At 72.3% G+C, this 56,223-nt stretch carries 56 protein-coding genes (2 of these 56 only partly in view); 32 read left to right on the top strand and 24 right to left on the bottom strand.

All coding sequences use genetic code 11. The features are described from left to right. The 3 genes in view from FHX40_RS23210 to FHX40_RS23200 are tightly spaced (at most 60 nt apart) and all read right to left on the bottom strand, a layout consistent with a single transcriptional unit that may run on beyond the window. Nucleotides 1–308: the start of an ABC transporter permease gene (locus tag FHX40_RS23210; protein ID WP_142262097.1), read on the bottom strand. Its footprint begins 793 nt before the window's first position; 308 of the gene's 1,101 nt are visible here — the first part of the coding sequence; it begins with the start codon at nt 306–308; the stop codon falls past the left edge of the window. Then, on the bottom strand, nt 293–1,834 hold the full coding sequence (locus FHX40_RS23205) for a sugar ABC transporter ATP-binding protein (protein WP_142262096.1): 1,542 nt from the start codon (nt 1,832–1,834) through the stop codon (nt 293–295). The genes FHX40_RS23210 and FHX40_RS23205 overlap by 16 nt, the downstream gene beginning before the upstream one ends. Before the next feature lie 60 nt (nt 1,835–1,894). Further along, entirely contained in the window at nt 1,895–3,070 is a 1,176-nt protein-coding gene (locus tag FHX40_RS23200) for a sugar ABC transporter substrate-binding protein (protein ID WP_142262095.1), read from the bottom strand. A gap of 315 nt (nt 3,071–3,385) precedes the next feature. On the opposite strand from FHX40_RS23200, the gene FHX40_RS23195 reads away from it, so the two are divergent. The 5 genes from FHX40_RS23195 (at nt 3,386) to FHX40_RS23175 (ending at nt 8,257) form a co-directional block, all read left to right on the top strand. Further along, nucleotides 3,386–3,799, top strand: coding sequence for a GlcG/HbpS family heme-binding protein (locus FHX40_RS23195; RefSeq protein ID WP_142262094.1), 414 nt, complete (start codon nt 3,386–3,388; stop codon nt 3,797–3,799). Nucleotides 3,800–4,348: 549 nt separating this feature from the next. Continuing rightward, a complete protein-coding gene (locus FHX40_RS23190; RefSeq protein WP_142262093.1) occupies nt 4,349–4,549 on the top strand; it encodes a ferredoxin in 201 nt (66 codons plus the stop codon). 2 nt (nt 4,550–4,551) lie between these two features. Next, a complete protein-coding gene (locus FHX40_RS23185; protein WP_229788465.1) occupies nt 4,552–5,817 on the top strand; it encodes a cytochrome P450 in 1,266 nt (421 codons plus the stop codon). Between the two features lie 326 nt (nt 5,818–6,143). Then, the gene (locus FHX40_RS23180) at nt 6,144–7,127 is read left to right on the top strand and encodes an SIS domain-containing protein (protein WP_229788466.1); all 984 of its coding nucleotides are present in this window, start codon (nt 6,144–6,146) and stop codon (nt 7,125–7,127) included. 155 nt (nt 7,128–7,282) lie between these two features. Beyond that, nucleotides 7,283–8,257: a sporulation protein gene (locus FHX40_RS23175; protein WP_142262092.1), complete on the top strand. Its 975-nt coding sequence runs from the start codon at nt 7,283–7,285 to the stop codon at nt 8,255–8,257. Nucleotides 8,258–8,473: 216 nt separating this feature from the next. On the opposite strand, the gene FHX40_RS23170 is transcribed toward FHX40_RS23175, so the two are convergent. Beyond that, nucleotides 8,474–8,746 (bottom strand): GlsB/YeaQ/YmgE family stress response membrane protein, encoded by a 273-nt coding sequence (locus FHX40_RS23170; protein ID WP_142262091.1) that lies wholly within the window; start codon nt 8,744–8,746, stop codon nt 8,474–8,476. Nucleotides 8,747–8,888: 142 nt separating this feature from the next. On the opposite strand from FHX40_RS23170, the gene FHX40_RS25300 reads away from it, so the two are divergent. From FHX40_RS25300 to gdhA, 3 genes are all read left to right on the top strand, one after another. Beyond that, nucleotides 8,889–9,056, top strand: coding sequence for a hypothetical protein (locus FHX40_RS25300; protein WP_170198975.1), 168 nt, complete (start codon nt 8,889–8,891; stop codon nt 9,054–9,056). 129 nt (nt 9,057–9,185) lie between these two features. Continuing rightward, entirely contained in the window at nt 9,186–10,829 is a 1,644-nt protein-coding gene (locus tag FHX40_RS23165; RefSeq protein ID WP_229788559.1) for a serine/threonine-protein kinase, read from the top strand. A gap of 337 nt (nt 10,830–11,166) precedes the next feature. Then, nucleotides 11,167–12,510: an NADP-specific glutamate dehydrogenase gene (gene gdhA / locus FHX40_RS23160; RefSeq protein WP_142262089.1), complete on the top strand. Its 1,344-nt coding sequence runs from the start codon at nt 11,167–11,169 to the stop codon at nt 12,508–12,510. Nucleotides 12,511–13,610: 1,100 nt separating this feature from the next. Here the strand turns inward: gdhA and FHX40_RS23155 are convergent. After that, on the bottom strand, nt 13,611–13,952 hold the full coding sequence (locus FHX40_RS23155) for a hypothetical protein (protein ID WP_142262088.1): 342 nt from the start codon (nt 13,950–13,952) through the stop codon (nt 13,611–13,613). 306 nt (nt 13,953–14,258) lie between these two features. Between FHX40_RS23155 and FHX40_RS23150 the strand changes: the two genes are divergently transcribed. Next, the gene (locus FHX40_RS23150) at nt 14,259–15,254 is read left to right on the top strand and encodes a HAMP domain-containing sensor histidine kinase (protein WP_142262087.1); all 996 of its coding nucleotides are present in this window, start codon (nt 14,259–14,261) and stop codon (nt 15,252–15,254) included. Between the two features lie 2 nt (nt 15,255–15,256). Next, complete coding sequence (locus tag FHX40_RS23145; protein ID WP_142262086.1) at nt 15,257–15,916, top strand: response regulator; 660 nt, start codon at nt 15,257–15,259, stop codon at nt 15,914–15,916. A 20-nt stretch (nt 15,917–15,936) separates the two neighbouring features. Here FHX40_RS23145 and FHX40_RS25295 read toward each other — a convergent pair whose 3' ends face one another. Both FHX40_RS25295 and FHX40_RS25595 read right to left on the bottom strand, forming a co-directional pair. Further along, a complete protein-coding gene (locus FHX40_RS25295; RefSeq protein ID WP_170198974.1) occupies nt 15,937–16,083 on the bottom strand; it encodes a hypothetical protein in 147 nt (48 codons plus the stop codon). Between the two features lie 328 nt (nt 16,084–16,411). Continuing rightward, nucleotides 16,412–17,233, bottom strand: a complete 822-nt coding sequence (locus FHX40_RS25595) for a helix-turn-helix domain-containing protein (RefSeq protein ID WP_211350487.1) — start codon at nt 17,231–17,233, stop codon at nt 16,412–16,414. Between the two features lie 437 nt (nt 17,234–17,670). Between FHX40_RS25595 and FHX40_RS23130 the strand changes: the two genes are divergently transcribed. The 6 genes from FHX40_RS23130 (at nt 17,671) to FHX40_RS23105 (ending at nt 24,082) form a co-directional block, all read left to right on the top strand. Then, on the top strand, nt 17,671–18,984 hold the full coding sequence (locus tag FHX40_RS23130) for a M24 family metallopeptidase (protein WP_142262085.1): 1,314 nt from the start codon (nt 17,671–17,673) through the stop codon (nt 18,982–18,984). 7 nt (nt 18,985–18,991) lie between these two features. Further along, entirely contained in the window at nt 18,992–20,002 is a 1,011-nt protein-coding gene (locus tag FHX40_RS23125; protein ID WP_211350486.1) for a thiamine pyrophosphate-dependent dehydrogenase E1 component subunit alpha, read from the top strand. Then, nucleotides 19,990–20,982, top strand: coding sequence for an alpha-ketoacid dehydrogenase subunit beta (locus FHX40_RS23120; protein ID WP_189136158.1), 993 nt, complete (start codon nt 19,990–19,992; stop codon nt 20,980–20,982). Before FHX40_RS23125 ends, FHX40_RS23120 begins: the two co-directional genes overlap by 13 nt. A 165-nt stretch (nt 20,983–21,147) precedes the next feature. After that, complete coding sequence (locus tag FHX40_RS23115; RefSeq protein ID WP_142262084.1) at nt 21,148–22,497, top strand: amidohydrolase family protein; 1,350 nt, start codon at nt 21,148–21,150, stop codon at nt 22,495–22,497. Then, nucleotides 22,494–23,387, top strand: a complete 894-nt coding sequence (locus tag FHX40_RS23110) for a cupin domain-containing protein (RefSeq protein WP_211350485.1) — start codon at nt 22,494–22,496, stop codon at nt 23,385–23,387. Before FHX40_RS23115 ends, FHX40_RS23110 begins: the two co-directional genes overlap by 4 nt. A gap of 2 nt (nt 23,388–23,389) precedes the next feature. Further along, nucleotides 23,390–24,082, top strand: a complete 693-nt coding sequence (locus FHX40_RS23105) for an SDR family NAD(P)-dependent oxidoreductase (RefSeq protein WP_142262083.1) — start codon at nt 23,390–23,392, stop codon at nt 24,080–24,082. Nucleotides 24,083–24,208: 126 nt separating this feature from the next. Here the strand turns inward: FHX40_RS23105 and FHX40_RS23100 are convergent, their stop codons facing one another. Then, the gene (locus FHX40_RS23100) at nt 24,209–24,637 is read right to left on the bottom strand and encodes a hypothetical protein (RefSeq protein ID WP_142262082.1); all 429 of its coding nucleotides are present in this window, start codon (nt 24,635–24,637) and stop codon (nt 24,209–24,211) included. Nucleotides 24,638–25,170: 533 nt separating this feature from the next. Here FHX40_RS23100 and FHX40_RS23095 point away from each other — a divergent pair. From FHX40_RS23095 to FHX40_RS23070, 6 genes are all read left to right on the top strand, one after another. Further along, on the top strand, nt 25,171–25,932 hold the full coding sequence (locus FHX40_RS23095; protein WP_142262081.1) for an HAD family hydrolase: 762 nt from the start codon (nt 25,171–25,173) through the stop codon (nt 25,930–25,932). 68 nt (nt 25,933–26,000) lie between these two features. Next, nucleotides 26,001–27,398 (top strand): RtcB family protein, encoded by a 1,398-nt coding sequence (locus FHX40_RS23090; RefSeq protein WP_142262080.1) that lies wholly within the window; start codon nt 26,001–26,003, stop codon nt 27,396–27,398. Further along, on the top strand, nt 27,398–27,823 hold the full coding sequence (locus FHX40_RS23085; RefSeq protein ID WP_142262079.1) for an archease: 426 nt from the start codon (nt 27,398–27,400) through the stop codon (nt 27,821–27,823). The genes FHX40_RS23090 and FHX40_RS23085 overlap by 1 nt, the downstream gene beginning before the upstream one ends. A 236-nt stretch (nt 27,824–28,059) precedes the next feature. Then, complete coding sequence (locus FHX40_RS23080; protein ID WP_211350484.1) at nt 28,060–28,845, top strand: aldo/keto reductase; 786 nt, start codon at nt 28,060–28,062, stop codon at nt 28,843–28,845. A 174-nt stretch (nt 28,846–29,019) separates the two neighbouring features. After that, entirely contained in the window at nt 29,020–29,457 is a 438-nt protein-coding gene (locus tag FHX40_RS23075; protein WP_142262078.1) for a DUF6098 family protein, read from the top strand. A 116-nt stretch (nt 29,458–29,573) separates the two neighbouring features. Beyond that, entirely contained in the window at nt 29,574–30,788 is a 1,215-nt protein-coding gene (locus FHX40_RS23070; protein ID WP_142262077.1) for a hypothetical protein, read from the top strand. Nucleotides 30,789–30,911: 123 nt separating this feature from the next. On the opposite strand, the gene FHX40_RS23065 is transcribed toward FHX40_RS23070, so the two are convergent. The 3 genes from FHX40_RS23065 to FHX40_RS23055 form a co-directional block, all read right to left on the bottom strand. Then, nucleotides 30,912–31,304: a hypothetical protein gene (locus FHX40_RS23065; RefSeq protein WP_142262076.1), complete on the bottom strand. Its 393-nt coding sequence runs from the start codon at nt 31,302–31,304 to the stop codon at nt 30,912–30,914. Nucleotides 31,305–31,405: 101 nt separating this feature from the next. Further along, nucleotides 31,406–31,882, bottom strand: a complete 477-nt coding sequence (locus FHX40_RS23060) for a VOC family protein (protein ID WP_142262075.1) — start codon at nt 31,880–31,882, stop codon at nt 31,406–31,408. Nucleotides 31,883–32,008: 126 nt separating this feature from the next. After that, nucleotides 32,009–32,986 carry an AEC family transporter gene (locus FHX40_RS23055; RefSeq protein ID WP_142262074.1) on the bottom strand — a complete coding sequence of 326 codons (978 nt, stop codon included), beginning with the start codon at nt 32,984–32,986 and terminating at the stop codon, nt 32,009–32,011. 277 nt (nt 32,987–33,263) lie between these two features. Between FHX40_RS23055 and FHX40_RS23050 the strand changes: the two genes are divergently transcribed. Further along, complete coding sequence (locus tag FHX40_RS23050) at nt 33,264–34,085, top strand: SAM-dependent methyltransferase (RefSeq protein ID WP_142262073.1); 822 nt, start codon at nt 33,264–33,266, stop codon at nt 34,083–34,085. 44 nt (nt 34,086–34,129) lie between these two features. On the opposite strand, the gene FHX40_RS23045 is transcribed toward FHX40_RS23050, so the two are convergent. The 10 genes from FHX40_RS23045 to FHX40_RS23000 form a co-directional block, all read right to left on the bottom strand. Beyond that, nucleotides 34,130–35,020 carry an ABC transporter permease gene (locus FHX40_RS23045; protein WP_142262072.1) on the bottom strand — a complete coding sequence of 297 codons (891 nt, stop codon included), beginning with the start codon at nt 35,018–35,020 and terminating at the stop codon, nt 34,130–34,132. Next, nucleotides 35,017–35,982 carry an ABC transporter permease gene (locus tag FHX40_RS23040; protein ID WP_142262071.1) on the bottom strand — a complete coding sequence of 322 codons (966 nt, stop codon included), beginning with the start codon at nt 35,980–35,982 and terminating at the stop codon, nt 35,017–35,019. Before FHX40_RS23040 ends, FHX40_RS23045 begins: the two co-directional genes overlap by 4 nt. Then, complete coding sequence (locus tag FHX40_RS23035; protein WP_229788560.1) at nt 35,982–36,962, bottom strand: ABC transporter ATP-binding protein; 981 nt, start codon at nt 36,960–36,962, stop codon at nt 35,982–35,984. The genes FHX40_RS23040 and FHX40_RS23035 overlap by 1 nt, the downstream gene beginning before the upstream one ends. Nucleotides 36,963–37,100: 138 nt before the next feature. Continuing rightward, nucleotides 37,101–38,315, bottom strand: a complete 1,215-nt coding sequence (locus tag FHX40_RS23030; RefSeq protein WP_142262070.1) for an extracellular solute-binding protein — start codon at nt 38,313–38,315, stop codon at nt 37,101–37,103. After that, nucleotides 38,312–39,331, bottom strand: a complete 1,020-nt coding sequence (locus tag FHX40_RS23025; protein WP_211350482.1) for a LacI family DNA-binding transcriptional regulator — start codon at nt 39,329–39,331, stop codon at nt 38,312–38,314. The genes FHX40_RS23030 and FHX40_RS23025 overlap by 4 nt, the downstream gene beginning before the upstream one ends. Before the next feature lie 312 nt (nt 39,332–39,643). After that, nucleotides 39,644–40,309: a YdcF family protein gene (locus FHX40_RS23020; protein WP_142262068.1), complete on the bottom strand. Its 666-nt coding sequence runs from the start codon at nt 40,307–40,309 to the stop codon at nt 39,644–39,646. 81 nt (nt 40,310–40,390) lie between these two features. After that, nucleotides 40,391–40,792 (bottom strand): RidA family protein, encoded by a 402-nt coding sequence (locus FHX40_RS23015; RefSeq protein WP_142262067.1) that lies wholly within the window; start codon nt 40,790–40,792, stop codon nt 40,391–40,393. A gap of 13 nt (nt 40,793–40,805) precedes the next feature. Then, on the bottom strand, nt 40,806–42,029 hold the full coding sequence (locus tag FHX40_RS23010; RefSeq protein WP_142262066.1) for a (Fe-S)-binding protein: 1,224 nt from the start codon (nt 42,027–42,029) through the stop codon (nt 40,806–40,808). Further along, nucleotides 42,026–43,402 (bottom strand): FAD-binding oxidoreductase, encoded by a 1,377-nt coding sequence (locus FHX40_RS23005; RefSeq protein WP_170198973.1) that lies wholly within the window; start codon nt 43,400–43,402, stop codon nt 42,026–42,028. The genes FHX40_RS23010 and FHX40_RS23005 overlap by 4 nt, the downstream gene beginning before the upstream one ends. 5 nt (nt 43,403–43,407) lie before the next feature. Beyond that, complete coding sequence (locus tag FHX40_RS23000) at nt 43,408–45,066, bottom strand: L-lactate permease (protein ID WP_170198972.1); 1,659 nt, start codon at nt 45,064–45,066, stop codon at nt 43,408–43,410. A gap of 137 nt (nt 45,067–45,203) precedes the next feature. Between FHX40_RS23000 and FHX40_RS22995 the strand changes: the two genes are divergently transcribed. The 8 genes from FHX40_RS22995 (at nt 45,204) to FHX40_RS22960 (ending at nt 51,564) form a co-directional block, all read left to right on the top strand. Further along, nucleotides 45,204–45,866, top strand: a complete 663-nt coding sequence (locus FHX40_RS22995; RefSeq protein ID WP_142262063.1) for a GntR family transcriptional regulator — start codon at nt 45,204–45,206, stop codon at nt 45,864–45,866. A gap of 51 nt (nt 45,867–45,917) precedes the next feature. After that, nucleotides 45,918–46,448, top strand: coding sequence for a SigE family RNA polymerase sigma factor (locus FHX40_RS22990; RefSeq protein WP_142262062.1), 531 nt, complete (start codon nt 45,918–45,920; stop codon nt 46,446–46,448). Next, nucleotides 46,445–47,131 carry a permease-like cell division protein FtsX gene (locus FHX40_RS22985; protein ID WP_142262061.1) on the top strand — a complete coding sequence of 229 codons (687 nt, stop codon included), beginning with the start codon at nt 46,445–46,447 and terminating at the stop codon, nt 47,129–47,131. Before FHX40_RS22990 ends, FHX40_RS22985 begins: the two co-directional genes overlap by 4 nt. Nucleotides 47,132–47,270: 139 nt before the next feature. Further along, on the top strand, nt 47,271–47,561 hold the full coding sequence (locus tag FHX40_RS22980; RefSeq protein ID WP_142262060.1) for a hypothetical protein: 291 nt from the start codon (nt 47,271–47,273) through the stop codon (nt 47,559–47,561). Between the two features lie 296 nt (nt 47,562–47,857). Next, nucleotides 47,858–48,310 (top strand): hypothetical protein, encoded by a 453-nt coding sequence (locus FHX40_RS22975; RefSeq protein WP_170198971.1) that lies wholly within the window; start codon nt 47,858–47,860, stop codon nt 48,308–48,310. Next, entirely contained in the window at nt 48,307–49,869 is a 1,563-nt protein-coding gene (locus tag FHX40_RS22970; RefSeq protein ID WP_142262058.1) for a multicopper oxidase family protein, read from the top strand. The genes FHX40_RS22975 and FHX40_RS22970 overlap by 4 nt, the downstream gene beginning before the upstream one ends. A 204-nt stretch (nt 49,870–50,073) precedes the next feature. Next, nucleotides 50,074–50,835, top strand: coding sequence for a YwiC-like family protein (locus FHX40_RS22965; RefSeq protein WP_142262057.1), 762 nt, complete (start codon nt 50,074–50,076; stop codon nt 50,833–50,835). A 147-nt stretch (nt 50,836–50,982) separates the two neighbouring features. Continuing rightward, nucleotides 50,983–51,564, top strand: a complete 582-nt coding sequence (locus FHX40_RS22960) for a hypothetical protein (protein WP_229788467.1) — start codon at nt 50,983–50,985, stop codon at nt 51,562–51,564. A gap of 21 nt (nt 51,565–51,585) precedes the next feature. Here FHX40_RS22960 and FHX40_RS22955 read toward each other — a convergent pair whose 3' ends face one another. Together FHX40_RS22955 and FHX40_RS22950 are read right to left on the bottom strand one after the other, a co-directional pair. Then, nucleotides 51,586–52,764, bottom strand: a complete 1,179-nt coding sequence (locus FHX40_RS22955) for a DegT/DnrJ/EryC1/StrS family aminotransferase (RefSeq protein WP_142262055.1) — start codon at nt 52,762–52,764, stop codon at nt 51,586–51,588. A 393-nt stretch (nt 52,765–53,157) separates the two neighbouring features. Then, complete coding sequence (locus tag FHX40_RS22950; RefSeq protein WP_142262054.1) at nt 53,158–53,985, bottom strand: helix-turn-helix domain-containing protein; 828 nt, start codon at nt 53,983–53,985, stop codon at nt 53,158–53,160. A 103-nt stretch (nt 53,986–54,088) separates the two neighbouring features. Between FHX40_RS22950 and FHX40_RS22945 the strand changes: the two genes are divergently transcribed. Next, nucleotides 54,089–55,609: an MFS transporter gene (locus FHX40_RS22945; RefSeq protein WP_142262053.1), complete on the top strand. Its 1,521-nt coding sequence runs from the start codon at nt 54,089–54,091 to the stop codon at nt 55,607–55,609. 254 nt (nt 55,610–55,863) lie between these two features. On the opposite strand, the gene FHX40_RS22940 is transcribed toward FHX40_RS22945, so the two are convergent. After that, nucleotides 55,864–56,223, bottom strand: partial view of an oxidoreductase gene (locus FHX40_RS22940; protein ID WP_280525122.1) — the 3' portion only. Its footprint extends 258 nt past the window's final position; only the last 360 of its 618 coding nucleotides appear in the window; its start codon lies beyond the right edge, outside the window; the stop codon is at nt 55,864–55,866.

Below are 56,223 nucleotides of genomic sequence, written 5' to 3'. Positions count from 1 at the left end.
ATGGCGAGGAAGACGAGCACCGGCTGCCCGCCGAAGATCGCGCGCACCGCCCCCCAGGTGCCGAAGGTGTCCGGCATGATCAGGTAGTAGAGGAGCGCGACCGCGAGCCAGACGAGCACCAGCGCGTACCGGCTCGCGATCGTGTGCAGCAGGGCCCGCGCGGACCCGCCGCCCACCACGCCCACCGGCGGCCCGGCGGGCGGTGCCGAGGATGGGGTCGGCGCGTCGCCGTCGCCCGCGGTACGGCGGGCCGCGTCGTCGTCCGTGCTGTGCCGCGCTGCCGCGGTGTCGCTCACTGAGTCCCGCACGGGGCGCCTCCTGCGGTGGTGGTCGTGCCGGCGTAGATTGCGTCGAGTACGGCGTCGGACGTGGCGTCCCGCAGCTCGGCGAACGGCCCGCCGGGCCGGTGCACGAGGATGCGGTCGCACACGTCGGCGAGGTCGGAGGGCTCTCCGCTGACGTACAGCACCCCCACGCCCTCGTCGGCGACCTCGTGGATCGCCTTGAGCAGGTCCTGCCGCGCGCCCACGTCCACGGCCTGGGTGGCCTCGTGGAGCACGAGGAGCCGGGGCCGCAGCGACAGCCACTTGGCGAACAGGACCTTCTGCTGGTTGCCCCCGCTCAGCTCCTTGATCAGCGTCGAGGCCGACCGGGTGCGGATGGCGAGCCTGCGGATGAACCCGTCGGCCTGCTCCTGCTGCCAGCGCCGGCCCACGAACCACGGCCTGCCGCGGCGGCGGATCGTGGGCAGCGCGATGTTGTCCCGCACGTCGAGGTCGAAGGCGAGGCCGTCCCGGTCCCGGCGCTCCGGCACGAGCGAGACCCCGGCCGCCATGCAGTCGGCGACCGTCGCCCCGGCGAGCCGTACCTCCCCCAGCGGGGTGCGCAGCACCCCGGCGGACGCCGGGCGCGCCCCCGTGATCAGGTACGGGATCGCCTCGAACCCCGAGCCGGGCAGCCCGGTGAGCCCGACCACCTCGCCCTCGTGGATCGTCAGCGACACGTCCGCCACCCCGTCCCCGGACAGGCCGGTCACCTCGGCGACGACCGGCCGGTTCGCGGCCCGGACCCCGCGCGGGCGGAGCGTGCCGACGGTACGGCCGAGCATGAGCCGGGCCATGTCCGGCTCGGTCAGCTCGGCGGTGCGCAGCCCGGCCCCGGTGACCGTGCCGTCGCGCAGCACGGTCACCCGGTCGGCGAGGGCCAGCACCTCCTCGAGGTTGTGGCTCACCATGAGCACCGAGGTGCCCTCGGCGACGACCCGGCGCAGCAGCGCGTGGAACCGCACCAGCTCCTCGCGCGGCAGGGCGCGCGTCGCCTCGTCGAGGATGATCAGGCCGCCGCCGGGGGTGTGCTCGCGCAACGCCCGGGCGATCGCCACCTCGGCCCGCCGGGCCGCGGACAGCGCGGCGACCGGGGTGCGCGGGTCGAGGTCCACCTCCAGCCGGGCGAGCACGGCTCGCGCGATCTGCTCCTGGCGGCGCCAGTCGATGCGCCGCAGGAACCGGGAGTGACGGTAGCCGCCGACGCCGATGTTGTCGGCGACGGTGAGCTCGTCGAGCAGCCCGAGATCCTGGTGCACCACGGAGATGCCGAGCTCGGCCGCGGTCCGCCACTGGACGGGCAGCGGGACCTGACGCCCGTCCAGGGCCAGCCGGGCGCCGGGGTCCGGCGCGTGGTACCCGGTGAGGATCTTGATGAGCGTGGACTTGCCCGAGCCGTTCTGCCCGATGAGCGCGTGGATCTCACCGGGGGCGACCTCCAGGCCGACCTGGTGGAGCACCCGGGTCGACCCGAAGGTCTTCGACACGTTGCGGGCTTCCAGGCGATGCATCGCGCGCGGTGTTCCTTCCGGTTGACGCTCTGCGGGCGACTCGCCGTACGGCACGGCGGGCTACTGCCCGGCGCCCCAGGCGGCCAGGAACGCGTCCTTGAACGACTCGTCGCCGAACCACTCGGTGGTGAGGTACTTCTCCGGGGTGAGCGTGAGGTCCTTGATGTTGGTGGCGTCGAAGTAGCGGTTGGTCAGGTCGCTCACCGGCTCCACCTGCTCGCCCGCGAGCAGCTGCAGCAGCGCGTGCACGTACTGCCAGCCGTTGAAGATCACCGGGGTGGAGAGGTCACCGGTCTGCTCGCCGCCGGCGATCGCCTGCAGGTTCTGCAGGTCGCCGTTGGCGGAGACCACCTTGATGCCGGTCTTGCCCGCGGTCTTGATGCCCTGCAGCACCGGCTGCACGAAGTTCGCCACCGGCACGAACACCGCGTTGATGTCGGGGTTCTTCACCAGCTCGGCGCTGATCGCCGAGGGCAGCTTGTCGATGTTCGCGGTGGTGTAGTCGATGGTGGCGAGCGGGCAGTCCGGGCACAGCTCCTTGTACTTGGCGACGCCCGCGTCGCTCGCCCGGGTGGTGAGCTGCGAGTCGAGCAGGCGCAGCCACAGGCCCTTGGTGTTCGACCCGTTCTCGATCAGCCCGACCTTGGTGATCGTCTCGTAGATCTTCATCACCTGGCCGGTCGGGTCGAAGAACGCGAAGTTCGGGCTCGGCTTGGGGTCGCCCGTCGGCGGCACGCCCGCGACGAGGACCGGCACGCCCTGCGCGACCAGCGCGTCGAACGCGTTGGGGATCATCGCGTAGTCGATGAACGCCGTGATCACGGCGTCGGCCTTCTGCTCGCCGGCCTGCTTGAGGCAGTTGCCGATCTCGGCGGGGTTGAACTTGCCGTCGCAGAGTTTCACCTCGCCGCCGAGCGCGGTGACCGCCTGCTTGACGCCCTCGCCGAAGCCGTTGATCACCGACACCTGCGCGCCGATCGGCACCCACCAGACGGTCTTGCCGGTGAGGTCGACCGGATTGCTCAGCTTCTTCGGCTCCGGCCACGTGATCGGCCCGCGCAGCGCATCGATCTCGGTCTTGAGGGACGCGAAGCGGTCGTCGGCGGGGGCGGCGCCCGCCGTCCCGCCTCCGGAACCCGTGTCCCCGCCGCAGGCGGTGAGCAACAGCGAGGCGGCGGCGATGCCCGCGATGGCCTTGAACGAGCGCCGCAGGAATGATCCGCTCGTACGCACCATGCCGTGTTCCTTTGCGTTCCGGCCGCACGGGGGGCGGCAACGATCTCTTCCCTCGTCGGTGCGAAGGTCAGGCAAGGCTGACACGCGGCGAATACGCGGTGGAGCGGCTTGTTCCGGCCAATGGCACGCAACTTCCGGCCCGCGCGCGGGGTGTCGCCGTCGAGGCCGGGGGAAGCGCGCGTTCCCTCTTTCCGGCGGTACGGCGGGCATTCGGGCGGCGTTCCGACAGTCGGAACACGCCGCTGTCGGGCGGCGGCCGGGCGGGCGACCATACCTCGGGCGACGACCGGAAGGACCGGCGGGAAGGGAGCGGCCATGCACGGGCTCGGCCTCGACGGCGCGCGCCTGATCATCGACGCGGCGCTGGATGCGGCCCGGGCCGCGGGCATCCGGGTGAGCTGCTGCGTCGTCGACGCGGCCGGTGACGAGATCGCCGGGATCCGCATGGACGGCGCGCCCTGGTTCACCTGCGGGGTCGCCCGGTCGAAGGCCCGCACCGCCGCCCGGATGGGCGTCGACTCGGCGGTCGTGGCCGGCATCAAGGCCGACCACCCCGAGCTCGTCACGCTCATCGACGGGCAGCTCCCGTTCGACGTCACCACGCTCCCCGGCGGCGTCGTGATCCGCGACGGGCAGGCCGTGGCGGGCGCCGTGGGGGTCAGCGGCGCCCACCCTGACCAGGACGTGGCGGTGGCCAGGGCGGGCGTCGACGCCTGGCTCGGCCGCTGACCGGCGGTACGGCGAGCCCGGGCCGGGCGTTGCCCTGCTCGCCCGGCCCGGCGGCGGGCGATCCGGCCTCCGCGACCGTCGATCGTGGCGCGCGGTGACCCGGTTCGCACGGACCCGCCTGTCGAGGGCCGACCGGCCGGGCGAGCGGGTGCACCCGGTGCCGGCACGGCACGGTGGGCGGCACACGCAAGGATTCGTGTGGGGCAGAGCGCGGTGCCTCGCCCCGGACGACCGGGCCGCCGCCTCGCGCGTCCGCGTGCCCGGGCGGGGGCGGCCCGGCCCGCCGGGGGTGGCCGGCCGTACCCGGGAGCCGGGCGGCGGTTTCCGGCTCGGCCATGGCCGGCGCGAGGAAACGGGAAATCCGTCGGACGGGCCGTGCCGCCCTTGTTTTCCGCCCGGCATCGGACACAAATTCGGTCAGCCCTTTATTCGGGCGGATGAAATAAGCAGCTCCAGGACATTACTGCGATCTTGACTCGGTCGATCACGCCGCTTTGAATCGTTTCACGGGTCAACCGCCCGCATCGCCGCGGAGACGGGAGCATCGCAGTGAAGGTACAGATCAACGTCGATCGGTGTCAGGGACACGGCCGCTGCTACGACATAGCCCCGCAGCTGTTCGGCGAGAACGAGGAAGGCTACAGCACCGTGCTCGGCGACGGCCTGGTGCCGCCGGACCTGGAGGCCGTGGCGCGGCGCGCGGCGGCCAACTGCCCGGAGCGGGCCGTCGAGCTGGTCGAGGAGGCCTGACCGTGACGGCCGGCGAGGGCTACGTCTTCCGGGACCAGCGCGAGCACGCCCACGAGGGCATCCACAACGAGATCATCACCGGGCCGGTAACGGACTGGGCGACCGACTTCTCCCACCTGGACCCGCGGTGGGCCGCCGACCCCTACTCGATCTACGACGACCTGCGGAAACGCTGCCCGATCGCGCACACCGAGCGGTTCGGCGGCGCCTGGCTGCCGGTCCGGTACGAGGACGTCGCGGCGATCGCGTACGACACCGAGCGGTTCTCCTCCCGGTCGGTGGTGGTCAGCAACATCCGGCCGCCCCGCGACCTCGCCCCGGTGGGCAGCACCCCGCCGATCTCCTCGGATCCGCCGTTCCACCGCGAGGCCCGCAGGATCCTGCTCCCGGCGTTCACCAGGAGCGCGGTGAGCCGGTACGAGCAGACGACCCGGGACTACTGCCACAGCCTCATCGACGCCTTCGACGGCCGCGATCTCGTCGACGCGGCCAAGGAGTACGCCGAGCACATTCCGGTCCGCGTGATCGCCGCCATGCTCGGTTTCCCGGAGGAGGACGGGCCGCTTTTCCGCGAGTACATCGAGGACGTTTTCCAGGGCATCAACAAGCCGCCGGAGGAACGCGCGGTCCTGCTCAACGACCTGTTCACCTACCTCTACAAGCAGATCGAGGAACACGAGAAGGAGCCGCGCGACGACCTCACCTCGTATCTGCTCAACGTCAAGGTGAACGGCAGCAACCTCCCGGCGCCCCATGTGGCGGGCACGATCGCCCTGCTGCTCATCGCGGGCATCGACACCACGTGGAGCGCGATCGGCGCCTCGCTGTGGCACCTGGCGAAGACCCCGGCCGACCGCGAGCGCCTCGTCGCCGAGCCGGAGCTGCTCCCCACCGCGATCGAGGAGTTCCTGCGCGCGTACGCCCCCGTCACCATGGCCCGCCTGGTGAAGGAGGACATGCACTGGAACGGCGTCGACATGAAGGCCGACGACTGGATCCTGCTGTCGTTCCCGGCCGCCAACCGCGACCCGGCCCAGTTCGAGCGCGCCGACGAGGTGGTCATCGACCGCGAGGTGAACCGCCACGCCGCCTTCGGCCTCGGCATCCACCGCTGCCTCGGCTCGCACCTCGCCCGCATGGAGCTCCGGGTCGCCCTCGAGGTGTGGCTGCAGCGCATCCCGGTCTTCACCCTCGCCGACCCCGACGCCGTCACCTGGTCCTCCGGCCAGGTCCGCGGGCCGCGCACCGTCCCGGTCCGCATCGGCTAGACCGGCGACCCGTACGGCACGGCGGCCGGTCGGCCACTCCGCGGCGGGCCGCCGGCGCGCCACCCGGGCCTTCGGCGATCATGACCGTTGTTTCACGTGAAACATCGGTTTCCTTTGCTCTCCGCCGCTCCTCCCTGCCCAGATCACCGGCGGGAGGTGCCGAGACGAGGCCGGACCGTGAGGGCACGCCACGGTGAGCATGCGCCCGCCGGGGCGAGCGGCGCCTCCCCGGGACGCGACGGTGGCGGCGAGCCCGATCGGCACCGGGAAAGGAGGGGCGAGGCGCAGCGCGTCGGCGTTAGGTTGAGAAGATCATCGCCCGGAACGTGAAGCGGGAGCGTGAGATGACGTTCGTCGCCGAGGAGATCGCCGCTCAGCCCGGCTGCTGGCGGCGGGCGATCGCGCTCGCCGAGACCGTGGCCGGGTTGCCCGCGCCCGGCGAGCGCGTCGCCGTCGTCGGCTGCGGCACCTCGCTGTTCATGGCCCAGGCGTACGCGGCGCTCCGCGAGTCCTCCGGCCGAGGGGAGACCGACGCCTTCCCGGCCTCGGAGTTCCCGTTCCGGCGCCGGTACGACCGCGTCGTCGCGATCACCCGGTCGGGCACGACGACCGAGGTGGTGGAGCTGCTGCGCGCCCTGCCCTGCCCCACCGTGGCGCTCACCGGCGACACGGCCACGCCGATCGCACAGGTGGCCGACACGGTGATCGATCTCGGCTTCGCCGACGAGCGCTCGGTGGTGCAGACCCGGTTCGCCACCACCGCGCTCACCCTGCTGCGCGCACACCTGGCGCGCATCCCCTCGGCGTCCCAGGTGGCCGAGCCCGGAGTCGCGCCGGACCGTCCCGACCTCCCCGGGCAGGCCGCCGCGGCGCTCGAGGCACCGCTGCCCGCCGGGGCGGCGGGCCGTACCCGGTTCACCTTCCTCGGCGCGGGGTGGACGGTCGGCATCGCGCACGAGGCGGCGCTCAAGGTCCGCGAGGCCTCGGCCTCGTGGGCCGAGTCGTATCCGGCGATGGAGTACCGGCACGGCCCGATCAGCGTGACCGACGAGCGCAGCCTCGTCTGGTTCTTCGACCCGCCCCCGCCCGGGCTCGCCGAGCAGGTGGAGCGGACCGGCGCACTCGTCGTGCTCCCCGAGCTCGACCCGGTCGCCGAACTGATCCGGGTGCAGCGGCTCGCCGTCGAGCTCGCCACGGCGAAGGGCCTCGACCCCGACCGCCCACGTAACCTCTCCCGCTCCGTGATCCTGTCGCGGGCCTTCCTGCGGAGTGGGGAGGCGGGCGATCGCCTCGATCCGGGCGAAGCCTGACCGATCGGCCACACTTTCCGGACACCGCCTCGCAAAGCGCCGTTTCGCCGTCACGGAACGTCCGATCCTGTGACCCTGGAAAGGGGGCGGGAACCCGGCCCGCCCAGTGATCGTTTCGATCGGCGGTCAGGTCACACGACAGGCAGGAGGCGAGCGTGGTCTTCAAACGGCTGCTGGGAACCTTCGGGGTCGGCGCCCCGTCGGTGGACACCGTGCTGGCGCAGTCCCGGGTGCAGCCCGGCGAGATGCTGCGCGGCGAGGTCCGGCTGCAGGGCGGCGACTTCGACGCCGACATCGAGTCGATCGTCCTCGCGCTGGTGACGAGGGCCGAGGCTGAACACGGCGAGGGTGAGCAGACCGGTCTGATCGAGTTCGCCCGGACCCAGGTGTCCGGCCCGTTCAAGCTCCGCACCGGCGAGCAGCGCACGCTGCCGTTCGAGTTCCCGGTGCCGTGGGAGGCGCCCATCACCGAGGTGTGGGGGCAGCCGCTGTACGGCATGGCGATGGGGGTGCGCACCGAGCTCGCGATCGCCCGGGCGGTCGACAAGGGCGACCTCGACCCGGTGCAGATCGTGCCGCTGCCCTCCCAGGACGCGGTGCTCCAGGCGTTCAGCCGGCTCGGCTTCCAGCCGAAGAGCGCCGACGTCGAGGTGGGCACGCTGTACGGCATCGCCCACCACCTGCCGTGCTACCAGGAGATCGAGTTCTTCCCGCCGCCGCAGCACGCGCACGCGGTGAGCGAGGTCGAGCTCACCTTCGTGGCGAACCCGGGCGGGCTGCACATCGTGCTCGAGGCGAGCGGCCGCGGGCCCGCCGACGACTCCTTCGGCCGCTGGTACGTGAGCCACGAGGAGGCGCTGGAGCGCGACTGGGGGGCCGAGATCACCGGCTGGCTCAACGCGGTCGCCTCGTACGGCCACCACGGCGGCTACGGGCACGACCCGTACGGGCACGGCGGCTACGGGCATGACCCGTACGCCCCGCACGGCGGCCACCACGGTGGCCACCACAGCGGTCCGGGCATGGGTGCGGTCGTGGCCGCGGGCGCCGTGGGCGCGGTGGGCGGCTTCCTCGCCGCCGAGGCGATCGACGAGATCGGCGACATGCTGGAAGGCGAGGAGGAGGACTAGCGGCGAGCGACGCCCGGCGGCCTTACCGCCGCCGGGCACTTCCCTGACGCGGCCCGCGGGCCCCGGCCCGGCGGGCCGCACGCGTCCGGTGGGCATGCCACCCGGCATACGTCATCGGGCGGCCGCACCCCGCCCGATGATCGCTCACCTCGCTGCCGGCGCATCCCGGCCCCGGGCGGGATGCCGCCCACGCCCCGGTCGGCCGGGAGCGCGCGGTCAGCGGCCGCCGCGTCTGCCGTACGAGCCCGCCGCGAGCGACACGCCCACGGCGGCGAGCGCCACCTGGATGGCGAGCTCGATCCAGTCGATCCCGCGCGTGTCCGCCACGCCGAGCACGGTCGCGATGGCGGTGCCGATCAGCGCCGCGACGATCCCGATCACCATGGTCAGCCAGAGCGGAATGCGCTGGCGGCCCGGGACCACCAGCCTGCCGAGCGCTCCGATGATGATGCCGATGATGAGGGCGGAGATGATGCCGGTGATTTCCATCGCACACGCTCCCCTCGAGACGGTCGCTCGGCCGTCCTGCCGGCCGATCACGGCGGAACCGCTCACCCGATCCAACGAGATCCGCCCGTACGTGGTTCCCCGCTTCCCGGCGGCATCCCGCTGTCGCAGGGGTGACACGCGCGTGCCGTCCGTGATCGGGGCGACCGGAGCGGTGCTGCCGCTCGCCGCCGGCCGCGCCGCCCGGCTCCTGCGCGCCCCGGTGGCGCCGCCCGTCGGCGTGGTGACCACCGCGATCGGCGGCCGCCGCCTCATCTGGCCGCTCTCCCTGGAGGTACGGCGGCGCGTCTGACGCCCGCGCACATTCCGGGACGGCGGCCGTGAGCCCGCAGCGCACCGTGTGGCGCGGCTGGAATGTGACGCCTTTGTGGTAAGTGAGACCACTTTGGGTGATGCGATCTCGTTAGTATCGGCCATCGTGATGCCCACCGGAGTGCCGACCGCCGTTGCCCTCGACCCGGGCGATCCCACCGAGCTCGGCCCCTACCGGATCGCGAGCCGGCTGGGCAGGGGCGGCATGGGAACGGTCTACCTCGCCGAGGGGCCGTCGGGTCCGGTCGCGATCAAGGTGATCAACCCGCACTTCGCGAACGACCCGGAGTTCCGCAGGCGGTTCCGCCGTGAGGTGGAGGCGGCCCGCCGGGTGCGCCGGTTCTGCACCGCCCCGGTGCTCGACGCGCGCCTCGACGGCGAGCCGCTGTGGATCGTCACCGAGTACGTGGCGGGCCCCGACCTCGGCCGGGTGCTGCGCGAGAACGGGCCGCTCACCGGGTCGAACATCGAGGCGCTCGCCGTGGGCGTGGCGACCGCGCTCACCGCGATCCACGACGCGGGTGTGGTGCACCGCGACCTCAAGCCGGGGAACGTGCTGCTCTCCCCGCTCGGCCCGCGCGTGATCGACTTCGGCATCGCCCGCGCGCTCGACTCCGAGGACGGGCAGACCTCCACCGGCCGCATCCTCGGCACCCCGGACTACATCGCCCCCGAGGTGTTCACCGGCCGCCAGGCGGGGCCCGAGGCCGACATCTTCGCCTGGGGCTGCGTGATGGTCGCCGCGATGACCGGCGCCTCGCCGTTCGCGTCGAAGACGATCGAGCAGGCGTTCTACCGGGTGGTCAACGAGACCCCGGACCTGAGCGGGGTCGACCCGAGCCTCCGCCCGATCATCGCCGCCGCGCTGGAGAAGGATCCGGCGAAGCGGCCCACCGCCCAGCAGCTCCTCGACGCGCTCGTGCGGCGCCCGCACGCCGACCGCGCCGAGGTGGCCGGCACGGTACGGCTCGACCTGGCGGCGATCACCGGACCCACCCTGCCCGGCACCCGGATCGCGCCCCGGCAGCCCGAGAAGGCCCCGTGGCGGAGGCGGCTGATGGACGCGGCGATGGGCGCGGGCGCGGCGCTGCTCGCGGTCGGGCTCGTCGCCACGGCGGTGTCCGTGGGCCGGGCGCTGGCGTCGTCCGCGCCGCCCGAGGGCGAGGTGCTGTACCAGGAGAACTTCGCCCAGGAGAAGACCGGCTGGCCGGAGGACGGCTTCGCCGGGGTGGAGGCCGGGCGGAACTACACCGGCGACGGCCGGTACACCATGCGCGTGGACACCTTCGAGGACACCAAGTGGGCGAAGGCGCCGGTGAACGCGGTCCTGCCCGACGACGTCCTGGTGTCGGTCAAGCTCGACATGTCCAAGGCCGCCTCCTGGTCGGGCGTCTACTGCAACTACTCCAAGAGCGACCAGGACCGGGACCGCCTCTTCTACGTGCTCGCGGTGAACGACACGGGCCACGCGAAGATCGTCCGGGTGGACGCCGACGGGTGGCGGGACCTGACCCCGGACGTCGAGGTGCCGGAGTTCCAGAGGTCGAACGTGCAGCTGCGGGCCCGGTGCGCGCGCTCCGGCGGGGAGATGCACCTGCAGCTGTGGGCCGGTGACGAGCTCGTCGCCGAGTACGTGGACACCGAGGCGGAGAAGGCGGTCGGCAAGCCCTCGCTCGGGCTCTACCTGGAGGCCGTGCGGGGCAGCGAGACCCGGGCCTACTACGACGACTTCAGCATCACCCGGCTCGCCTGACCACCGGTACGGCCCGCCGTACGGCCGGCCCGAGCGGCGCGCACCCATCGACCCGGCGGCGTGCGTGGCGACGCGGCGCGATCGTCGCGCCTGGATGCGCATTACGTGAAAGTTACACGTGTGAGGAAAACGACACGTGCCGGTGACGCTTATTGATCACCGATCGTGCCGGTATGGTCACGAGCACGAGAGCCGTGGGTTTCACACCGTGCGGGTCGGCGCGGTGAGAATACCTGTTCAGCGGGCATATGCGACGCAGTGGCAGGGGCGCGGTCAGAGCAGCACGAACCGCCCCATAAAGTTACAGGCGGGTTACCGGTCCTGTACTGAGGGGATCATGTTGCACGAGAAGCTGTCGTCAATCTACGAGAACGTCCTGCGGCGCAATCCCGGCGAGACCGAGTTCCACCAGGCCGTACGCGAGGTCCTGGAGAGCATCGGCCCGGTGCTCGGCAAGCACCCCGAGTACGCCGAGTCCAAGGTCATCGAGCGGATCTGCGAGCCGGAGCGGCAGATCATCTTCCGGGTGCCGTGGGAGGACGACAACGGCGAGGTCCACATCAACCGCGGCTTCCGTGTCGAGTTCAACAGCGCGCTCGGCCCGTACAAGGGTGGTCTGCGTTTCCACCCGTCGGTGTACCTCGGCATCGTCAAGTTCCTGGGATTCGAGCAGATCTTCAAGAACAGCCTCACCGGCCTGCCCATCGGCGGCGCCAAGGGCGGCGCGGACTTCGACCCCAAGGGCAAGTCCGAGCGCGAGATCATGCGCTTCTGCCAGAGCTTCATGACGGAGCTCTACCGCCACCTCGGCGAGCACACCGACGTGCCCGCGGGTGACACCGGCGTCGGCCAGCGCGAGATCGGCTTCCTGTTCGGCCAGTACAAGCGCATCACCAACCGGTACGAGTCCGGCGTGATCACCGGCAAGGGCCTGGTGTACGGCGGTGCGCAGGTGCGGACCGAGGCGACCGGGTACGGCTGCGCGTTCTTCGTCGAGGAGATGCTGCGCGCCCGCGGCACGTCGTTCGACGGCAAGCGGGTCGTGGTGTCCGGCGCCGGCAACGTCGCCATCTACACCATCGAGAAGGTGCAGCAGCTCGGCGGCCGTGTGGTGGCCTGCTCCGACTCCTCCGGCTACGTGGTCGACGAGAAGGGCATCGACCTCGACCTGCTCAAGCAGGTGAAGGAGGTCGAGCGCGCCCGCATCGAGGTCTACGCCAAGCGCCGCGGCGGCGACGCGATCTTCATCCCGGGCCGCAGCGTCTGGGAGGTGCCCTGCGAGGTCGCCATGCCCTCCGCCACCCAGAACGAGATCACCGGCCGCGACGCCGAGCGGCTCGTCCGCAACGGCTGCATCGCGGTGGGCGAGGGCGCGAACATGCCGACCACCCCCGAGGGCATCCGCATCTTCCAGGAGGCGGGCGTCGCCTTCGGCCCGGGCAAGGCCGCCAACGCCGGCGGTGTCGCCACCAGCGCGCTGGAGATGCAGCAGAACGCGAGCCGCGACTCGTGGTCCTTCGAGTTCTCCGAGCAGCGTCTCCGCGACATCATGCGCGACATCCACAGCCGCTGCCTCGCCACCGCCGAGGAGTACGGCATGCCGGGCAACTACGTCGCCGGCGCCAACATCGACGGCTTCAAGCGGGTGGCGGACGCCATGCTCGCCCTCGGCCTCATCTGATCGCACGCCTTCGATCACTCGTCACGATCGTTCGCAGCGACGGCCCCCGCGCCGACAACGACGTCGGCCGCATGACCTGATGACCCGACCGCGATGATCTCGCGCCGACAACGGCGTCGGCGCACGGATCACGCCGAACCGATCGTCCGCGCCGCCAACGATGTCGGCGCTTCGATCGCCCCGCAACACCTCTTTCTCTCGCCTCTCGCCACACCCGAGATCGGCCCCCATCACCCTCGCCATCGCGGCACGCGTGTGCCCGATTTCGTGTACGCGTCGTGCCCCATCGGTTACCTTCTGGTGGTAAACCCTGGTGGCAGGCTTGTTTCGCGTGTGACGCCCTCGTGGTCCGGCACCGTTCAGGGCACGTGCCGGAGGAAGCAAACGACGGCGGGAGGCGCGCGGCACACCGCCGGGCGATCCGGTTCCGTTGACCGGCGACGATCCCAGGCCAGACGTACCTGCTATCGCAGGGGGGCGAGAGGAAGTCCCGCCCGTCGCCGCCACGCGTTCCAACCCGAGCCTTCTCGTTCGCGTACGAACGCGAATCGAGCGTTCGTTCCCGATCGCGATCTTCCGCGCGTCGAGCGGTACGAAGGACATGGCCCGACAGGCAGGCGGACGTTCCTGCGTCACCGGCATGTCGCCGACGCGGCCCGGGACACCCGCGTACGGATAGGGACGGGATCACTCGCTCAGCGGTACAGGCGCCGCGCTGCTCCCCGGCCTGATGCCGGGATCGGGCGCGCAAAGACCGGAACTCTCCCCGAGGAGCCGGAAATGCGCGTCCCGGCTCCGCCTAGGAAGATCGTCGCCGTTCACGGCGATGCGCTCGTGATCGCCACTAGCCTGCCGTACAAGGTCCACTCGAAGCGGGTGGGCGGTGGTGGCCGGCACGGGACGCAACCAAGCGATCGTTCAACGGGCGTGCGCGGAACGGCCGGGCGTGTGTGGCCGGTGGCCGTTCCCATGGTCGGCCGCCGGGCGGGCGGCCGTGGCGGCGAGCGGACCGCCGGGGCAGGCGGGTGTTCGCCGCCTGACAGATCGGGACGGCCCCGCGTGGCGGCCGTCCGCCGGGGAGGCGGGCCGTGATCGGCCCGTCAGGGGTTCTGTTCCTTACCCGGCTCCCGCTGCGCCTCGCGTCCGGCCGCGGCGCGGGCGGCGATGCGGGCCTGGCGGCGGTACTCGGCACGCAGGTCGAAGAGGCGGCCGAGGGTGCCCGCGACGATGAGGCCCGCGGCGACGATGATCACCTCGCCGACGGCCATGCCCACGCCGATCAGGACGAGCGCGATGGCGAGCACCACCCACACCGTGCCGGGGCGGTAGCGTGTGGGGTGGTTCCGGCGGCCGGTGGACGGGGGACGGGGAAGACGCGGCTCGGAGCGCTCCATCCACACCTCCGGTCCGGTCTGGGGGCGGTTCTGCAGATCGTGCGCCACCTGCTTCTCCTTTCCAGACGCGCAGGGTGCGTTTCCACCATGACCCGCGCCGGGGGAAAAAGCCATCCAGGGCTTCCCTCATATCCGTCCAGGGCTTCCCTCATATAGCGTGGGGGGTGACCTGTACGGATATGGGTGGCGGTGCCTATGGATCCCAGGCCCTTGTTCCCGCAATCTTGATCGGTAACCGTTTCCGCCGGGCCGTACCGCGTCCCCGCCGGTGCGGGGCGCCTGAGCGACCTCACCGGCCGTGGGCGATCATGGTGAGGGAGGGCGAGGGGGAAAATCGGGGAAGGATCGAGCTAGGTGTCCCTTTTCTGGCGGATTTTCCTGCTGAATGCGATCGTTCTCATCGGGGCGACCGCGTTGCTGCTGGGACCGGTGACCGTCTCCACCCCCGTGCTCCTCACCGAGGCGGCGATCCTCGCCGTGGGCCTCGCCGCCATGCTCGTGCTCAACGCGCTGCTGCTGCGCATCGGCCTCCGCCCGCTGCAGCGGCTCACCAGGGCGATGACCACCGCGGACCTGCTCCGCCCGGGCGAACGGCCCGGCGTCACCGGCGGCCGCGAGATCGCCGAGCTGATCAGCGCGTTCAACGCGATGCTCGACCGGCTGGAGGCCGAGCGGGCGGCGAGCGCGGCGAACGCCCTCTCCGCGCAGGAGGCCGAGCGGGCCCGCATCGCCCGTGAACTGCACGACGAGATCGGGCAGACCCTCACCGCCGTGCTGCTCGAGCTCAAGTCGGTCGCCGACCACGCACCGCCCGAGATCCGCGAGGAGCTGCTCCACGTCGTGGAGACCACCCGCTCCAGCCTCGACGAGATCCGCCGGGTGGCCCGGCGGCTGCGCCCCGGCGTGCTCGAGGAGTTCGGGCTGGTGGCGGCGCTGAAGGCGCTCACCAACGAGTTCGCCACGCCCGTGCTGTCGGTGCAGCACCGCATCGACAGCGACCTGCCGCCGCTCGGCCCCGACGTGGAGCTCGTGCTCTACCGCGTCGCTCAGGAAGGGCTGACCAACGTCGTCCGCCACGCGCAGGCCAAGACCGCGCACCTCATCCTCAGGCGCGTGCCCGGCGGCGTGCGCCTGCGCATCGTCGATGACGGCCGGGGCATCCGCGGGGCCGCCGAGGGGACCGGGATCAGCGGGATGCGCGAACGCGCCCTCCTGGTCGGGGCCAAGCTCCACATCGGCCCCGCCGGCCGCTGCCACCCCGACTCCGATGCCGACCTCGAGCTCGGCATCACCCCCGGCGGCGGCACCGAGGTGTGCCTGACCGTTCCCGTCCGACAGGGGAGCCATTGACCATGTCCGAGGCGAATGTCACCCGTATCCTGCTTGCCGACGACCACGCGCTGGTCCGGCGAGGGGTACGGCTCATCCTCGACGGCGAACCCGACCTCACCGTGGTCGCCGAGGCCGGGGACGGGGCCGAGGCCATCGAACAGGCCCGTGCGCACCGGCCCGACCTGGCCATCCTCGACATCGCCATGCCCCGCATGACCGGGCTCCAGGCCGCGCGCGAGCTGTCGCGCATCATGCCGGAGCTGCGGATCCTCATGCTCACCATGTACGACAACGAGCAGTTCTTCTTCGAGGCGCTGAGCGCCGGGGCCTCGGGCTACGTGCTCAAGTCCGTCGCCGACCGCGACCTCGTGGAGGCCTGCCGGGCCGCGATGCGCGGCGAGCCCTTCCTCTACCCCGGCGCGATCAAGGCCCTCATCCGCAGCCACCTCGAGCGCGCCCGGCAGGGCGGCGCCGTACCGGCGAAGGCGATCACCGAACGGGAGGAGGAGATCCTCAAGCTCGTCGCCGAGGGCCACACCTCGCAGGAGATCGCCGACATGCTCGTCATCAGCGTGAAGACGGTCGAGCGGCACCGCGCCAACCTGCTGCAGAAGCTCGGCCTCAAGGACCGCCTCGAGCTCACCCGGTACGCGATCCGGGTGGGCCTCATCGAGCCCTGAGCTGTGTCACACATGCGGTGTCACATGCCGAGCACGCGCCGCCGTACCTCGGGGGAGGCGGCGAGCCAGGCTGCGGCGCCCGCGGCGACGAAGGCGCGGTGCGGGTCCTGCTCGACCGCCGTACCGCGCCGGTGGTCGCCCGGTGCAGGTCGGCGTCGGCGTGCCACCGCGTACGGGCGACGCCGTGGTGGATCGCGCTCGGTCCGGCGAGGGACGGCCGGACCGGCGAAGGGGATGTGGCGCGGCTGTCACCGTCCTTCGGACGTCGCGAGCACGGCGTCGGCCGCGGCGTACGCCCCGTAGGGGCGCGTACACCTTGATTCGTGACCTGCGAATGTGTAGTAACGATTTACGCTGTGCAATACAGCTGTTCGGGATGTTCGCAGAAGTGAACAAAGTGTCCCGGCCGGACCATAGGCGGCGGGAGGGCCGTGATCGTGGCGGCAGCGAGCGCCGGGCCGCGAACGCCGACCACGACGCGGTCCGGACGGTGGGTCAGCGGAAGCGCTCGAGCACGAACCAGACGCCGACCGCGGGCTCGGTGCCGTGGTTGGCGTAGGCGTGCGGGGTCGAGCTGTCGAAGCACACCGAGTCGCCGGGGCCGAGCTCGTAGGTCTCGAAGCCGAGGGTGAGGGTGAGCCGGCCGCTGAGCACGTGGCCGAACTCGGTGCCGGAGTGCCGCATGAGCAGGCCGTCCGAGGACGAGCGGCCGCCCGGGGCGTAGGTGATGCGCAGGAAGTCCACGTGGGTGTCGGGCAGCTGGCCGAGCAGCTCCCAGGTCACGCCCGAGTCGAGGCGCAGCTCCTCGCGCTCGTCCGCGCGCACCACCGGGCCGACATGGCGCTTGCGGGACAGCATGCGCAGGCCCCGCGCGGTGGCCGACTCCGTGCCGGGTACGGCGGGGCCGCCCTCGCCCGCAGCCTCCTCGCCCCGCTCGCCGGTGGCGCCGGCGGCCGGAGCCGCGGCGAGGCCCGTGGCGATCCCGGCGAGCACCGCCGCCACCTCCGCGCCGGGGCCGATCCGCGGGTCGGCGGGCGCCTTCCCGCCCTCCGGCGGCGCCGCTTCCGCGGCGGCACCCGCGCCCTCCCCGGCCCGCGGGGTCTCGGGCTCGCCGAACACGTCCTCGATGGAGATGCCGAGCGCGGTGGTGATCGCGTACAGCGTGCTCACCGACGGGCTGCTCTTCCCGGTCTCGATCTGCGAGATCAGGCTCGCCGACACGTCGACGGCGCGGGCGAGCCCCCGCACGCTCATGCCCTTGCGCAACCGGGCCGCACGAAGCCGCTCCCCGATCGCGGCCACCGCCGACGCGCTCATCGCCGAGCCACCCCTCCTGCGATCATCCGGCCTCTCGCCGTGTCCCCGTCACCTGGTGGCGTCACCGGGCCGTCCGATGCCCGCCGGGCCCGCCGGGCCCGCCGGCGCGCCCGGCGCCGTCCCTTCTCAGTGTCGCGAAACGCCTCCCCGGTCGGGTGCCGAACCGCCGGGAACCGTGCACCGGCCCTGCACACGGTCACCATCGCAGGGCCCTCGTCCCGCACCTCCCCGCCGGTGGGGCGGTCATCCGCGGAAACGAATGATCGCGGTGCGATGTGGCCGGGCGGTGAACGTTCGCGCCATCGAATGTTTCGGGCGCCTCAATGGTAGGCACCGCGAACATGTGAACTGATGCTTGACGCCCTCGCGCCCCGGGTCTAACGTCCGGTAAGCGACACTGAACATCTTAGCACTGTAGCAGAGAGGGTGCGTGGGCGATGGCGATCGCGACCTACGGCACGAACGCCGTCGACTGGGAGCAGCGCATCGACCTCGACCGTCTCCGCTCGGAGCGGCTGGCGCGGCTCACCGCGCAGCTGGAGCGCTCGGAGCTAGGCGCGGTCCTGGCCTTCGATTTCGCGAACATCCGGTACATGACGGCGACCCACATCGGCACCTGGGCGATCGACAAGTACATCCGGTTCGCCCTGCTGTGCCGAGGCGCCGAGCCGATCGTCTGGGACTTCGGTTCCGCGGCCCGGCACCACCAGCTCTACAACCCCTGGCTCGACGGCGCGAACCGGGCCCGGGCCGGCATCTCGGTGCTGCGCGGCGCGTTCCACCCGGACGCGGGCATCGCCGAGGACCTCGCCCGCACGATCGCGCACGAGCTCGCCGAGCGTGGCCTGGCGAACGAGCCGATCGGCGTCGACATCGTCGAGATGCCGGTGCTCGCCGCGCTGCAGAACGCGGGCCTGCGCGTGGTCGACGGCCAGCAGCTCTTCCTCGAGGCCCGCCGGATCAAGACCCGCGACGAGATCGCCCTGCTCACCCAGGCGTGCTCGATGGTGGACGCCGCCTACGAGGCGCTGTACGACTTCCTCCGCCCGGGCGTGCGCGAGAACGAGTGCGTCGGCCTGGTGAGCAAGGTGCTCTACGACCTCGGCAGCGAGTACGTCGAGGGCGTGAACGCGATCTCCGGCGAGCGCTGCTCCCCGCACCCGCACGTGTACAGCGACCGGCTCATCCGCCCCGGCGACCCGGCGTACTTCGACATCCTGCACAGCCACATGGGCTACCGCACCTGCTACTACCGCTGCTTCGCGGTGGGCAGCGCCTCCCCGGCGATGCGGGACGCCTACATCCGGTGCCGCGAGTACATGGACATGGCGATCGCCGCGGTGAAGCCCGGCGCCACCACCGCGGACATCGTCCGGCTGTGGCCGCGCGCCGAGGAGTTCGGCTTCCCCGATGAGCGGGCCGCGTTCGCCCTCCAGTACGGCCACGGCGTCGGCCTGTCCATCTGGGAGAAGCCGATCTTCAGCCGGCTGGTCTCGCTCGACCACCCCGAGGTGCTCGAGGAGGGCATGGTCTTCGCGCTCGAGACGTTCTGGCCCGCCAAGGACGGCTGGTCGGCCGCGCGCATCGAGGAGGAGGTCGTGGTCACCGCGGACGGCTGCGAGGTGATCACCAAGTTCCCGGCCGAGGAGCTGCTCGTCGCCGGCCGCCGCTACTTCACCCCGACCGGGCCGCTGCCCGCCGTACGGGAGGCGGAGTCGCACCGCAACACCAAGGCGGGCCGTGGGGAGTGAGGACGCCGTGAGCCAGAGCGCGGTTCGTGAAGCCATGGTGAACGAGGGCGCCGAGCTGCTCGCCATGTACGAGCGCATGGCGGTGATCCGCCGCACCGAGAAGGCCGCCTACGACCTGTTCCTCGCCGGCCTGGTGAAGGGCACCACCCACCTCGCCGCCGGCCACGAGGCGATCGCGGTCGGCGCGAGCGCCGCGCTGCGGCCGGACGACCACGTGTTCGCCACCTACCGGGGCCACCACCACACCATCGCCCGCGGCGGCTCCCCCGAGGCATGCCTCGCCGAGCTGATGCAGAAGGCCACCGGCATCTGCAAGGCCAAGGGCGGCTCGATGCACCTGACGTACGCCGAGGGCGGCATGCTCGGCTCGTACGCGATCGTCGGCGCCCACCTGCCGATGGCGGTCGGCGCGGCCTGGTCGGCCCGGCTGCTGCGCACCGACCGGATCGCGGTCGCGTTCTTCGGCGACGGCGCCACGAACATCGGCGCGTTCCACGAGGCGCTCAACCTCGCCCAGGTGTGGCGGCTGCCCGTGGTGTTCGTCTGCGAGAACAACCTGTACATGGAGTACACGCCGATCAGGTCGGTGACCGCGGTGGAGAACCCGGCCTACGACCGCGCCCCGGCGTACGGCATGGCCGCCGAGCTGATCGACGGCAACGACGTCATCGTCGTGCGGGACGCGGTGGCCCGCGCCGCCGCCCGGGCCCGGGCCGGGGAGGGGCCGACCCTGATCGAGGCGAAGACCTACCGCCACTACGGGCACAGCCGTACCGACCCGGCGAAGTACCGCCCGGCCGAGGAGGTCGAGGCCTGGCTGAAGCGCGACCCGCTCACCATCGCCCGCGCCCGCCTGGCCGGCCTCGGCGTACCGGAGGCCGAGATCGACGAGGCGGACCGGCGCGCCGCCGAGCTCGTCGAGGCCGCGGTGCGGGCCGCGAAGCAGGCGCCCCCGCCCGACCTCGCCGAGGCGTTCACCGACCTGTGGGCCGACGGAGGTGCGGCATGGCGGAACTGACCGGCACGATCAGCTACCGCGAGGCGGTGGCCGAGGGCATCGCCCGCGAGATGCGCCGCGACCCCACCGTGGTCTGCCTCGGCGAGGACATCGGCGCGGCGGGCGGCGTGTTCAAGACCACCCAGGGCCTGCTCGAGGAGTTCGGGGCCGAGCGGGTGTGGGACACCCCGATCAGCGAGCAGGCGATCGTCGGGGCCGCGCTCGGCGCGGCGATGACCGGCATCCGCCCGGTCGCCGAGATCATGTTCTCCGACTTCCTCGCCTGCTGCTGGGACTATCTGGCGAACGAGATCCCCAAGGTGCGGTACATGTCCGGCGGCCAGGTGAAGGTCCCCCTGGTGATCCGCACCGCGAACGGCGGCGGCCTCGGCTTCGGCGCGCAGCACTCCCAGGCGGTGGAGAACTGGGCGCTCACCATCCCCGGCCTGAAGATCGCCGCCCCGTCCACCCCGGCCGACGTGATCGGTCTCATGGCGGCGGCGATCCGCAGCGACGACCCGGTGATCGTGTTCGAGCACAAGGGCCTGTTCGCGAGCAGGGGGCCGCGCCCGCCCGAGGGCCACGTGGTCGAGCTCGGCCGGGCCGCGGTGGTGCGCGAGGGCCGCGACGTGACCGTCCTCGCGCTCGCCGCGACCGTGCCCACCGCGCTCGCCGCCGCCGAGCGCCTCGCCGCCGACCACGGCGTCTCGGCCGAGGTGATCGACCTGCGCTGCCTCATCCCGCTCGACATGACCACGGTGCTGGAGTCGGTGGCCCGGACCTCCCGGCTGGTCACCGTGGAGGAGAACCCGCACCAGGGCGGCTGGGGAGGCACCGTGGTCTCGCTCGTGGTCGAGGAGGGCTTCGAGCTGCTCGACGCCCCGGTCCGCCGGGTCGCCTCGGCGAACGTGCCGCTGCCGTTCGCCGACGTGCTGGAGAACGAGGTCATCCCCACCGTCGACAGGGTCGTCGCCGCCGTGCGCTCGGTCGTCGACTACTGAGCCCGCAGGCGCGACCCGATCACCGTACGCGAGATTCCGCCCCCGACGCAGGAGGAGCAGCCACCCGAGCCCCGGCGGCGCCGTCCCAGGCCGCGGCGCCGGATCCGCCGCCGGGCGCTCGCGCACCGGACACCCCCCAAGACAGCGGCCGCAAAGGAGATGGCCATGAGCAAGATCCTCATCCGTGGCGGGCACGTGCTCAGCATGGATCCCCGGATCGGTGACCTGCCCAAGGGCGACGTGCTGATCGAGGACGACCGCATCGTCGCCGTGGCGCCGGAGATCGGCGCGGACGCGGAGGTGATCGACGCCGACGGCTTCATCGTCATCCCCGGCTTCGTCGACACCCACCGCCACACCTGGGAGACGGCGATCCGCAACGTGGCCCCGGACGCCACGCTCGACGACTACTTCGTGGAGATCCTCGACACCTTCGCCCCCGTCTACACGCCCGAGGACGTCTACGCCTCCAACCTCGCCGGGGCGCTGGAGTGCATCAACGCGGGCATCACCACGCTCGTCGACTGGTCGCACATCAACAACGGCCCCGAGCACCCGGACGCCGCGATCCGCGGCCTGCAGGAGGCGGGCATCCGCGCCCAGTACGCGTACGGCAGCGCGAACCTCTCGCTCGCCGACTACTGGTTCGACAGCAAGATCGCCATCCCCGCGGACGACGTGCGCCGGGTGCGCGAGACGTACTTCTCCTCCGACGACGGCCTGCTCACCATGGCGCTCGCCACCCGCGGCCCCGGCTTCTGCGTGGAGAGCGTGGTGCGCGCCGAGTGGGAGCTCGCCCGCGAGCTCGGCATCCCGATCACCGTGCACGTCGGCATGGGCCGCCTCGCCGGCCGGTTCGGCATGATCAAGCAGCTGCACGGGTACGGCCTGCTCGGCCCGGACACCACCTACATCCACTGCTCCTGGCTGAGCGAGGAGGAGTGGCGGCTGCTCGCCGACAGCGGCGGCACGGTCTCCCTCGCCCCGCAGGTCGAGCTGCAGATGGGCCACGGCTGGGTGCCGGTGGTGAAGGCCCTCGAGTACGGCCTGCGCCCGTCGTTCTCGGTGGACGTGGTGACCACGGTGCCGGGCGACATGTTCACCCAGATCCGTGCGGCGTTCGGCTCCGAGCGGGCCCGGCTCAACGCGGTCTTCTGGGAGCGGAACGAGCCCGCCGCGGGCCTGCCCACCGCCCGCCAGATGCTCGAGATGGCCACGATCAACGGCGCGCACGTGGCCGGGCTGGAGTCCCGCACCGGCTCGCTCACCCCGGGCAAGAAGGCCGACGTCGTGCTCATCGACGCCCGGGCGATCAACGTGGCCCCGATCCACGACGCCGCCGCCGCGGTCACCCTCTGCGCCGACGTGTCGAACGTCGACACCGTGCTCATCGACGGCAAGGTGCACAAGCGGCACGGCAGGCTCACCGCCGACGTCGGCCGCGCCCGCCGCCTCGTCGAGGAGGCGAAGGAGCGCCTGCTCGCCCAGGTCGCGGCCCGGAAGGCGGAGCGGTGACGCGGCACGCGGTACGGCGGGCCGCGGAGGCGACGTACGCGGCCCCGGCCGAGCCCCGGAAGGCCGAGGGCTACACCCGCTGGGCGATCGCGGACGAGGCGACGCCCGGCGCGGTGCACACCGAGTTCAACGTGTGCGCGCTGGAGCCGGGCGGCCGGGTGGCGACCGCGGTGCAGTCCTTCGAGGAGTGCTTCTACGTGGTCGAGGGCCACCCGATCCTGCAGACCCCCTCCGGCGCGGTACGGCTCGCGCCCGGCGACTACGGCCTGATCCCGCTCGGCGTGCCGCACTCCTGGCGGAACGAGGAGGCCGCCCCGGCCCGGTGGGCGCAGATGCGCTCCCCGCAGCCGCGCGCCCGCCACGACCGGGACGTCCACCCGGTGCCCGAGCTGCCCAAGACCGCGCCGGTCGCGGTCGACCCGCGCGACCCGCGCAACCGCGACCACGGGCACATCGACCCGGTGAACATGCGGGTCGACATGCAGAAACAGGAGATGCTCGCCCGGTCGGCGAGCATGCGCACCGCGCTGCTCGTCTACAGCGGCATCACGGTGAAGATGATGGTCGACTCCGACCAGGGCGCGGACCTCACCACGATGTTCATGGTCCGGTACGACCCGGACGGGGTCGCCGGCCCGCACGACCACCCGTTCGAGGAGACCTACTACTTCCTCGAGGGCGAGGCCGAGGCGGTGTTCGACGGCGTCACCTACCGGCTGCGCGCGGGCGACGCGGCGTTCGCCGGGGTGGGCTGCGTGCACGGGTTCCGTAACGTTGGGGGCGGCCCGCTGCGCTGGCTGGAGACGCAGGCTCCGCAGCCGCCGGGCCGCCACTCGTACCGGTTCGTACGCGACTGGGACTATCTGCGGTCCATCACCGGAGGGCAGTGACGATGGCAGGGAGTGTGGTGGTCGTCGGCGGCACCGCCGGCATCGGGCGCGAGCTCGCGGCCCACTACGCGGCGCGCGGCCGCGAGGTGGTGCTCACCGGCCGCGACCAGGCCCGCGCCGACAAGGTGGCGGCCGAGCTCGGGCCGAACGTGCGGGGCGTCGCGCTCGACCTCGCCAGGCCCGGGACGCTGCGGGACGCCCTCGCCGGGGTGGGCCCGGTCGACCACCTCGCGCTCGTCGGCATCGAGCGGGACGCGAACACGGTGGCCGACTACGACGTGGACGCCGCGGTCGCGCTGGTGACGATGAAGCTGGTGGGCTACACCGAGGTGGTCCACGTGCTCAGGGACCGGCTCACCGGCGACGGCTCGGTGCTGCTGTTCGGCGGCATGGCCCGGCTGCGGCCGTACCCCGGGTCCACCACGGTGAGCACGATCAACGCCGGGGTGGTGGGCCTGGTGCGCACGCTCTCGGTGGAGCTCGCGCCGATCCGGGTGAACTCCATCCACCCGGGCATCGTCGGCGACAGCCCGTTCTGGGCGGGCAAGCCGCCCGAGGCGCTCGAGGGCATCCGGGCGGGCACGCTCACCGGCCGGCTGGTCACCATGGCCGACGTGGTCGACGCCGCCCGGTTCCTGCTGGAGAACCCGGGGGTGAACGGCGTGGACCTCACCGTGGACGGCGGCTGGCGCTGACCTCGCCAGGACGGGACGGTACGGCACGGCCCGGACATACGTGCGGTCCTGCCCGGCGCGGTGCGGGGCAGGACCGCACGGTCGGCCCGGCGGCGCGTCGGCCGCCGGGACGGATTCACCCGGTGCTCACCACCGCCCGCGGGTCTCGTAGCGGTAGCTCACGTGCCGGCTGAATCTGTCAAACCGGTCATATTTGCGGTAGCTGCGGAATTTGCCGTGGTGGCCATAATGGCGGCCCGGCCGGTAATGCCGGTACTTGCCGTGATGGCGATTGTGCTTGCGGTAATGCCGGTGGTGGCCCCACCGGTTCTTCCGCTTGTGGCAGATCCACCGGCCGTGCCGCTTGCAGCACACGTGCCGCTTGTACCGCTTGCACCGCCGCTTGGCGTCCGTGGTCGCGTCCGCCGCGCTCGCCGAGTCCGCCTGCACGGCCTGCACCGAGGCCGTGCTCGCGGTCCGGGTGGCGGCCATCGCCCCGGTCGCCGCGACGGGCGGCACGGCGAGTGCCACCAGCAGCGCCGGTCCCAGCAGCAGCATGCTCCGTTTGCCGCGCATAAGGTTCCCTCCCGACGTTCTCCACACGAGACCTTGGTCGTTCGCCCCGTGCCGGTTTTTCGTCCCGGGTCAGGTACCCATCCCAAACCGCGAATTCGGTGAAACCGCGAGAAGTTGCCTTGGGCAGTAAAAGCGAGGCCTGCGCTTTGCCGTTCCGCGTGTCCGGGAAACCGTTCCGTGGCGTGTCGCGAAATTCGCTCCGGTGACAATAAACGCCGCGGCCCCGCCGATCCGGGACGGCGCCGCGGGGCGATGCGACGCCCCGGACCCTCCCCGCCACGCCCGTCGCGCCGGAAAAGATCTACCGTTCCGTGACGGCGTCTCCGGGCCGCCGCGGCCACGCCCGGGCAAAGCCCGGCGTCCGCCCCCAGGTGATCGTCGTCGCAGGTCAGCGGCGGTGGGCGAGCGCGACCCGCCGCCCCCGGTGATCCTCCATGCGACGAAAGACCCGGGTAAAAGGGACGTCCGTCGATGTTCCTCGGCCCGCGCAGCGGGGACCATGACGGGGCAGCCCCGTGGCCAGGAGGGACAAAATGACGGTGATCGATCTGCGCCGGTACAGTGCGGTGATCTTCGAGACCGACGGGGTGCTCACCGACACCGCCCGGATCCACGCGGCCGCCTGGAAGCGGGTCCTCGACGACCTGCTGCGGCGGCTGCCCGGACTCTCCGCCGACCAGGCGCGGCCGTTCGACGTCCGCGACGACTACCTGGCCCACTTCGACGGCCGCCCCCGACTGGAGGGGGCGCGCGAGTTCCTCGCCTCGCGCGGCATCGCGCCGCCGGACGGCGACGACGGCATGCTCGCCGAGCTCGCCGAGCGGAAGGAGGAGCTCTTCCTCACCGAGATCCGCCGCCACGGCGTGGCCGCCTTCCCCGCCGCCATGGCGCTCGTGCGCGAACTGCGCCGGCACGGGGCCCGGCTCGCCGCGATCTCGCCGAGCCGCAACTGCGCCGAGATCCTCACCCGCGCGGGCATGGGCGACATGATCGACGCCCGGGTCGACGGGGTGACCGCCGCCGAGCTCGGCCTGGCGGCCATGCCGGACCCGGCGATCCCGCTGCACGCCGCCCGGCAACTCGGCGCCGAGCCGTACGAGTGCGTGGTGGTCGCCGCCACCCCGCCCGCGCTGCAGGCCGCGCGGATGGGCCGGTTCGGCCTCGTCGTCGGCGTGCGCGGCCCGGCCCAGGCGCCCGCGGGCGACGCCGACGTGGTGATCGGCGACCTCGGCGAGCTGTGGGTCTCCGGCCGGGTGCCGCTGGTGAGCCACGGCGAGGCCGCCCCGCGCACCTGAACGCGCGCCTGACCGGGTGCCGGTCGTCCTTTACCGGTGGCGCCGCCGGTCCCGGGAAGATGGTCGGTATGAAGGTTGTCGAGGAGACCCCCTACCGGTTCCGAGTCGAGCGCGAGGGGTCGATGCGGGTGCCCGGGGTGGTGTTCGCCTCGCGGCGGCTGCTGCCCGAGGACCAGGCGCTGCGGCAGGTGGCGAACGTGGCGACGCTGCCGGGCATCGTCGGCGCCTCGTACGGCATGCCCGACCTGCACTGGGGCTACGGCTTCCCGATCGGCGGCGTCGCGGCCACCGACATCGCCGAGGGCGGCGTGGTGTCCCCGGGCGGGGTGGGCTTCGACATCTCCTGCGGGGTGCGGCTGCTCGCGGCGAGCGTCGACCGCGACGAGCTGCGGCCCCGGCTGGAGGCGCTCATGGACCACCTCGACCGCGGGGTGCCGCGCGGCACCGGCCGCGGCGGGGTGTGGCGCCTGTCCGGCCGCTCGGAGCTGGAGAAGCTGCTGCACGGCGGCGCGGCGTACGCGGTCGAGCAGGGCCACGGCGTCCCTCGCGACCTGGCGCGGTGCGAGGACTACGGGGCGGTCGCCGACGCCGACGTGGCCCAGGTGAGCGCGAAGGCGATGGACCGCGGCCAGGACCAGGTGGGCAGCCTCGGTTCCGGCAACCACTTCCTGGAGGTCCAGGCGGTGGACGAGGTGTACGACGAGGCCACCGCGGCCGCGTTCGGCCTGCGCACGGGCCAGGTCTGCGTCATGATCCACTGCGGGTCGCGCGGCCTCGGCCACCAGATCTGCACCGACCACGTGCGGGTGATGGAGAAGGCGATGCCGCGGTACGGCATCCAGGTGCCGGACCGCCAGCTCGCCTGCGCCCCGGTGGACTCCCCGGAGGGCCGGTCCTACCTCGGCGCGATGGCCGCCGCCGCGAACTACGGCCGGGCGAACCGGCAGCTCCTCGGCCAGGCCGCGCGCCGCGCGTTCGCCGACGTGCTCGGCGCCGAGCTCGACCTCGTCTACGACATCTCGCACAACCTCGCCAAGATCGAGGAGCACGACGGCAGGCGGCTGTGCGTGCACCGCAAGGGCGCGACCCGCGCGCTGCCCCCGCACCACCCCGACCTGCCCGAGGACCTCGCCCCGTACGGCCAGCCGGTGCTCATCCCCGGCACCATGGGCACCGCCTCCTACGTGCTCGCCGGAGTGCCCGGCGGCCAGGCGTTCCACTCCACCTGCCACGGGGCCGGCCGTACCCAGAGCCGCCACCAGGCCGCCAGGTCGATCGACGGCCGCACGCTGCGCGACCAGTTGCAGGCGAAGGGCATCGCGGTGCGCGGCGCCACCTGGCGCGGCCTCGCCGAGGAGACCCCGACCGCGTACAAGGACGTGGACGCGGTGATCGAGGCGAGCGTGGGGGCCGGGCTGTGCCGCAAGGTCGCCCGTCTCGTGCCGCTCGGCGTGGTGAAGGGCTGATGGGCGCGCCGCGGGCGGGCCACCGTACCCTGCCGCACACCGCGGACACCCGGATCCAGGCGTGGGGGCCGACCCTCGAGGAGTGCCTGGCCCAGGCGGTGCTCGGCTCGGTGGCGAGCTTCGTCGACACGACCGGCGCCACGGCCGCGGAGCGGCGCGAGGTGCGCCTCGACCCGGCCGACCCGCCCGAGGACCGGGTGGTCGCCCTGCTCGACGAGGTGATCTACCTGATGGACGTGACCGGCCGGGTCCCGGTCGGGGCCGAGCTGACCCGCGACGCGGCCGGGCCGCTCGCCCGCCTCGACATGGCCGACCTCGCGGACCTGCCGCAGATCGGCGCGGTGCCGAAGGCCGTGGCCCTGCACGGGCTGCGCGTCGAGCGGCGGCCGGACGGGTGGCTGTGCGAGGTGACGCTCGACGTGTGACATGATCACCAATGGCATGGTCGGGCAAAGGCGCGGGTACGGGGGATCATCGGGTGTGCCCGTGGGCGACGAGGGGGGCCGGACGCCGTCCGCGGTGACGGCCGTACGCTCCGGCGGGCGGAGATGGTGCCCGCGAGCCGCCGACCGGGTACGTAACAGCCGTTCGCCGATCCCGGCGAGGCGCGCCGCGCCCCCCGCGTACCGGGACGGCGGGCCGGCGCAGAGATGAGGACGTGATGGCGCGGACACGTGAAATCCCCACGGTACGGCTGGGTGACCGGGCGGTGATGCCCGTCGTCGGCTTCGGCACCTGGCGGCTCACCGGACAGGAGGCGTACGAGGCGACGCGGGCCGCGCTCGAGCTCGGCTACCGGCATATCGACACCGCGACGATGTACGGCAACGAGGCCGAGATCGGCCGGGCCGTACGCGACAGCGGGATCGACCGCGGCGAGGTGTTCATCACCACGAAGCTGCCGCAGGGCAACGCGGGCCGCGAGCGCGAGACGATCGAGCGCAGCCTGCGGGAGCTCGGCACCGACTACGTCGACCTGTGGCTGGTGCACTGGCCGCCGAGCCCCGACGTGCTCGTGCGCACCTGGCAGGAGATGCTCAACGCGCGCGACCGCGGGCTGGCCCGGGCGGTCGGCGTGAGCAACCACAGCATCGCGCAGATCGACGAGATCACCCGGGCGACCGGGGAGGCGCCCGCGGTGAACCAGATCCCGTGGAGCCCGCCCCGGCACAGCGCGGGCCTGCTCCGCCAGCACCGCGAGCGCGGCATCGTGGTCGAGGGCTACAGCCCGATCAAGGGCACCGACCTCGGCCACCCGGTGCTCGCCGAGATCGCCCGCAGCCACGGCGTCACCCCCGCCCAGGTGGTGCTGCGCTGGCACCTGCAGCACGACATCGTCGTCATCCCCAAGTCGGCGCGGCGCGAGCGCATCGCCGAGAACGCCGACCTGTTCGGCTTCACCCTCTCCGCCGAGGAGATGGCCCGCATCGACGCGATGGCCGACTGAACGACCGCCGCGTCGCGCCGGCCCGCCGGGGTGTAGGCCCGCCCCGGGCGGGCAGTCGGATTCGCGACGCCGTACGGCACGGCCGAGGTCACGGCGTGGCCGGGCGGCGCGCCGGCAGGGGGCCGCCGCCCGGCCGCGCGTGCCGTGCCGTACCGGAAGCGCGGGGAAACCGGGATGACCGAGGACGCCGAGGCCGGCCTGCCGGTCGTGGAGGATCTCGACCGGCTGGAGGCGCTCGTGCGCGAGCGGCCCGGGCTCTACCTGCGGTACTCGCGCGGCCCGGAGGCGGACAGGGACAGGCCGAGCAGGGACTACGAGAGCGGCCTGCCGCTGCCCGGGCTCTCGGTGACCGTGCTGTCGCCGGAGCGCTGGTGGACCCGCCCGCTGAGGGACTGGCTCGCCCGCCAGGTGTGCAAGTACACCCACCTCGCCGAGGCCGACGACCGGCGGCGCGGCTGGGTGCTCGCCGGGCGTGAGGTGGGCCGCGGCCCCGACCACGAGCCGCTCGTCGGCGACGTGCGCCCGGTGGCGTGGCTGGGGGAGCGGGCGGTCGCGCAGGCCCGCGCGCACTACCGGGCGGTCTTCGACGCCGGTCGGGATTCGACCGGTTGATTCTGTGTTTTGGCAGGTCAAAGGGTCACGTGTGGGGCGCGGGGCGCCGGTTGGAGGCGCGGCCTGCGGGTAGTCGCGGGGTGTTCCATGCCGTCGAGGCTCACGAAGGGACACCCATGACGTTCAATCCTCTGCAGGAGCGCGGCATACCCCTCGACAAGCAGGTTCGCAACTGGAGCGAGCTCAACGTCACCCCGATCGACCCCGACCACGCCGACCCGTACACCCGGTGCCGCATCATCACGATGAACGGCATCGAGACCGAGGCGATCTTCTTCAACCACCATCTCGCCCGGCACTGCCCGGACACCGAGACGCGGCAGCGGCTCGCCCACGTGCGGTACATGGAGGCCCAGCAGCAGCGTACGGTGAACTGGCTGCTGTCCGGGTTCAACTCGGTCCTGGAGACGGTCCTCGCCTACGAGCAGGTGGCCACGGACCTCACCTCGTGGGTCGCGCGCATGGAGCCCGACCCGTACCTGCAGCAGGCCTACAACTTCGGCGTGCTGGAGGACTTCGACCACCTCTACCGGTACGCCAACCTCTACGAGATGATCGAGCACCGCCGGGCCGAGCAGGTGGTCGACCAGCTCACCGAGGTGATGCCGGGCCGGCCGACGTACATCCAGCACCGGCACCCGATCGACAACGTGCGCGAGCACTACGACCGGCAGGCCACGGCGCCGATCTCCAAGCTGCACGCGCTCACCATCATGGCGGCCGAGCAGCAGACGATGAACTTCTACATGAACGTCGGCCCGATGTACATGGAGCCGATCGCCCGCCAGCTCTACCAGGAGATCGGGCTGGTGGAGGAGGAGCACGTCACGCACTACGAGTCGCTGATCGACCCGGGCGAGTCGTGGTGGGAGATGCTGCTCAACCACGAGTACAACGAGTGCTACATGTACCACTCGTTCATGCAGACCGAGACCGACGAGAAGGTGAAGCGGGTCTGGGAGCTCCACCTCAACATGGAGCTCGAGCACCTGCGCATCGCCGCCGAGCTGTTCCGCCGCCACGACGGCCGGGACCCGGAGGAGGTCTGCGCGCCCGAGCTGCCCGCGCCGGTCACCTTCGAGCCGAACCGCGCCTACATCCGCGAGCTGCTGGCCACCCAGATCGACGTGACCACCCTCGGCACCGGGTACGTACGCGACATGCACGAGCGCTTCGAGCGCTGGCAGCGGGAGATCAACGGCGACGGCATGATCCCGAGCGAGCAGGTGATCACCGACAACCGGCACAAGTCCGGCGAGGAGTACCGGCTCGAGATCGACGGCCCGCACCCCGTGCCGAGCCTGCGCATCGACCGGACCACCCGCCGCTGACCGGCGCCGTCCTGAGACCACCTGACGGGACGGGCGAGCCCGATCCCATGCTCCTCACCGCACGGCCTGTGCCCCGCCGGGGCGCAGGCCGTCGCGGTGCCCGCTCCGGTACGGCCCGGCGGATCAGCGGCGCGGGTCGCCGCCGAAGGTGATCGATCCGTGGATCTCGCGAGCCTGGATCACGTTCCCGCCGACGTGGCCGCTCACGATGTTGACCGTGTCGTTGACCGGGTCGCCCGCCGCGCGCCGGGCCACCGGCCCGGCCTCGGCCAGCCACCGCTCCAGCGCCGCCCGGAACTCGGGGTCGGCGGCGGCGCGCTCGCCGAGCAGGCTCGCGAGCTCGCCGGGCGCGACCGCGTCCGGCCGCGCCACGGCCTCCAGGGCCTGGCGGTCCCGGCCGAACCGGCGGCGCACCAGGGCGGCGAGGGACTCCCAGGCGCTCTTGCCGGCCTCGCCCGCGGCCCCGCCGACGAGCGCGGTGAGGATCGCGGCCAGCGTGGGGACGATCGGGTCCATTGGCGCCCTCCTCGTGCACGGCTCCGCCCACCAGCCTAGGTGGCGCGCGGCCGGTCCGGCGGGATCGATTCCGGCCGGGCCTGCCGTACCGGCCGGGCGTGCTAGAGGCGCAGCGGCTTGATCGGGGAGGCGATGAGCGTGGGGTCCTCGCGCCAGTTCACCCCGGGGACGTCGATGTAGAGCTCGATCTCGTTGCCGTCCGGGTCGGCGATGTACACGCTGTGGGTGACCGTGTGGTCGCTCGCGCCGAGGATCGGCACGCCCGCCTCCTGCAGGGTGCGCACCGCCTCGCGCAGCTCGTCGTCGCTGTCGCCCACCTTCAGCCCGAAGTGGTAGAGGCCGACGCGCCGCCCCCGGGGCAGGCCGGCGGCGTCCTCGCCCACCTCGATGAGCAGCAGCTCGTGGTGGGTGCGCCCGGACGGCGCGGCGAACGCGGCGACCGGCACCGGCAACACGTCCCGGCCCTTGTCGCCGTCGGGCAGGATCTGCCGCCAGCCGAGCACGTCCCGGTAGAAGCGGACGGAGCGCTCCAGGTTGCGCACGTAGAGCACGATATGCCCGAGTTCCTTGACTTCCATGTGCACCCCGCTTCCGGCCGCGCGGCCGCGATTTAATTGAGATTTCAACCATGTAGCCTAGCCGTCACCCCGCCGCGCCGGTAAGGGGGCCGGTCCGGTGCGCGGTACGGCGGGCACGGCGCGCGCTCAGCGGAGCAGCCCGCTGACCACGATCATGATCGGGATGGCGAGCATCGTGGTCACCATGAGCGTGGTGCGGGCGAGCCGCCGCCCGGTCCGGTAGTGGCTGGCGAACACGTAGATGTTCTGGGCCGTCGGCAGCGCGGCGAACAGCGTGGCGGCGAGCAGCATCGTGCCGTGCAGGCCGAGCAGGAACGCCCCGGTGAGGTAGGCCACCACCGGCTGGACGAGGCACTTGAGCACCACCGCGAGCACCACGTCCTTGCGTCCGGTGGTCTCCCCCGCGTCGTCCGGCGCGCCGCCGCGCCGGGCGCCGCTCAGGCCGAGGCCGTACGCGAGCAGCGCGACCGGCACCGCGGCCGCGCCCACCAGCGAGACCGGCTGCATGATCGGCTCGGGCACCTCCAGCCCGGCGAGCGCCACCGCGAGACCGAGCAGGCTCGCCACGGTGATCGGGTTGCGCAGCGGCCGCCGCAGCACTCCCCACACCCTGCCCCAGGTCGCCCGTCGGCCCGGCCGCCCGGGCCCGTCCCGGCCGCCGTCGCCGCCCGCGTCGAGCACCAGGAACGCGCCCGGGGCCAGCACGAGCAGCTGGAACAGCAGGATCGGGGCGACCAGGGCGCCGTCGCCGAGCACGTACACGCTGATCGGGATGCCGAGGTTGCCGGAGTTCACGTACGACGAGGCGAGCGCCCCGATCGTCACCTCGGACCGGGGCCGCCGCCACAGCCCGCGCGCCACCAGCACGAAGATCGCCTGCGCCACGGCCACCGAGACCACGGCGGTGACGAGCACGGGGGAGAGGATCGTGCTCAGGTCGGCGGTGGCGATGGTGGTGAACAGCAGCGCGGGCGCGGCGACGAAGAACGCGAGGCGGGACAGCACCGCCTCGTCCTGCGCGCGCAGCACCCCGGCCACACCGGCGAGGTAGCCCAGCGCGGCGACCGACGCCAGGGACGTGAACGCCACGACGATGCCCGACACTCGGTCGATTCTCGCGTATGGCCATTACCAGGATGAAACAGGGACAACCCTCACCGGGTCTCGCGGTGATCGTCCGATACCGGTGGCCAATCCGAACAGCCGGGTCTTACTGTTACACCAGCGGCAAGTCGGGTTACGTCCGCGTGACAAGATCGGGTGAAAACCCGACATCGCAGCGGTGCCGTCCGCGCACGTGACCCGCGCTGCAAGGGTGCGCCGACACCACGACGAACACCGCGAAACGACACCGCGAGAGGTGAGCGGAGGGGGCGACGGGATGAGCGAGGAGGTTCGGCGGCGGCTCGCGGCCATCGACACCAGGAACCCCAGCCTCGCTCGCATGCACGACTACCTCATGGGGGGCAAGGACAACTTCGCCGTGGACCGCGAGGCCGCGGAGGCGATGCTCGCGATCGCTCCCGAGCTCCGGGACATCGTCCGGGAGCACCACGCGTGCCGTACCCGGGTGGTCCGGTTCATGGTGAGCGAGGGCATCGACCAGTTCATCGACATCGCCACCACGCTGCCGTCGCGCCACCACACCCAGCAGGTCGCGCGGCAACTCAACCCCGCCGTGCGCACCGCCTTCGTCGACCGGGACCCGGTGGTGCTCACCCACGCCCGCGCCCTGCTGTCGGCCGACCCGAACGTCGCCATCGTCCCCGGCGACATCATGCACGTCGACGAGCTGCTCGCCGATCCCGAGCTGCGGCGGCTGATCGACCTCGACCGCCCGGTGGGCGTGCTCGTCCGGGCCGTGCTCCAGTACATCCCCGACTCGGAGAACCCGCACAAGGCGGTGGCGCGGCTGCGCGACGCCCTGCCCCACGGCAGCCTCGTCGCGATCAGCCACATCGTCTTCGACGTACGGCCCGAGATCGCCGCGCCGCTCAGCGAGGTGTACGCCAGGTACTTCAGGCGGCCGCGGGACGTGGTGCGCATGCGCACGGACGTGGCGCGGTTCTTCGAGGGCATGGAGCCGGTCGAGCCGGGCCTGGTGTACGCCCGCGAGTGGCGCCCGGAGTCGCCGTTCTTCTCGGAGCGGCCGAACAAGGCGTGGGAGGTCTGGGGCGTGGCCCGCGTGGTCAAGGCTGCCTGACGGTCGCGCCGACCGGCCCCGCGACACGGCCGGCGCGACCCGGATCACTCGGGGTTGACCTCCTTCACCTGGGCGACGATCTGCGTCGGGTTGACGAAGGAGAGCGCGATCACCAGCAGCGTGGCGGAGAGCAGCGTGTAGATCACCGCCATCGCGTCGATCGCCTGCGCCGCCCGGATGCCCGGGGTGAACGCCGCGCTGTACAGCGCCACGATCAGGGTCTGGCTGTCCGGCCCGGCGACGAGGAAGGTGAGCTCGAACATCGCCACCGTGCGCACGAGCACCAGCACCGCCGCGGCGAGGATGCCCGGGACGAGCAGCGGCACCAGCACCCGGGTGAACACCTGCCGGGTGCCCGCCCCGCACATCCGCGCCGCCGCCTCGATGTTCACGTCGATCTGCTCGATGAACGGGGTCATCACCAGCACCACGAACGGCAGCGCCGGCACGAGGTTCACCGCGATCACACCGGCCAGCGAGCCCGCCAGGCCGATCTTGTACATCAGCGTGGCGAGCGGGATGCCGTACGTGATCGGCGGCAGCAGCACCGGCAGCAAGAGCAGGAGCATCACCGCCTGCCTGCCGACGAAGTCGCGCCGGGCGAGCGCGTACGCCGCGGGCACCCCGAACAGCAGCGACAGCCCCACCACGACGAGCGCCACGATCAGCGTGACGAGCAGCACGTCGGCGAGGTTGAACTCCCGCCAGGCCTCGGCGTACCAGTCCGTGGTGAACGCCGACGGCAGCCAGCCGTCGAACCAGTTCACCGCGAACGAGTTCACCACCACCGAGAGGATCAGCGCGGCGAGGTTGGCGAGGAAGAACGCCACCCCGCCCCACACGATCCAGGCGAACGGCCCGGCACGCAGCGCCCGCCGGAGGAACCCGGGGGCCGGTCCGGCCGCCCGCGCCGCGGTCGTTCCGGTCGCGCTCATGCCCCCTTACCTCCCGTGTGCCCGGTGTACAGCCGCCCGCGCCACAGCAGCACGAGCGCGATCACCACGAGCTCGAACGCGCCCATGAGCACGGCGATCGTCGACGCCATCGTGTAGTCGTACCTCTCGAACGCCGCCTGGTAGGCCGCGATCGCCATCACCCGGGTCTCGTCCGCGGGCTCGCCGACCAGGTTCGCCGACGGGAACACCGAGAAGGCGAGCACGAAGGAGAGGATGAACGTGGTGGCGAGGCCGGGCGCGAGCAGCGGCAGCGTGATGCGGCGGACGCGCTGCCAGGGACCCGCGCCGAGGGTCGCCGCGGCCCGCTCGAGCGTCGGGTCGATGCCCGACAGGTACGACAGCACGAGCAGGAACGCGAACGGGAACCCGGTGATGATCAGGGAGAACATCACGCCCCAGTAGTTGTAGATGAGCCGCAGCGGCTCGTCGATGAGCCCCAGCTCGAGCAGCACCCGGTTGAACCAGCCGCGCGGGCCGAAGTAGCGCAGGATGCCGTCGGCGACGAGCACCGTGCCGAGGGTGACCGGGAGCACGAGGATCGCGGTGAGCAGCCGCTTGCCGCGGAACCGGCCGCGCAGCCGGTAGGCGATCGGCACCGAGGCCAGCACGTTGAACAGCGCCGCGGGCAGCGCGAGCCGCATGGTCTTCCACACCGTGCCGCTCTGGTACGGATCGGTGAAGAACTCGACGTAGTTGGCGAAGATCCCGCCGCTGCGCGGCTGCAGCGACAGGCCGACGCCGTACATCATCGGGTAGAGGAACAGCGCGATCAGCGTGGCGACCGCGGGCAGCAACAGCAGCAGCAGCCGGTCGATGCCGCGCTCGGCGAGCCGGTGCCGCAGCGGCGGGCGGGTGGCGCCGGGGGCGGGCGCGCCCGCCGGGCCGGGCTTCGGCGCCGGCTCCGCCGGACGCGGGTCCGCGACCGTGCGAGGTTCGGCCATCACTCCCCCGTCTCCCCGCCGGGGCCGTACACGAGCACCCGCTCCGGCGGCGCGCAGACCTCGATCTTATCCCCGGGCGCGACCCGCTCGGCGAGCCGGCAGTGGATCACCCGCCCGGTCTCGGTGACGCCCTCCACCGCGACCTCGCGGCCGTGGAACTCCACCACCTCCACGGTGATCCGGATGCCGTCGCGCTCCCCTTCGCTCCCGCCCCCTTCGGGAACGACGCGGAAGTCGTCCGGCCGGATCGCGGCGATCGCGGTGTCCCCGGTGAACTCCTCGCGGACCGTGCCGGTGAGCCGCAGCCCCGGCTCGGCGAGCACCGCCCGGTCGCCGCTGCGCGAGGCCACCGGCAGCCGGAGCAGGTTGCGGTAGCCCATGAACCCGGCGACGTAGGTGTTCACCGGGTCGGTGTACACCTCCTCCGGCGTGCCCACCTGGTCGACCCGGCCGGCGCGCAGCACCACGATCCGGTCGGCGAGCGCGAGCGCCTCCTCCTGGTCGTGGGTGACGTACACGGTGGTCAGGCCGAGCGACTGGTGCAGCCGCCGGATCTCGGTGCGCATCTGCAGCCGCAGCTTGGCGTCGAGGTTCGACAGCGGCTCGTCCATGAGCACCAGCCGCGGCCGGATCACGATCGCGCGGGCGATCGCCACCCGCTGCTGCTGGCCGCCGGAGAGCCGGCCGGGCAGCTTGTCGGCGTGCTCGGTGAGCTCCACCAGCTTCAGCGCCTCGTCCACCCGGCGCCGCATCTCGTCCTTCGGCACCTTGCGGATGGCGAGCCCGAAGCCGACGTTCCTGCGGACCGACAGGTGCGGGAAGAGGGCGTAGTTCTGGAACACCATGCCGAACCCGCGGCGCTCCGGCGGCAGCGTGTCGATGCGCCGGTCGTCCAGCCAGATGCTGCCGCCGCTCAGCGGCAGCAGCCCGGCCAGGCAGTTGAGCGCCGTCGACTTGCCGCACCCGGACGGCCCGAGCAGGGCGATGAACTCGCCGCCCCGGATTCGTCAGGTTGAGATCGCTCAGCGCCACGGACGAGCCGAACCGGCGGGTCACGCCCTCCATGCGCAGGGTCTCGAAGCCGTCCTGCGGCCGCACCGATTCGACGACCCCGCCGCTCACGACTGCTTCACCTTGTCCCCGCCGATCTCCTTGTCCCACCGCTCGAACGCCTGCACCAGCGCCTTCGCGTCGAGCGGCACCGCCTTGGGGTGCTTGTCGATGAGCTCGTCGTACTCCGGCCGCCCGAAGTCACGGATCGCCTGCCGGCTTTCGGCCGGGGCCATGTCGAGGGTCACGCCCTGCACCGCCGGGCCGGGGTAGAAGTAGCCCTTGTCGAAGGTGATCGCCTGCTGCTCCGGGGCCAGCGCGTAGGTCATCAGGTCGAACAGCACCGCGAGCTTCTCGCCCGAGATGCCCTTCGGCACGACCATGTAGTGGGCGTCGGTCACCCAGGTGAAGCCCTCCAGCGTGCCGACCTTGAAGTCCTTCGGCACCTGGCCGAGCACCCGCGGGTTGATGTCCCAGCCGGTGGTGGTGACGGTGATGTCCCGGGTGCCCTCGCCGAGCTCCTTCATCGTCTGCGAGGTGCCGGTGGGGTAGTACTCGACGTACCTGCCGAGCTCCTTGAGGTACTCCCAGGTCTTGGTCCACCCGTTGATCGGGTCCATCGGGTCGGAGTCGCCCAGGATGTACGGCAGGCCCATGATGAACGTGCGGCCCGGACCCGAGTTCGCCGGGCGGGCGTAGGTGAACCTGCCCGGGTTGTTCTTCGCCCACTCGAGCAGCTCCTCGGCCGTCCTGGGCGGGTTCGGCACGGTCTTCGGGTTGTACTCGAGCAGCGGCCCGGACGGGTAGTAGGTGATCACCACGCCCCTGCCCTGGGCGAGCTCGTTCATCTTCGCGGCGGGCTCGAGGTAGTTCGGCTTGGGCAGTTTGTCGGGGTACTTCCCGGCGAGGTCCACCCACAGGTCCTGCTCGAGCCCGGCGGACAGGCCGTCGGTGCCGGTGAGCACGAGGTCGATGTCGAGCCGCCCGGCGTCCTGCTGCGCCTTCACCTTTCCGGCGAGCTCGGGGGAGGTGACCTTGGTGTAGGTGATGCGGGCGACCTTGTCGCGGTTCGCCGCCGCGTAGTCGTCGAAGATCTGCTGGGTGAGCTGCAGGTTGCCCGCGACGTCGACGATGTTGAGGGTGACGGGCTCGCTCGGCATCGTCACGTCCGCGGCGGCCGGCTCGGGGACGAACCCCTGGGCGGGCTCCGGCGCGCCGCACGCCCCGGCGACGAGCCCGAGGGTGAGGAATCCGGCGAGGAGGGACAGGCGGGGGGGTTTCATGTTCGGTCCTCCTTTGGCACTCCGGTGGTGTTCCGGATCACGAGGCGCGTCGCCAGCTCCTGCGCCGCCGGCCGCTGGGGAGTGGTCTCGGCCAGCAGGGAGAGCAGCAGGGCCGCGGAGGCCCTGGCCACCGCTTCGACGGGAATCGCCACGGTGGTGAGCGGTGGTGAGGTCATCGACGCCACCTCGATGTCGTCGAACCCGACGACGCTCACCTCGTCGGGCACCCGGACACCGCGGTCCGCCAGCCGCGACATGACGCCGAGCGCGACCATGTCGTTGTAGGCGAAGATCGCCGTGACCCGGGCCGCCAGCGCTTCGTCGGCCCCCCGATAGCCGCCGCTGAACACCGGCTCGTACGGCCCGAGCACCACCAGCTCGATGCCGTACGACTCGCACTGCGCCCTGAACGTCCGCAACCGCTGCCGGTTCGACCAGGAGCCGCCCGGCCCGGCCAGGAACGCGCACCGCCGGTGGCCGAGCGCGTGCACGTGCGCCACGGCCTGCTGGATGCCCGGCCCGTAGTCGAGCGCGATCGACGGCGCGCTCCGGCTCAGCCGGTTCGCCACCACGACCGGCGTCCTGGCGGCGATCGTCCGCAGTTTGCGGCCGGGCATCCGCGGCGAGCACAGGATCAGCCCGTCCACCTGCTGCGACATCGCCAGGGCGAGCTCGACCTCGGTCGACGGGTTCTCGTCGGTGTCGGCGAGGAAGAGCGCGTAGTTCGCCTCCCGCACCCGCGCCTGAACCACCTTCGCGAACGGCGCGAAGAACGGGTTGGCGATGTCCGGCACGATCAGTCCCAGCGAGGCCGTCCGCCCCAACGCGAGCGACCGCGCGGCCCGGTTCGGCTGGTATCCGAGCCGCTCCACGGTCTCCAGCACGCGCTCCCGGGTCCCCGGCTTCACCAGCTCGGGGAAGTTGAGCGCGCGCGACACCGTCGAAGCGGACACCCCGGCCGACGCCGCGACCATGTGGATGGTCACCGGCCGGGATGCTTCGGGAACCTCGGTCACGTCATCCATGGCGCACCCAGAATGAAAGCGGTTGTGGAACATGTCAACAACAGTGCGCGAAAAAGTCGCCGCGGCCCAGGGACGGTACTGGCGGGACCTGTCGGTAAAGCCCGCATGACCAGTGAAGACGCGGTGAAGTACGGTTCGGATGCGGTTGCGGTACGGCCTGCGTCGAATGCCGTACGCGTGACTCGTGTATGACACGTGTGCGAAGTGGGTTGTGCAATCGATTGCAGAACGTGCCGGGAACCCGGTCAGCTCACCCGTCACGGTTGGGACGGACGCGTCCGGCCGCGAGCGGCCGGGTGACGATCAGGCGGTGATCAACCGGGTGTCGAAGCCGGCCGCGACGAGCCTCCGGTAGGCGGCGAGCACCGGCTCGGGAACGTGCTGGGGGATGGCGAAGCCCCGCTTCGGGTACTCGAGGATGCGCTGGAGATCACCGACGAGCATGTCGATGACGAGGTGGTCGTCACCAATGGTCCGGGCGTACTCCCGCAGCGGCGGCGGCGCGGAGGCGCAGACCACCTCCACCTCGGGCCACTGCCGGCGACAGGTCGCGTAGGCACGGCGCTCCATGTACGGCTTGCTCACCAGCATCACCGACTCGGGCGCGATCCCCCGTTCGCGCAGCAGGGCCCGGCTGAACGCGATGTTCTCCCCGGTGTTCCGCGCCCGCGGCTCCACGAGGATCGCCTCGTCCGGCACCCCGAGCGCGAGCGCGTGCTCCCGGAAGTGCACGGCCTCCCCGCGCGGAAACCGGCCGGCGGTGGACGGAGTGGTCGCGCCGGTGAAGACCACCAACGGAAACATGCCCTGGTGATAGAGCTTCGCGGCATGGCCCGCCACCCCTAGGTCGTGGCTGCCCAGCCCGATCGCGACCGCGCACGGCCGCGGTGCGTGCCCCAGGCGGTGGTAGTCCCAGACCAGGGCGGCATCGGCCCACTGCTCCGGCGTCACCGGGGGACGTTCGCTCATCGCCGGCCTCCGACGGTCGGTGTGCGGGCCTCGGACCGGATCCGCGTACCCACCGGGCCGGGGTTCCACCCTGGGCCGGGGTCAGCCGCCGCTGCCGATGCGGGCGGTGACCTCGATCTCGATGCGCATGCGCGGGTCGGCGAGGCCGCAGGAGAGCATGGTGGCGGCGGGGCGGATGTCGCCGAAGAACTCGCGGAGGACCGGCGTGCAGCGCTCGAAGTCGGCCGGGTCGGGCACGAGGTAGCGGACCCGGACGACGTCGGCCAGGCGGGAGCCCGCCTCCGCCGGCGCGGCCTCGATGTTGCGCAGGCATTGGCGGGCCTGTTCCGCCGGGTCGCCGGAGATGGTCATGGTCGTGTAGTCGAAGCCGGTGGTGCCCGACACGAAGACCCAGCCGTCGGCCACGACCGCACGCGAGTACCCGATCTCCTCCTCGAACGGCGAGCCGCTCGAGATCAACCTGCGGGATGCCGTGGCCGACATCCTCGCGGGCGGCTCAGCGGGCCGTCGAGCCGTTTTCGGCCATGGCGAGCAGCTCGGCGAGGTGGATCGCCCTGACCTTGCTGCCCGCCCGGCGCAGCCCCTGCCGGAGCTGGCGCAGGCAGCCGGGGTTGAGCGCGACGACGTAGTCGACGCCCGCCGCCTCGATCGCCTCCAGCTTGGGGTCGAGTACGGCACGGCTGTCGGCGGGCCGCAGCAGCGAGTAGGTGCCCGCGGCCCCGCAGCAGTCGCCCGCGTTCGGCAGTTCGACGTAGTCCGCGACCGCGGCGATCAGCTCGCGCGGCGGCCGGGTGACGCCGAGCGCGTTCCGCAGGTGGCAGGAGTCCTGCAGCGCGACCCGGGCCCGCCGCCCGCCGACCCGGACCTCGCCGGCCGGCCGGTACCCGGTCCGCTCCAGGTACTCGCTCAGCTCGGCCACCCGCTCCCGCCCCAGGTGGTGGGCGAGGTGCGCGGCGCACCCGCCGGCCGTGGTCACGATCACGCCGTCGAGGCGTTCGCCCAGCTTGAGCGCGAGCTCCCGCCCGGTCGCCGAGTCGCCGTTGTGCGCGTGCAGCGCCCCGCAGCACCCCTGCCCGCCGGGTACGGCGAGCTCGGGCCGCAGCCTCAGCACGGCCCGGGACACCTCCGGGTAGAGGCCGCGCTCAACGCAGCCGAGCATGAGCGAGGCGGGGCGGGCCGCACCGTCCCGCGCCGGCGCCCCGCCGGACCGGGCCGTGCCGGATCCGGTCGGGGCGGTCGCGGGTACGGCTCCGCGCCGCGGCCCGCCCCGCCCGGTGGCGTACCGGCGGACCAGCCGCTGCAGCGCCAGCAGGCCCGGCCGGGACACCACGGCCATGAGCAGCCGGGCGAGGAGCGGCCGCCGCCGCCCCCGCCACTGGTGGTCGCGCCACTGCTCGAGCAGCTCGCCGTACCGCACTCCGGCGGGGCACACGGTCTCGCAGGCCCGGCAGCCGAGGCAGAACGACGCCTCCTCGGCGAGCGTCGGGTCGCCGTCGGCGAGCTTCCCGGCCTCCAGCGCCCGCATGAGCGTGATGCGCCCGCGCGGGGAGGAGGTCTCCTGGCCGGTGAGCTTGTAGGTGGGGCAGACCGGCAGGCAGAACCCGCAGGAGATGCAGCGGTCGAGCAGCCCGGGGTCGAAGATCCCCGCCGAGGCGGGCGCGGGCCGGCCCTCCCCGGCGTGCGCGTCGGGGCGGGCGTCGGAGGCGGGGCGGTGGGTCATGATCCGAGCTTTCCGGGGTTGAGGATTCCTGCGGGGTCGAAGGCGCGCTTGATCCGCCCGAGCAGGGCGACCTGGTCGGCGCCGAGGCGTTCTTCGAGGTAGGGCAGCTTCGCCGCGCCCACCCCGTGCTCCCCGGTGATCGTGCCGTCGAGCGCGATCGCGGCCGAGAAGATCTCCGCGAACGCCTTGTGGCAGCGTTCGATCGCCGCGTGGTCGTGCGGGTCGAGCACGCAGGTCGGGTGGAGGTTGCCGTCCCCGGCGTGCCCGAAGGTGGCGATGCGCAGCTCGTACCGGTCGGCGATCTCGTCGATCCGGTCGACCATCTCGGCGAGCCGGTGCCGCGGCACGGTCACGTCCTCCAGCACGGTGAGCGGGCCGAGCCGGGAGAGCGCGGGCAGCGAGCAGCGGCGGGCGGCGAGCAGCGCGTCGGCGCGGGCGACGTTCTCGGCGAGCGTCACCTCCAGCGCGCCGATGTCGGCGCAGATGCCCTTGATCCGGTCGAGGTTGGCCGCGACCGCGTCGGCCTCCCCGTCGTCGCCGAACAGCAGCAGCGCCCCCGCGTCGAGCCGCAGCCCGAGCCTGGCGAACTCCTCCACCGCGGCGATGCACTTGTGGTCGAGGAACTCCAGCGTGGCCGGCACGATCCCGGCCGCGATCACCGCGGTCACCGCCCGCGAGGCGTCGGCGAGCGAGGCGAAGTACGCCACGCCGGTGCCGCTCTCCTTCGGCTTGGGCAGCAGCGCCACCGTGGCCTCGGTGATCACCGCGAGGGTGCCCTCGGAGCCGGTGAGCAGCCGGGTGAGGTCGTACCCGGCCACGTCCTTCCACAGCCGCCCGCCGGTACGGATGATCTCCCCGGTGGGCAGCACGGCCTCCAGGCCGAGCACGTAGTTGCGGGTCACGCCGTACTTGAGCCCGCGCAGCCCGCCCGCGCACGTGGCGATGTTGCCGCCGATCGTGGACACCGTGTGGCTGCCCGGGTCGGGCGCGTACAGCAGGCCCTGCTCGGCGGCCGCGGCGGCCAGGGCGGCGGTGGTGACGCCCGGCTGGACCCGTGCGAGCAGCTCCTCGCGGCTGATCTCGAGGATCTCGTTGAGCCTGGTGAGCACCATCACGATGCCGCCGTGCAGCGGTACGGCCGCCGCGCAGAGGTTCGACCCGCCGCCGCGCGGCACGACCGGCACCCGGTTCGCCGTGGCGTACCGCAGGATCTCCGCCACCTCGGCGGTGCTGCCCGGGTACACCACGGCCTGCGGCGACGCCTCGAACAGCGGGGTCGCGTCGCGGGCGTGGGCGGCGAGGGCGCCGTCGTCCACCCGTACGTGGCGCTCGCCCACGATGCCGGCCAAGTCCCTCGCCAGGTCCCCACGCATGTTCATCACCCCACGACCATCCAGCCGAGCACCGGCGTCGACTGCAGGTAGACGAGCAGGCAGATCGCGATCAGCATCGCGACGCCCCAGCCGACCACCTTGCGGAACAGCTCGCCCTCGCGCCCCTCCATGCCGACGACCGCGGCGGCGATCGCGAGGTTCTGCGGCGAGATCATCTTGCCGAGCACGCCGCCGGTGGTGTTCGCCGCGCCGAGCAGGTAGGCGGAGATGCCGGTCTTCTCGGCCGCCGCGTACTGGAGCATGCCGAACAGCGAGTTCGAGGAGGTGTCCGAGCCGGTGACGGCGACGCCGAGCCAGCCGACGATCGGCGAGAGGAAGGCGAACAGCGCCCCGGTCTCGGCGAGGAACAGGCCGAGCGTCACGGTCTGCCCGGACAGGTTCATCACGTAGGCGAGCGCGAGCACCGCCGCGACGGTGACGATCGTCCAGCGGAACTGGTGCACGGTGTCGGCGTACGCCCGCAGGGTACGGCCCGGCCCGATCCGGTAGAGCAGCGCGGTGAGCACGCCCGCCACGAGCAGCGTGGTGCCGCCGGCGCTGAACAGGTTGAAGTTGAAGGTGACCGAGGAGACGGTCTCGCCCGCGGCGTTCACCACGTTGAGGCCGGGCCAGGCGAACTGCCAGCCGGAGTGCTCGGCGAGCCAGGCCTTGACCGGGCCGAAGGTGGCGATGGCGAACAGCGCGACCACGATGAGGTAGGGGGCGAAGGCCATCGTGGCCGAGCCCTCCCCGGTACGGCGGCGCTTGTGCTCGGCCTCGAACCGCGCGTCGGCCACGGCCGCCCCGGCGACCACCGGCATCGGGCCCTGGGCGGTGAGCACCTCACGCGGCCGCCAGATGCGCAGCATGCCGACGATGGCGAAGGCCCCGGCGAACGCGGCCACGATGTCGGTGATCTCGTACGAGATGAAGTTCGCGGTGAGGTACTGGGCCCCGGCGAACGCGGCGCCGCCGACGAGCGCCACCGGCCAGGTCTGCCGCACGCCGCGCCGGCCGTCGACCATGAGCACGAGCACCAGCGGCACGAACAGCGCGAGCACCGGGGTCTGCCGCCCCACCATGGCGCCGAGCGCGCCCGCGTCGAGCCCGGTGATCTTGCCGAGCGTGGTGATCGGCACGGCGATCGCGCCGAACGCCACCGGCGCGGTGTTCGCGACCAGCGAGACCGCGGCGGCCTTCATCGGCCGCAGGCCCACCGCCATGAGCATGACCGAGGAGACGGCGACCGGGGTGCCGAAGCCGGCGAGCGCCTCGAGCAGGGCGCCGAAACAGAACGCGATGATGATCGCCTGGATGCGCTGGTCGTCGGAGAGCGAGCCGAAGGCGCGGCGCAGCACCTGGTCGTAGCCCGTGATCTCGGTCAGCTTGTAGATCCACAGGGCGTTGAGCACGATCCAGATGATCGGGAACAGCCCGAAGGCCGCCCCCTCGCTCGCGGCGAGCAGTGCCTGCCCGACCGGCATCGAGTACGCGAAGATCGCGACGGCGAGGCTCACCGCCAGCGCGGCGATCGAGGCCTTCCACGCCTTCCAGCGCAGCGCGCCGAGCAGCACGAAGAGTGTGGCGAGTGGAAGCGCGGCGAACAGCGCGCTCCACGCGAGTGACCCCGCTACGGGGTCGAAGACCTGCTGGTACCCGTCCACGGCCCTGCTCCTTTTGATCGAGAGTGTCCCCGTCTGCACGCCCCGTGATGTGAAAGTGTCAGACAATGTTTCTTGTCTGTCAACAGTCGGTTTCGCGGAGCGTGAGAGAATGAGGGCAGGCTTCATGGGAGGTGTGCATGCCCCGGGACGCCGCGCTCCGGTTGTCCACCGTCTCGGTCGTCGACGCGCTCGCCGCATCCCTTCGGGACCGCGTACTGGACGGCCAGATCCCGCCGGGCAGCACGATGACCGAGGCCGAGATCGCCTCCACGTACGGCGTCTCCCGCCCGACCGCGCGCAGCGCGCTCACCGCGCTCGTGCACGAGGGCCTGCTCTACCGGGAGGCGAACAAGCGCGCCTGTGTGCCCCGCCTGTCCCGTGAGGACGTCGAGGACCTGTTTCTGATCCGCATACCCATCGAGACCGAGGTCGTGCGCCTGCTCATCGAACGCGGCACCGTCCCCGTCGTCGCCGCCGCACGCGCCGTCGAGGACCTCCGGCACATCGAGCCCGACGCCTCACACAGCGCGTTCGTCGAGGCCGACCTGCGCTTCCACCAGTGCCTCGTGGACGCCCTCGACAGCCCGCGCTACCAGCGCGCCTACCGCCTCATCCGAGGTGAGCTCCACCTGTCGATGGTGCAGACCCGCCACACCCTCGGCCGGGAACGCATCGTCGCCGAGCACACCTCGATCCTCGACGCGATGCGCGCCGGCGACGCCGACGAGGCGGTGCGCCGCATGCGCGCCCACCTCGAGGGCGCCTGCCGCTCCCTCCAGGAGGTCTTCTCCCGGGTCTGATTCCGTGTCCCGGCGCGAGCAGCATCCGTGCCCGCCGCGCGTCTCTGGGACATGAGAGTCGAACCGCCGGCCACCGCCGAGGAAGCCGTTCCCCGAGAACGGGTGGACGTCGCCGCGATCTTCGCCGCGCACCACATCGGGCTGGTACGGCTCGCGCTGATCATGGTCGGCGATCTGGCCACCGCCGAGGACGTGGTGCAGGAGGCCTTCGAGCGGACCCACGCCGGTCTGCCGCGGCTGCGGGACCCGGACAAGGCGCTCACGTACGTGCGCTCCGCCGTGCTCAACGGCTGCCGGTCGGTGCTGCGCAGACGGGCGTTCGCCTTCCGCCGCCGCACGCCGTACGAGCCGCCGATCTGGTCGGCGGAGAGCGCCGTGCTCATCGGCGAGGAGCGGCGCGAGGTCCTCGCCGCGCTGCAGCGGCTGCCGCGCCGCCAGCGCGAGGCGCTCGTCCTGCGCTACTACCTCGAGCTGTCCGACCCGGAGATCGCCGACGTCATGGGCATCGGTGCGAGCACGGTGCGCTCCACGATCGCCCGTGGCATCGCCGCCCTCGGCAAGGCCCTGAAGGAGGAGGCATGAACCGGAAGGTGGAGGCCAGGCTGCGGGCGGCGCTCCGCGAGGCCGCCGGGACGGTCGACCCGGCCGTGCTCCGCCCGCTCGCCGCCCCGGATCGGCAGGTCCCGTCCCGCCCACCGCGCCTCCGGCGGCCCGTGCTCGTCGCCGCCGCGGCGGCGGCCGTGGTGGTGGCCGTGGCAGGGGGATCGGTGGTCTTCCGCACGGTCGCGCCCGCGGCGACCCCGGCGGCGGGCACGCTGTACGTCGTCCAGACGGCGAGCCCGGCGGGCGACATCGCGGTCTTCCTGTGCACCAAGACCTCACCGTATACGGCATGCCAGGGCGGCTCGCCCGCAGCCGCGCGACCCGCGACCCAGGCGGAGATCAGCGCCGTGGGCCGGATGCTCCGCGACCGGCCCGAGGTCGACTCGGTGATCTTCGAGGATCGGCACACCGCGTTCGAGAACTTCAAGCGGATGTACCGGGACAACAAGCTCCTGCTCGAGGCGACCAAGCCCGACGATCTACCGGAGAGCTACCGCGTCCACCTCAAGCCGGGTGCCGACCCCCGCCCCCTGATCGAGGCCGCGCAGGCCATGCCCGGCGTCGCCGCCGTGGTCGACCAGCGGTGTGCGGAGCGGGCGAAGGCCCGGGAGGAAGCGGAGGAGGCGAAGCGCGCGGGCCGGACACCGCCGCCGGACTGCTGAGCCCTCGGCCTCGCCGCGCACGGCCGGCCGTACGGCGAGCGCCGCGCCGCCGGCGGGACCCACGGCCCCGGCAGGGCCCCCGGGTTTCCCCGGCGGCGCGCCTGGCGTGCCCCTGCGCTCGCCCGTACCCTCGGTGTCCATGCCCGGCTCCTGCCCCTGCGGCCACGGCACCTGGGCGGCCCCCGCGAACCGGCGCGAGGCCCTGGCCCTGGCCCGGCACCACGACGAGATCGCCCACCTGCTCACCGTCGTCGCCCGCGACTCCGGCCGCCGGCTCGGCGTGCTGCGCTGCACGCGCTGCCGCCGGTTGTGGGCGGAGGACTCGATGACCTCCGGGCACGCGGACATGTTCTTCATCTATCCCATCGACGCGACGGACCCGGAGGACTGGCCGGCGCGGGCCCGCCCTCTCAACCCGCCGCCCGGCTGAGCGCGCCTCGGCCCGGCCCCAGGTGGGGCGCGGCTCCGCGGGGCACGCGGGTGATCGCGGCGGCCATGCCCGGCAGCGGTCCGGCATCGGCCGGTATCGGTGCGTGACGAGGGCGAAATCGCAGGCAGGAGGCGGCGCGCGGGTCCGCCGGGGCCGGGCCCGACCCGGATTCGGGGGCGACGGGTGCACGGGATACGGTACGCGCGAGACGGCATTCCCCTCGGCTGAGGGCGATCCCGGGTACGGCCGGCGTGCCGTACGAAACCGTTGCAGGAGGACGCCTCCCCATGAACCCCGTGTCGCGCCGAACCCCCATGGCCGGCTGGATCGTCTGGTCGATCCGGGTCACCGTGACCGCGCACCTGGTCTCCGTGCTCGCGCAGGGCGTGACCGCCGGCATGTTCATCACCGGGGACGTCGACCTGCTGCGCCTGCACTCGATCAACGGGGAGGTCGCCTCGGGCCTCGCCACGCTGCAGTTCGTGGCGGCGATCCTGCTGTGGCGGCCGGGGCGCGGGGCGGCCTGGCCGATGTGGCTGAGCCTGCTGCTCACGCTGCTCGAGGGTGCGCAGCACACCACCGGTCTGTGGCGCGTCCTCGACCTGCACATCCCGCTCGCGATGCTGATCGTCGGGATCTCCGCGGTGATGGCCGTCTGGGCGTGGGGCCGCATCGAGGGCCGGGCGGCGGATGTGCCCGCCGTGGCCCGGGACGAGCGGGCCGGTGCCCCGCAGGGGACGCGGGCATGACCACGCCGTCCCGGCGCGTCCTGACCCGGCGCGCGTTCCTCGGCGTGGCCGCGGGCACCGGCCTCGCCGGGGCGGGCTGGGCGATCGGCGCCACCCTGCTGCCCGCCGAGGCCACCGGCGAGACGCTCACCAGCGCGGTCCGGCTGCCGCGCCCGTTCACCGTGCCGCTGCCGATCCCGCCCGCCGCCCGGCCGGTCGAGCCCGGCCGCTACGAGCTGACCCAGCGGGCCGCGCGCGTCGAGATCATCCCGGGCACGACGACCGAGGTGTGGGGGTTCGACGGCGCCTTCCCCGGCCCGACGCTCGAGCTGCGCCGCGGCAGCCGTACCACGGTGCGGGTCCGCAACGAGCTGCCGGTGCCGACCTCCACCCACCTGCACGGCGGTGTCACCCCGGCCGACTCCGACGGGTACCCGACCGACCTGGTGGTGGCGGAGGGCCGCACGTTCCGGCCGTCCGGCGGCATGCACGGCCACCACGACCCGTCCGTGTGGACGTTCCACTCCGGCGCGAAGGACTACGTCTATCCGGTCGAGCAGCGCGCGGCCACGCTCTGGTACCACGACCACCGCATGGACTTCACCGCCCCGCAGGTGTGGCGCGGCCTCGCCGGGTTCGCGATCGTGCGCGACGACGAGGACGACGCGCTGCCGCTGCCCAAGGGCGAGCGGGACATCCCGCTGTTCATCTGCGACCGGGCGTTCGAGGAGGACGGCTCGTTCCGCTACCCGTCGCTCGACCCCACCCTGCTGGTACGGCCCGGCGTCGAGGACGCGTACATGGAGGGCGTGCAGGGGGACGTGATCCTGGTCAACGGCGCCCCCTGGCCGGTGCTCGAGGTGGGCACGGCGCGGTACCGGCTCCGCCTGCTCAACGGGTCGAACGCCCGGCGGTACCGTCTCGAGCTCACCGGCGGCGCGCGGTTCGTGCAGGTCGGCAGCGACCAGGGGCTGCTGGCCGCGCCGGTCGAGCACAGCTCGCTGACGATCGTGCCGGGGGAGCGGTTCGACGTGGTCGTGGACTTCTCCGGGTACCCGCCGGGCACCGAGATCACCATGGTGAACGCGCTCGGCGAGAGCCCGAACACCCGGGCCGTCATGCGGTTCCGGGTCACCTCGCGGGTGCGCGACGACAGCCGCGTCCCGCCGCGGCTCGCCGAGCTCCCGCCCGCCGACCGGGCCGCCGCGGTGACCGTGCGCACCTTCGACTTCCGGCGTACCCGGCACGACTCCGGCGACATGTGGACGATCAACGGCGAGCCGTACGAGCCGGGCAGGCCGATCGCCGAGCCGCGGCTCGGCACCGCCGAGGTGTGGCGGTTCACCAGCGACTTCCACCACCCGGTGCACCTGCACCTGGCGCACTTCCAGGTGCTCGGCCGGGGCACGCGGGGGCCGGAGGCGACCGACGCGGGCCTGAAGGACACCGTGGACGTCCGGCCGTACGAGATCGTCGACGTGCTCGTGCGGTTCGACGGTTACCGGGGCCGGTACATGTTCCACTGCCACAACCTCGAGCACGAGGACATGGCGATGATGGCGGACTTCCGGATCGTCTGACCGGCCGCCGCGCCGCCGCGCCCCCGCCACGAGCCCGGACATCCGGGCCGAAGGTCCTTTTATCCGATGCCGAACGTCGGAATCGGGGCGGGCACCCCGTTCGCTAGCCTGGCCCCAGGCCCTCCGGGCGGCTCGGCCGCATCTGCCGCCGGGTGCGCCCGGCACGACGGAGGGCGCGCATCTCCAGCGATCACGGAGAGCACCATGGACGACGCTGCCACAGTGACCGGCAGGGCGGAACGCCGCCCGGCGGGACGCCGACGGCGGCGGTTCGTGCCACCCCAGCACGGCGCATGGGCCATGCTCGCCGTGCCGTACCTGGCCGGGCTCGTCACCGCCGGGTTCCGCTGGCCCGCCCTGCCCCTGCTCGGCGCCTGGATCGGCGGCTACCTGCTGTCCTACTTCGTGTTCCAGGCCCTCAAGTCCCGCCGCCCCCGGCGATACCGCGACCAGCTCCTCGTGTACGGCCTGATCTCCGTGCCGCTGCTGCTCGTCGTCGTGATCGCCGCGCCGGGCGTGCTCTGGTACGCCCCGGCCTACGCCGTGCTCTTCGCGATCAACGCCTGGTACGCCTGGCGGCGCCGGGAACGCGACCTCGGCAACGACCTCGCCTCGGTCGCCGAGAGCTGCCTCATGGTCTTCGTCGTGGCCACCATCGCCGATACGCCGCCGTCCGCGGTCCTCGTCCCGTTCCTGCTGTGCGCGGCGTACTTCATCGGCACCGTGCCGTACGTGAAGACCATGATCCGCGAGCGCGGCAACGCCGCCTACCATCGCTGGTCGATCGCCTACCACGTGGTCGCGTTCGCCGCCGCCGCGTACCTGAGCCCGTGGGCCGGCGTGCTGTTCGCCTGGTTCCTGGCCCGTGCGGCGTTGCTCCCCCGGCGCGGCCTCACCCCCAAACAGATCGGCATCACCGAGATCGTCAACTCGGTGTTGCTCCTCACCTGCATCGCCCTGATCTGAGCCGCCGCACCCTCGCGATCTTCGTGGTAGGAAGGCAGCGTGGGTAAGAGTCAGCGGCGAGGTAGTGGACGGCAGGGCCGCTCGTCCGCGGGCCGTACCGCGGGAATCCTGGTGAGCGCCCTTGCGGCAGGAGCGGGATTCGGCGCTGTGACCGCCTTGGTGAACGCGCTCGCGCTCAGCCAAACCGACCTGTCCAGTCGTGACTACACCACCAGTGGCTGGTCGATCGCGGAGATCATCAGCTTGTTGCTCGACTCCGGCTGGGCGTGGGCCGGTTTCGCGGTCGCTGTGGGCTGGTTGGTCACGCGCGACACCGATGGCCGCCTTGCGGGGCCGGCGCTCGGTGCCATCGCCGCCCCGCCGGCCCTGCTCGCGGCCACGGCCGCCTACAGCATCGGGGAGAGCATCGCCGACGGAGGGCAGTCCCCCTGGTTCGATGCCGAGGTGCTCGCGTGGGGGATCGCCGGCATCGTGCTCGGCGCCCCGCTGGGCGCGATCGGTGCCTGCGTCAGGCGATCCGGCGTGATCGGTCTGCTCGCGAGACTGACCGTGCCGGTCGGCGCCGCCGTACAGATGGTCGTGCTCCCACCCGGCCGGAACGAGGTGGTCCAGGCCATCGGAAAGACGATCGTATGGACGGCGGCCGCGGTGAGTATCGCCATCATCGTCGCCCATTTCCTCTTCGCGGAGCGACGCCGGAGACCTCCGGCGGTCGCCGAGTCGTCATGACCTCCCCGGAAGGCCCGGTGATCAGCGGGAGTTCGGCGCCGTCGTCGGCCGGGCCGGAGCCGGAGGACGCGTGGCGGGCGGCGGGGATGCCGGCCGGAGCCGCCTGACGACCGGGAGCGCCCGGTGGGCGTAGAGCGGGTCGACCGGAAGCACGTGCCGGGCCCAGAAGCGGGCCGCCTCGGGGGACGGGGAGGGCACGACGAGGCCGGGAAGGTAGTCGTCGTACGGCGGGTCGTACAGGTAGCCGGTGGCGACGCCGTGCCGTTCCAGGGTGGCGATCGCGGCGTCGCGGTCCTCGACGAGGAGGGGGACGCGGAACAGCGGCTGGTCCACGTGCATCCGCACGCCCTCGGCGGCCGAGGGTAGCTCGGCCAGGAGGTGTACGCCCGCGATCCGCCGGTCCCGCTCGCGCGGCAGCGCCCGCATGCGCCTGGACTGGTACCAGCGGGCGAGCGCGCCGTTCCGGTTGCGGTAGTGGTGCAGGTCGGCGCGTACCCACGGGTCGAACGGCGGCAGGTTCGGCGCGTGGGCGAGGGCTTTCTCCAGGTCAGCCCGGCGCGGGGGAATGCGGTACCCCTCCCGCTCCTCCTCAAGGCCCAGCATGCGGGATATCGCGAGGGCGGGCCGTACCTGGTTCAGGCGCAGCGCCGTCTGGCGGGCCATGGAGGTGAGCACCGAGCGGATCTCGCAGCGGAGCGATCCGGGCCGGAGCAGCAGGTCACGGTGGCGCTTCAGCTCGCGGTAGTCGGACTCGTGCTCGACGGCCAGGACGCCTCCCGAGCCCGCCGCCGCATGTTTGGAGAGGCTGAACACGCCGGCGACGCCGAAGGTGCCGAGCGGTTGCCCGTTCACGGTCGTCTCTATGCCGTGCGCGGCATCCTCGATGAGCGTCTTGCCGGAGTATTCGGTGACCCGGTCCGGCAGGCCGTACAGGTTGGTGGTGAGCACGGCGTCCACCGACTCGAGGAGGGCGCGGGTGACCTCGATGTTCCCGTCCAGAATCGACAGCGGCGCGATGACCGGCACCAGCCCGGCGGCCAGCACCAGGAAAATGATCTCATCGGCGGATATGGGCGACATGAGCAGCCGCTGTCCAGGCGTGCACCAGTGCCGGAGTGCGAGGTACAGGCCGAGCCTGTTCGACGGCAGATCAAGACAGCGACGGCCGGTCCTCTTTGCAACGATTTGGGCAGGCGTCACCGCAAACAAATACCACAGCTTTGGTTAAATTCTCCTGACAATCCTCAGTGCTGTCAATTTTGGATCTTGGTTAGGTAAATAACGACCGTTCCGTTTGCCGGGAACCATGACCAGAGCCGCCCGCCGCGTGAGTAATCTCACGTCAGGGAGCCAGGGAGGCCACCGTCGTGTGGTACGCCCTCACCGTCGTCCGGCAGGGCCGTTATTCCGCCGCGCGACGGCCCGGCCGGGTGGTCGGCGCAAGGCGGACCCGGTGATGCGGACGGATCTCCCTGACCGGTTCTGCGGCGGGCGCCGGCGGCGATTCCGTGGCCCGCCCGTTCGTCCGCAGGCGGTCGCCGGAAAACGTGAGCCGCCGGAATCTTTCAGGGCCCGCCCGTGCGCTTTGCCGGCCTACAGGAGCCTGATGGCGTCGCGCGACGTTTCATTGCGCGGCGTGTAGACCTCAAGGCGGTGATCGGGGCTGTCCGGCTGGAGCCAGACCTGGTAATCCAGCTCGATATCGCCGAGGGTGGGGTGACGCAGATCCATCGGGCCCGCCGTACAGTCGGCGACCTCCCCGGTGGCCCAGACGCTCGCGAACTCGGGACTGCGCATGGCGAGTTCCCCGATCAATTCCGCGAGCTTCGCGTCGTCGGGATACCGCCCGGAGGTCAGCCGCAGATAGCCGATGTGGATGCGCGCCAGTTCGTCCCAGTTCCGGTACAGGTCGCGATGCAGCGGGTCGAGGAAGAACATGCGCGGAATGGACGGCCTGGTCTCCGGCGAGTCCGGGGCCGTGTACTCGAGGTGTTCCGCGATGAGCGCGTGACCGGTGCGGTTCCACGCGAGCACGTCACCGCGTCTGCCGAGCACGATGGCCGGCACGCTCTCGCCCAGCGAGGCCAGCAACGTCGCGACGCGGGGCGCGAGGACCTCCGGCTCGGGCGGGCTGAGCCGGGAGAGCCCGGAGCGCTGCGCGAGATTGTGCAGGTGCGCGGTCTCGGTGGTGTCGAGACGGAGCACCCGGGCGAGTGCGTCGAGCACCTGCGGCGAGGCGGTGCCCTGGTCCTGCTCCAGCCGCGTGTAGTAGCCGACGCTGACGCCGGCGAGCTGCGCGAGTTCCTCCCGCCGCAGGCCCGGAACGCGGCGTACCGTGCCGTACGACCGCAGGCCCACGTCCTGCGGCGTGACCCGGGCACGGCGCGTCTTGAGGAACACGCCCAGCGTCTCGGTCCGCATGGGGCCGAGCGTAACCTCGCGGCGCGCGGCCGTGCCTGCACCTGCCAGGTGTACCCACGACAGAGGCCTGGCAGGTCACGGTGCGCTCCTGACGATCGGAACCATGGCTGACCCGAAGCGTGACCCGGTTCCGATCGCCACGTCCGCACCGCCGCCGGAGCAGGCGAGGGCAGGCCGCCGTGCCTGGCTCGGCCTGCTGGTCGTCCTCGGCCCGGTGCTGCTGGTCTCGATGGACGGCTCGATCCTGTTCCTGACCATGCCGACCATCACCCACGCGCTCGCGCCCACGGCGGATCAGGCGCTGTGGATCCTCGACGGCTACGGCTTCGCCGTCGGCTCGCTGCTGATCGCGTTCGGCAATCTCGGGGACCGGTACGGCAGGCTGAAGCTGCTCATGATCGGCGTGACCGTCTTCGGCCTCGGTTCCGCCGGGGCCGCGTTCTCGCCCTCGCCCGAGTGGCTCATCGGCTGCCGCGTGCTCATGGGCCTCGGTGGCGCGACACTGCTGCCGTCCGGGCTCGCCGTACTCGGCGAACTCTTCCCGAATCCCCGGCAACGCGCCCAGGCCATCGGCGTTTTCGCGGCCACCTTCGCCGCCGGCTTCGCGATCGGCCCGGTGATAGGCGGACTGCTGCTGAGCCGGTTCGCATGGGGCTCGGTGTTCCTCATCAACCTTCCCGTGGTCGTCGTCTTCCTCGCGGCCGCCCCGTTCGTGCTCCGCGAGGTCAGGGCCACCCGTCCGGGCGGCGTCGACGTGCCGTCGATCCTGCTTTCCGCGGGCGGGCTCCTGGCGGTGGTGTACGCGATCAAGGATTTCGCCGCCTACGGCCCGTCCTGGCCGGTCCTCGCCTCCGGCGCGGCGGGTGTCCTGGTACTGATCTGGTTCGTCCTCCGGCAGCGGCGGCTCGCGTATCCGCTGGTCGACGTGACCCTCTTCCGCGAGAAGGTCTTCACCGTCGCGATCGTCACCGGCGTGCTCTCCCTGGTCGCCTGGTCGGCCGCGGCCTACCTGACCGGCATCTACCTGCAGACCGTCCTCGACCTGCCCGTCCTCACCGCCGCCCTCCTCGCGCTGCCCGGTGCGGCGGTGCTGATCACGATGTGCGTGATCACTCCCCGGATCGCGGAGCGAATCGGCAAGCGCCGCGCGCTCGCCCTCTGCTACTTCGCGATCGCCGCCGGCCTCGCTCTCCTCCTGCCGACCACGACCACCGGCGGGATCGGCTGGTACATCGCGTCGACGGCCATCGCGGGAGTGGGCTACGGCATCTCGTTCGCGCTCGTGGCCGACACCGCCGTCGCCGCGGTCCCCGCCGACCGGGCGGGCGCGGCCGGCGCCATCGCGGAGACCTCGAACGAGATCGGCAACGCCCTCGGCATCGCCCTCCTCGGCTCCATCGCCGCCCTCGCCTTCCGCGTCCTCGGCCCCGAACTCGCCCCCACACTCAACGAGACGCTCGACCTGGCGGGCACGGCGACCGTCGTGAGCGCAGCGAAGTCCGCATTTCTGACCGGACTGCACATCGCCATGGCGACCGGCGCCATCCTCTGCGCGGGCATGGGCGTTCTCACCCTGCGCTGGATCCCCAAGGCGCAATTCCAACCCGATCGAACGCGGCGATAGCGCCGGAGCCGTGGTCCGCTACCGTACGGAGCGGCAAAATGGCCGATCCCAGATCTCGGAAGTGGCCTTTCGCCGCCGGTAGCCGGAGCGAGCGGCTGAGCATGTGTCGTGTGCCCTGTTCCCCGGGGTCAAAAGGCCACTTCCGGTGACCGGAAGTGGCCTCTCACCTGGGGTGGGGATTGGCGGATCGAACCCTTGGCGCTTTTGCCGGTATATCCTTCGGGTCATGGCCGCCGCGGGCCGTGACCTGTCCCTCAGCCCTGACGGCCGATCTTGTCCAGTTCGGCGAGGTCCTCGTCGCTGAGCGAAAGGGCGGCACCGGTCACGTTCTCCCGCAGGTGCTGCACGCGCGAGGTCCCCGGGATCAGCAGGATGTTCGGCGAGCGGTGCAGCAGCCACGCCAGCGCGACGCTGAACGGCGTGCTGTTCAGCCGCTTCGCCACCGCGGAAAGCGCCTCGGACTGCAGCGGGGTGAACCCGCCGAGCGGGAAGAAGGGCACGTAGGCGACGTTCTCGGCGGCGAGCCGGTCGATGAGCTCGTCGTCGAAGCGGATGGCGAGGTTGTACAGGTTCTGCACGGCCACGATCCGCCCGATCGACTGGGCCTCTGCGAC

It is taken from the genome of Thermopolyspora flexuosa (genome assembly GCF_006716785.1).
Classification (GTDB): Bacteria; Actinomycetota; Actinomycetes; order Streptosporangiales; family Streptosporangiaceae; genus Thermopolyspora; species Thermopolyspora flexuosa.
Note: the sequence above shows the minus strand (reverse complement) of the source record. Positions and strands in the feature narration are given on the sequence as shown.

Bases quoted from the DNA above. Each gene is read 5' to 3' on its own strand.
- FHX40_RS23205 (WP_142262096.1), bottom strand. From the start codon at position 1,834: ATGCATCGCCTGGAAGCCCGCAACGTGTCGAAGACCTTCGGGTCGACC.
- FHX40_RS23200 (WP_142262095.1), bottom strand. From the start codon at position 3,070: ATGGTGCGTACGAGCGGATCATTCCTGCGGCGCTCGTTCAAGGCCATC.
- FHX40_RS23195 (WP_142262094.1), top strand. From the start codon at position 3,386: ATGCACGGGCTCGGCCTCGACGGCGCGCGCCTGATCATCGACGCGGCG.
- FHX40_RS23170 (WP_142262091.1), bottom strand. From the start codon at position 8,746: ATGGAAATCACCGGCATCATCTCCGCCCTCATCATCGGCATCATCATC.
- FHX40_RS23165 (WP_229788559.1), top strand. From the start codon at position 9,186: ATGCCCACCGGAGTGCCGACCGCCGTTGCCCTCGACCCGGGCGATCCC.
- gdhA (WP_142262089.1), top strand. From the start codon at position 11,167: ATGTTGCACGAGAAGCTGTCGTCAATCTACGAGAACGTCCTGCGGCGC.
- FHX40_RS23145 (WP_142262086.1), top strand. From the start codon at position 15,257: ATGTCCGAGGCGAATGTCACCCGTATCCTGCTTGCCGACGACCACGCG.
- FHX40_RS25595 (WP_211350487.1), bottom strand. From the start codon at position 17,233: ATGAGCGCGTCGGCGGTGGCCGCGATCGGGGAGCGGCTTCGTGCGGCC.
- FHX40_RS23130 (WP_142262085.1), top strand. From the start codon at position 17,671: ATGGCGATCGCGACCTACGGCACGAACGCCGTCGACTGGGAGCAGCGC.
- FHX40_RS23120 (WP_189136158.1), top strand. From the start codon at position 19,990: ATGGCGGAACTGACCGGCACGATCAGCTACCGCGAGGCGGTGGCCGAG.
- FHX40_RS23115 (WP_142262084.1), top strand. From the start codon at position 21,148: ATGAGCAAGATCCTCATCCGTGGCGGGCACGTGCTCAGCATGGATCCC.
- FHX40_RS23105 (WP_142262083.1), top strand. From the start codon at position 23,390: ATGGCAGGGAGTGTGGTGGTCGTCGGCGGCACCGCCGGCATCGGGCGC.
- FHX40_RS23100 (WP_142262082.1), bottom strand. From the start codon at position 24,637: ATGCGCGGCAAACGGAGCATGCTGCTGCTGGGACCGGCGCTGCTGGTG.
- FHX40_RS23095 (WP_142262081.1), top strand. From the start codon at position 25,171: ATGACGGTGATCGATCTGCGCCGGTACAGTGCGGTGATCTTCGAGACC.
- FHX40_RS23090 (WP_142262080.1), top strand. From the start codon at position 26,001: ATGAAGGTTGTCGAGGAGACCCCCTACCGGTTCCGAGTCGAGCGCGAG.
- FHX40_RS23085 (WP_142262079.1), top strand. From the start codon at position 27,398: ATGGGCGCGCCGCGGGCGGGCCACCGTACCCTGCCGCACACCGCGGAC.
- FHX40_RS23080 (WP_211350484.1), top strand. From the start codon at position 28,060: ATGGCGCGGACACGTGAAATCCCCACGGTACGGCTGGGTGACCGGGCG.
- FHX40_RS23075 (WP_142262078.1), top strand. From the start codon at position 29,020: ATGACCGAGGACGCCGAGGCCGGCCTGCCGGTCGTGGAGGATCTCGAC.
- FHX40_RS23070 (WP_142262077.1), top strand. From the start codon at position 29,574: ATGACGTTCAATCCTCTGCAGGAGCGCGGCATACCCCTCGACAAGCAG.
- FHX40_RS23065 (WP_142262076.1), bottom strand. From the start codon at position 31,304: ATGGACCCGATCGTCCCCACGCTGGCCGCGATCCTCACCGCGCTCGTC.
- FHX40_RS23060 (WP_142262075.1), bottom strand. From the start codon at position 31,882: ATGGAAGTCAAGGAACTCGGGCATATCGTGCTCTACGTGCGCAACCTG.
- FHX40_RS23050 (WP_142262073.1), top strand. From the start codon at position 33,264: ATGAGCGAGGAGGTTCGGCGGCGGCTCGCGGCCATCGACACCAGGAAC.
- FHX40_RS23045 (WP_142262072.1), bottom strand. From the start codon at position 35,020: ATGAGCGCGACCGGAACGACCGCGGCGCGGGCGGCCGGACCGGCCCCC.
- FHX40_RS23040 (WP_142262071.1), bottom strand. From the start codon at position 35,982: ATGGCCGAACCTCGCACGGTCGCGGACCCGCGTCCGGCGGAGCCGGCG.
- FHX40_RS23030 (WP_142262070.1), bottom strand. From the start codon at position 38,315: ATGAAACCCCCCCGCCTGTCCCTCCTCGCCGGATTCCTCACCCTCGGG.
- FHX40_RS23020 (WP_142262068.1), bottom strand. From the start codon at position 40,309: ATGAGCGAACGTCCCCCGGTGACGCCGGAGCAGTGGGCCGATGCCGCC.
- FHX40_RS23015 (WP_142262067.1), bottom strand. From the start codon at position 40,792: ATGTCGGCCACGGCATCCCGCAGGTTGATCTCGAGCGGCTCGCCGTTC.
- FHX40_RS23010 (WP_142262066.1), bottom strand. From the start codon at position 42,029: ATGACCCACCGCCCCGCCTCCGACGCCCGCCCCGACGCGCACGCCGGG.
- FHX40_RS23005 (WP_170198973.1), bottom strand. From the start codon at position 43,402: ATGCGTGGGGACCTGGCGAGGGACTTGGCCGGCATCGTGGGCGAGCGC.
- FHX40_RS22995 (WP_142262063.1), top strand. From the start codon at position 45,204: ATGCCCCGGGACGCCGCGCTCCGGTTGTCCACCGTCTCGGTCGTCGAC.
- FHX40_RS22990 (WP_142262062.1), top strand. From the start codon at position 45,918: ATGAGAGTCGAACCGCCGGCCACCGCCGAGGAAGCCGTTCCCCGAGAA.
- FHX40_RS22985 (WP_142262061.1), top strand. From the start codon at position 46,445: ATGAACCGGAAGGTGGAGGCCAGGCTGCGGGCGGCGCTCCGCGAGGCC.
- FHX40_RS22980 (WP_142262060.1), top strand. From the start codon at position 47,271: ATGCCCGGCTCCTGCCCCTGCGGCCACGGCACCTGGGCGGCCCCCGCG.
- FHX40_RS22970 (WP_142262058.1), top strand. From the start codon at position 48,307: ATGACCACGCCGTCCCGGCGCGTCCTGACCCGGCGCGCGTTCCTCGGC.
- FHX40_RS22965 (WP_142262057.1), top strand. From the start codon at position 50,074: ATGGACGACGCTGCCACAGTGACCGGCAGGGCGGAACGCCGCCCGGCG.
- FHX40_RS22950 (WP_142262054.1), bottom strand. From the start codon at position 53,985: ATGCGGACCGAGACGCTGGGCGTGTTCCTCAAGACGCGCCGTGCCCGG.
- FHX40_RS22945 (WP_142262053.1), top strand. From the start codon at position 54,089: ATGGCTGACCCGAAGCGTGACCCGGTTCCGATCGCCACGTCCGCACCG.